Genomic DNA, 57,671 nt, shown 5'->3' with positions numbered 1-57,671 from the left:
AGATGCAAATCACCCATACCCCAACCCTTTTCGTAAATGGTCAACTCTTACAATCTCCTTATAACTTTTATGATCTGCCTGTCATACTTCCGGTGCTGATTAATCAGGTGGAAGAGATGTATCAGTCAGTTATACAATAAACGTTTTGTTTGCAAACAACAGGTTGAAAGGATACCTGTGAAAAATCCCATTGTAAATCCATTTAAAAAAACATCGTCATGAAAAAGTTAAGTCTGAATGAATTGAAACCAGTTAAAGTACTCTCCAGGAATGATCAGAAAAATGTAAAAGGTGGTGTGGTGATCAATTGTTCATGCAATGGTGTAAGCCAGGGTTACATATATTGCACTACTACAGCAGATTGTGTAGCCAGCTGTTCTGCTATCTGCGCTCCAAAGCCATAAGGTAATCATTTGATTTGCCGGAATGGGGACGCCTGTTCCGGTCTTTCTTCTCAATTAAAATCATGTCGATGAAGTGGTTATTATTGTTGTTATTATTTTTTCCACTCAAAAATATATATGCACAGCAGGTAACATTGACTGGTCATATATCCCAATGTGCTGACAGTACTGTGATATGGGGATACCTCCCGATAGACGGGTTTTGTAATGTCTACAGAAAAACCAACCTGGGTACGATACACCATGAACAATTCCATATTAAGGTTGATATTCACACACCTTCTTTTGTTACTATTGAAAATAAATGTTTCAAAAGTAACCTCTTATTATTTCCGGGCGATTCTGTAAATATTGATATACAGGATACGCTTAAAATCTATACAGGGTCAAATGCCAAAGGGCAAAAATACCTGAATACGCCACCTGGTATAATGGCCGTGATTACAGATAGTCTGAATGTAATATTTAAGCAGGATACAGTCATTGATGGCGTGATTCGACTTGTCAATACACTTTCGAAACGGGTAGAAGAACTTGACCAGGCAGCTGCATTCTCAAACGTTATGGAGGCAGACATTGCGGCGATGGTCACCTTTTTTGCCATCAACAGGTTACTGCTGGAATCAGATAGTAGTTATCCTATGCGCACAGGAAAATGGGATAAAGCCAGGGCGGGTGCAATGATCAAAAAGATCTATGCCAGTTATGATCCTTTCCAGGAAAAGTATATGCCTACCCGCTTGCTAAATAACTTACTGACACAGAAATGTTCCGTGATTAATAGGCATATGATACCTGCAACAAAAAAGGTGGTGCTCAAAGGCTCGCCTGATCCGGCATACTATATGTATGCTCCTGCTAAGTACCAGGATCTGCTATGTGGTGTGAATATCTTAGTGAGTCTGGATCATTCTTTAGGTGACAGAAATAGTATTAATAATACCCTTGATTACCTCAGGAATAATTTTCCGGCCAGCCAGTTTATTCCTATTGCCACCAGTGAACTGCATACTAAATTCGGTAAGGACAATACATACGAACAGGAAAACAAATGGACACATTACGAAGGGGCAGATACAGCAGGCAGTATTCAAACAATGTCATATAAAAACATAGAGGAGCTGGTAATGGGTGCATTTCACGGTAAGCCTGTATTTGTAGATCTTTGGGCTACCTGGTGTGCTCCCTGCAGGGCGGAATTCAAATATGAAAATAGCCTGCATGATTTTCTGCAATTGCATCAAATAGAGGCACTGTATGTTACATTCGATAGTGGCTCTAATTTGGATGCCTGGGGAAAGTTCATCAGAGATTACAGGTTACGCGGCTATCACTATATGCCGGCAAAAGCATTTATAGAATCCCTGGGCAAGACTCTCTCTACAGAAGCGATTACAATTCCCAGGTATCTTTTATTCAACAGCAAAGGCCAGCTTGTGCTCAAAGAAATGGCCCCACCCAGTAGCGGGCAACAGCTCTATGGACAAATTACCAAAGCCTTGGAATAGCATATGAGATTCAAGTATTACAAGCAGTTGGATGCGATGGATTGTGGGCCTACCTGCCTGCGAATGATAGCGGCATACCATGGGGTGCATTTACAGCTGGATATGCTTAGGACCCATAGTGGGTTTGACAGGGAAGGTGTATCTATGCTGGGAATCAGCCATGCGGCTGAAAAAATAGGTTTTCAGACAAGGGCGGTACAGGTTACTTTCCGCCAATTAATTACAGAGGTTCCGACCCCTTGTATATTACATTGGAACCAGAATCACTTTGTGGTACTCACACCTGCCTCCAATAAAAATAAATTGGTCATCGGCGATCCGGGTAGCGGAGAGCAGGTGTATCATAAACGGGAGTTTCTTGAACACTGGGCAGATTTGCTGTCAGAAGATGGGGAACCGGTAGGCACTGTATTACTGTTGGAACCCGGTCTGGGTTTTTATGAACAGGAATCAGATCTGTCTGCGACCACAAGTCACTGGGCACTGATTGTACATTACCTGAAGCAACACAGAAAGTATTTTATACAAGTATTGAATTGCCTGTTAGTGATTAGTAGCCTGCAACTGATCTTACCTTTTCTCATGCAGAGCATCATTGATAAAGGTGTCAATACAAATAACCTGCATTATGTGTATGTGATATTGATCGCCCAATTCGTCCTGTTGTCCAGTAAGACGGTTGTTGAATTTATTAGGGGAAGATTGTTGTTATACATTAGTACACATGTAAATATCTCGCTGTTATCTTCTTTCTGGCATAAGCTGTTGGCATTGCCGGTGAGTTTTCACGATACCCGCCAAACGGGTGATATCATTCAGCGAATTAATGATCAGCGGAGAATAGAAAGTTTTCTCACCGGTTCAGCTATTACCGTGTTGTATTCTGCGATTAGCCTGATCATATTCGTTTTTGTCCTTTCCTTATATAATTTGCAGATCTTCAGTATATATGTAGGAGGAAGCCTGTTATACTTCTGTTGGATACTGTTTTTTCTAAAGCAAAGGAGGAAACTGGATTATAAAAGATTTGAAGCAGCAGCCAAAGAGAATTCTGCAAGTATGCAATTGATACATGCTATTCAGGATATCAAGCTGAATAATGCAGAGAAAATAAGAAGGAATGAATGGGAGCGCCTGCAATCCAATGTGTTTAAGTTTTCCTTTCGCAACCTTTCCATTAATCAGTTACAACAAACAGGGGCCTTCTTCCTGAATGACGGGAAGAATATATTGATTACGTTCTTTGTAGCGAGAGCGGTGATAGAGGGACAACTCACACTTGGCGCGATGATCGCTATTCAATATATTATTGGTCAGTTAAACGCGCCTATCGAACAGCTAATCAGTTTTTCACAGCAGGCACAGGAAGCGAGATTGTCGATGGAACGCCTGCATGATATCCAGCAACTGGAAGACGAAGAGCCAGCAGGTAAATCATTTCTACGGATTTTGCCGGCAGATAAAAGTATTTCAATTTCAGGCCTTACATTTACCTATCCGGGAGCAGGGCAGGAGCCGGTGTTAAAAGATATTAGCCTGATAATACCAGAAGGGAAAACCACGGCCATTGTAGGCATGAGTGGCAGCGGCAAGACAACCCTGTTAAAACTGTTACTTCACTTTTATCCACGCTATACGGGTGATATTCACATTGGTAACAATAACCTGCAATTTGTGAGTCCTGCAGCATGGAGAAGTAATTGTGGAGTAGTGATGCAGGATGGTTATATCTACAGTGATACGATTGCCCGTAACATTGCTGTCAATACTGAACAACCTGACTTTGATAAGTTACTTCACGCCTGCAAGGTGGCGAATATCCTGCCTTTTGTTAAATCACAGCCTTTAGGATTTGAAACCAAAATAGGACAGGAAGGTGTAGGCATCAGCCAGGGGCAGCGGCAACGATTACTGATTGCAAGAGCGGTGTACAAAGACCCGGATTATATTTTTCTGGATGAAGCGACCAATGCACTGGATGCGAATAATGAACAGGTGATCATTGGCAATCTGAATACTTTCTTTACCAACAGGACAGTGGTGGTAGTTGCTCACAGGTTAAGTACTGTAAGAGATGCAGACAACATCGTCGTGTTGGAAAAGGGTGTTATTATTGAGCAGGGAGATCATGCTTCGCTGGTGGCGCTAAGAGGAAAATATTATCAGCTGGTAAAGAACCAGCTTGAACTTGAGAATTAATTATATGGAAGACATCGGACAGATCATCATTGAGAATGGGGAAATAAAAATTGTCAGTAAAACTGAGATGGAAGAGGTACCTGTACCTGCCCTTACACCAGTAGCTCCAGTCACTGATCTTTCATTTTACAGACCAGGAAAATTTGTGAGATGGGGTGGTACGATTATTTGGGGCATCGTATGCATTATCATGATCCTATGCTGGCAGATTCGGTATCCTGAAGTGGTGGATGTCAATGTAAGACTCACCTCTTTCAATGCACCCAAAGAGATTATTGGCCGTATAGATGGAAGGCTGATGCGCTTATTTGCCAGGGAAGGTCAGCAGGTACACAAAGGCGATGTCATTGCCTTCCTGGAAAGTACAGCCAATCCTGAACATGTCATTCATTTAAATACACAACTTGATACCATCAGTCATTTACTGCATAATAACAGGCAATATGACATCTTCCGCATGCACCTGGAATCACCAGAAGATTTAGGGGAACTGCAAAGTTATTACCAGGTGTTTATTCAAAAACTACTGGATTTTCGTCCCTATCAACAAGATGGTTTTTATGCAAAAAAGCAGGCCATGTTAAAGAGGGATATTGCACTGCTGGAACAGATTCATGCTAACCTGGAAGATTGGAGTGAGCTGGAAAAACAGGACCTGCAATTATCACAGGATGGGATCAAAGCGCAGGATATGCTCATTGCAGATAAGGTAGTATCTCAACAGGAGTACCGCACAGAAATGAGTAAGCTCATTGCCAAGAAGATGACAGGGCCACAGCGCCGGCAAACCATTCTGCAAAACGAAAATGACCAGAACAATAAAAAAGTAGAACTGATGGAGCTGGAAAATACTTTCTCCCAGCAACAGTCTGTTTTTGAACAGGCGTTGAAGACCCTTTACAGCCAGGTAGCAGAGTGGGATAAAAAGTTTATACTCCGTACACAGATAGATGGTGTGATTCATTTCTCCACCTCCTTTCAGGAGAAAATGCAGGTCAAAACAGGACAGACTATTTGCTACATAGACCCTGGCAATAGTCATTACTATGCTGAAATGTACATTTCCCAGATGTATATGGGAAAGGTCAATACCGGGCAGCAGGTGATGCTACAATTCCCGTCCTATCCATTTGCTGAGTTTGGATTTGTATCCGGGCATATTGATTTCATTTCTGACATACCTACGGATAGTGGGTATTATGCACGTGTAAGACTGGAACAGGGATTACAAACCAGTTATCACAAAAAACTACCTTATAGAGAGGGGTTACAGGCGGAGGGCAGGATCATTACCCGGGAGAAGCGGTTATTCGAACATTTTATCGCGATCTCCTATAAATAGCTGTTTTTGGGCCCGATTATATATTTTTTCTTTAAATAGCTATGAATTATTGAATTTTTTTTGTTTGTTTATAGTATCAACTACTTCTCTCAGCCAAAATTGTCGATATTATTAAAAAAACAAATACATACAGTGAAGCTGATTGTATTGCCCTATTAATAAAGGACGATCAGGATGCGTACGAAGTTATATACAATGAATACTGGCCCCGGTTATTTGCTTATGTGTACAACAGATTGAAATCTAAGGAAGTGACCGAAGAGATTATTCAGGAAGTATTTTTTTCCCTCTGGAACCGCCGCGCAGAATTGACGCTCACCCATTCTCTCAATGCTTATTTATTTACCGCCGTCAAATACCAGTTGTTTAATTACATGAAGGCTGACAAGGTACGGAGAGACTATGCCAGCAGTTATGCACATTTTGTGGGTGCAGACCATAGTAATGAACAATACATAGAATATACAGACCTGGTGAATGCTGTAGAAAAGGAAGTATCGCGCCTTCCTGAAAAATGCCAGCAGGTATACCGGATGAGCCGGAACGAGCACCGGTCTATACAGGAAATTGCCACTACCCTCAACATTTCGCACAAGACTGTGGAAAACCACCTGACAAGGGCCTTGAAGCACCTGCGTATCGCCTTCAGGGAATATTTCTGGCTGTTTTAAAAAAATATTTTGATTGTCATTAGGTGTTTGCCCATTCTCAGTTTACTTACTATATAGAAAACAGGTTTGATGAATAGTAAGGATTTCAAACATATTCTAGATCAATATACCGCCGGTCAGCCAAATGAGCAGCTGGAAGCATGGCTGGATGCCATGGAAGATAAAACGGCATTTGACAGTTTGTCGCCCGAAGAGTTGCAGGCTTCAAAAGATGCGACGTTCAGGCGATTGCAGCATCGTATTGAACACAAACGACCTGTATTTTATTTATACAAAGTTGCTGCTGCAGTGGCTTTACTGATTGTAGCAGGGTATATTTTCAAAACGACTTTGCTCAACCTGGTAGCACCACATCGTAAAACCTATGCTACCAGTGTAGAAGGGAAGATTACAAAACAGATCTTATCTGATGGCACTATTGTGTGGTTAAAAGGAGAAAGCAAACTGGTGTTTCCTGTAAAATTTGGTGGCCCTGAAAGAGCGGTAACATTAGATGGAGAAGCCCTGTTTGAAGTAACGAAAGATGTCAATCATCCTTTCCTCATTTATTGCGGATCGTTGACTACGAAAGTATTAGGAACAAGTTTTAATATAAAGAAAACCGGGCAGCAGGTAGCCATCTCTGTGCTCACCGGTGCTGTATCTCTCAATGGTGAAAACATATTAATTGAACATGAAAACGCTGTGTATTCTGAAGCACAGGCCACTGTGACGAAAGGTCACGCCACCAGAGAAGCAGTACATGAATTGACAAAAGGAACAGAATACGACATGGCATTCAATGACGCCAGCATGGAAGAGGTGATTCAACGTATAGAAAAGAAATTTGAAATAGATATACAAACCAACGACACTACTATCGCCAACAGTCTGTTCACAGCAGACTTGACAGACCAGTCTTTAAACACAACGATGGAGATGATTAGTCAGGCACTCAACCTGGAAGTGACAATCAAAGGGAGGACCGTTTTAATGGAACCAAAAAAATAAGTCGTCATGAACTATCAACCGGAATCAGGAAGTATCACACAAAAAATCAATTGCCTATGACAGTAGCTTCACTAATACTACAACTTCAACTTCAACAGTACAGGATGTAATCCCTGTTTTAAAAAATGATGCCCCTGCATGCACTACGCGCAATCGTGGTCAGGGAATGCTTTGCCTTAATCAACCAGAAATCTACAAAGTAATTCGTCTATGAGTGTAAAAGCTTTTATCACCAGAGGCCTGCGGATGACGCTGCTCGTCTGTCTCTGCGGGAAGATGGTCTATGCCCAGAGTATTCTAAACAGAAAGATCTCGCTGCAGGCGGATGATGTAAGTCTGCGCAATGTGCTCAGCCAGATCAAAAACAAAGCTGATGTAAAATTCGTATACAGCTCCAATCACATTGCCATGGACACGAAAGTGAGTGCCCGGGCAAAGAATGAGGAATTGGGGAGCGTACTCAATAAGGTATTGGGACAGCTGGATATTAAATATGTGGTGAATGACGGGTTTATTATTTTAAAAGATCGCAGTGAACAAAATGTTATTACCGCAGCTCCAATAATAGCAACGGATACCGTCATCAGGGGAAAGGTGTTGAGTGAAAACGGTGAACCTTTTCCTGGTACTACCATTGTGGAAAAAGGAACCAGCAACGGTGTTACTTCCGGCGGTGATGGCTCCTTCACACTGAAAGTAAAATCAGGCGCCATACTGGTAGTGACTGCTATTGGGTATCATGTGATGGAAATACCAGTGGGAGATGCCAGTACAATTCAACTGAAAGCAGCGGTGAAACAACTGCATGATGTAGTGGTAACCGCAGCCGGTATCGCCCGTCAGAAGAATAGTCTGGGGTATTCAGTAAGTACTGTCTCTTCAGATAAGTTAGCTCAGAAATCAGAACCTGATCCGGTGCGTGCCCTGCAAGGGAAAGTAGCAGGGGTGAATATTCAATCAGCAGGTGGTGTAGCGGGTGGTGGTACCAATATCACTATTCGTGGCAACTCTTCGCTGAATGGAAATAACCAGCCACTCTTTGTAGTAGATGGGGTGCCTTTTGATAACAGTACGTTTGCAAGTGTAGGCGCATCTACCGTAGGTGGTGTTGGTGTCACCAACCGCGCCTTTGACCTGGATCCGAATAATATACAGAGTATGACGGTACTGAAAGGTGCTGCTGCTGCGGCGTTGTATGGTTCGAGAGCTGCGAATGGTGCGATCATCATTACTACAAAAGCAGGTAAGAAGAAAACACGCAAAGGAACAGAGATCACTTATAATGCCGGTTATTCTTTTGAACAGGTAGCTGGTTTACCAGCGTATCAGACTAAATATGGTCAGGGTACGAATAATGATTATCGTCAGGGGGTATATGCTTCCTGGGGACAACCTTTTGAAGGTGTGGAAAGCATGTTGCCTACCCGCTCTACTATTCCACATCAGCTGACCAGACAGTTTACTTCGGCCGTGTTTCCTGAGTTTTATGAAGCAGATGGTACTACACCGATACAGGTGCCTTACCGTTCGTATGCGAAACAAAATGCGAAGAACTTTTTCCGTACCGGGAATGTATTTGAGAATGCAATCTCTATTTCATCAGGTACAGAAAGAGGCAACTTTACTGCCGGTTTTTCTAACACTGATAACAAAGGTGTGGTGCCTGAAAATGAGATCAAACGTACCTCTGTGAATATTGGTGGTAATATCAAACTTGAAAATAAATTCTATGCAAGTGGTTCCATCAACTATGTGACCACCCGCCAGAAGACCCCGCCAGTAGGTGGTCTTACAGGGTCTATTATGTCAACACTGATGTATGTGCCTACAAGTTATGACCTCACCCGCTATCCCTATGAAAACCCTGTTGATGGTAGTAATGTGTATGATTATACAGGTGTCGATAACCCTTACTGGTCTGTAAAACATAGCCCGAATACCAGTGATGTAGACAGGTACTATGGTAACCTGATTGTTGGTTTCGATCCGTTCACCTGGCTCAACGTTCAAAATACAATCGGTTTCAATGCATATACTGATCGGAGAATGAGCGTGAGAGGGAAAGGTTCATCTTCTTATTCCGCAGGTAGTATCACTACTGATAATATCTACAGACAGGAACTGGATAATACCTTATTATTAACAGCCACTCATTCTGTGACGTCCGATATATCTGTTCGTGCGATTTTGGGTAATAACGTGAACCAGCGTTTTACTGACCGGAAAGCATTTTATGGCGATAACATCATTGTGGCAGATCTGCATGATATTAACAATACCAGTTCCATCACAGGTGTACAACTTACTAATAACAGGAACCTGCTGAAGCAAAGGTATTATGCCTTCTTCACGGATATCACCTTCGATTATAAGAATTATTTATCCCTGAACCTTGTAGGCCGAAACGATATCTCTTCTACGCTGCCTGCTAACAACCGTAGTTACTTTTATGGTGGTGTGAATGGATCACTTGTGTTTACAGAAGCTTTTCAGGTACCCAAAGATGTGTTGAACTTTGGTAAGGTAAGAGCAGGTTATACCCGTGTAGGTAACGAGGCCTCGCCTTATCAAACGGCTGCTTTCTACCAGATTAATGCCATCCTTGGTGGCGCATCCAGCCCTTCGAATGTAGGTTTGCCATTCACACCTGCTGGTGGTAGTACTTATAATATTGTAACGCAGTCCAACCTGCTTACGAATGCGAACCTGAAACCAGAGTTCATTACAGAACTGGAAGTGGGTACAGAGTTACAATTCTTCAATAACCGCATCGGTATTGATTTCACATTCTACAACAAGCGCAGTACTTCACAGATCTTTGAAGTAACGGCTGCGCCTTCTTCTGGTTACACCACGCAGATCCTCAATTTGGGTGAGGCGACTAATAAGGGCGTGGAAATTGGTTTCAATGCATCGCCGATTCAAAAGAAGAATGGTTTCAACTGGGATATCAATGCCAACTTTACCCGTAACAGAAACATGATCAAAAACCTGGGTGGTTATGAGAAGTTCAGTTATGGTGGTACGAATGGTACCAGCAGTGTACACATCGTAGGTAATCCATATGGTTTGATACAGGGTACAGCTTATGCACGTGATGATGAGAACAATATACTGATAGATCCAAGTACAGGTAAACCATTGGTATCTGGTTCACTGAAAGCTATTGGTAATCCGAATCCTGATTTCATCGTGGGGATTACGAACACCTTCCGCTTTAAAAACATCTCGCTGAATATTCAGTTCGACTGGAAACAGGGTGGACAAATGTACTCCAATACAGTGGGTCAGATGATGTCGCGTGGTGTGACAAGAGATACAGAGAAGCGTGAATTTCAGCTTGTGTCGCCGGGGGTACTGGGTGATGCAAATACCCTCACCGCCCTGCGGGATGAGAATGGGAATAAGATCAAAAACAATGTGGCCATGTCTTACGAAGACCACTTCTTTAACGGTGGTATGGGGCCTGGTGGTGTGATGGAAGGTTCCATCTTCGATGCCACGGTGTTCAGATTAAGAGAAATAGGGCTTGCATATGAACTGCCTAAGAGCTTCCTGGGTAAAACACCTTTTGGCTCTGCCAGCATTTCTGTAACAGGTCGTAACCTGTGGTACAATGCGCCTAACTTCCCTAAGTACAGCAATTTCGATCCTGAGGTAAGTTCTTTGGGTGTAGGTAACTCACAGGGGTATGATAACCTCTCAGTTCCTACTACTAAAAGATTTGGTGTCAATTTAAGGTGCTCATTCTAATTGTATGATTATGCAGTCAAAAACGCTTTTGTATACTTTTCTCATAGCAGGGCTTTGTTCCTGTAAGAAGTTTGTAGATATCAATACAGACCCGAATAACCCGACCACTGCACAGCGCTCCCTGTTACTGCCGTCTACCGAAGTATCGATGGCTGCCAACATGTATGAGCTGAATAGTGGTACGGAAACCTTTATACAACATACTGTCTTCTCTTCAGATCTGGGTCGTTACCAGCAGCAGGGCACCAGTTTTGATGAGCCATGGAATGGTTTTTATAGCCAGACGCTGAATGATCTGGAAGCTATCATTACTAGTGGTACAGCGGAAAATGACTGGGGATATGTTGCTATAGCCAAGCTTGAAAAGGCTTATCTGGTAAGTCTGATGGTAGATATGTGGGGAGATATTCCTTACTCTGAAGCTGAGAATGGACAAACCAATGTAAGTCCTGCATTTGATAAGGGAGCCGATATTTATGAAAGCGTACTCACGCTGATACAGGATGCGATTGCCGATGCGAATAAAGTAACCACTACTACACTGGTACCTGCATCAGCAGATATGATGTACAGTGGAACAAAGACTTCCTGGCTGGCGATGGCGCACTCCCTGCAATTGAAGTTGTACAACCAGATCAGGTTGGTGGATGCTACCCGTTCTGCCACTGCTATCAAGGCATTGGTGACAGATTCTACTTTGATCAATAGCAATACCCTGGATTATACTTTTAAGTTCGGTCCTTTGCAGAACCCGAACAACAGGCATCCATGGCATCGTTCAGAATATCAATCCAGCAAAACGTTCTACATGAACCAGGCGTTTATTGACCTGCTGTTTAATAACGATGATCCAAGGTTACGTTATTTTATCTTCAGACAGAATGCTACAGCTGGGTTGAATAACTCTACCAACAGCAATGGGTATTACGGGCGTAATCCGGGTGATGGTACAGCTGCACCTGCGGATCTGAATCGTCGTTCTACATTTGGGATCTATCCGGCTGGTGGTTTGTACGATGCGACTCCTATCAATAATCTTCCATCAACGAATGTATACCTGACCAATACCGATGCTACAGGTAGTGTAAAAGTGGTGGCTTCTACAGATGGTACAGGATCAGGTATCATACCATTGATAACAAATGCGATGGTGAAATTTATCCGTGCAGAAGCTTCGCTCACGCTGGGTACAGGTGAGGATGCCCGTCAGAATTTTGCAGATGGTATCACGGCAAATCTGAATAGTGTAAGCACCTTCAGTTCTACAAGAGGAGGTGTGACCATGTCAACCGCCACCATCACAGGTTATGTGAACAAGCAATTAGCTGCCTATGATGCAGCGGATGATGCGGGTAAGTTATCGCTGGTGATGACACAAAAATACATAGCGACTTATGGCAATGGTATGGAGACATATAATGATTACCGTAGAACAGCATTACCTGTATTGCGCACGCCATTGTCGCCACTCAATACTTTCCCGCTGCGGCTGTATTATTCACAGACAGAGTTGAGTGCTAACACCAGCCTGGGGGATGATGTGAGCAGTCTGCAGGTAGCGCAGCAATTTACGCCGGTGTTCTGGGATAAATAAGATACTTATCAACCAAATTATTATTTATGAAGCCAATATTCATTCTTTCAATACTAATGATCTGTGTGGGTGCCTGTAAGAAAGCACACTATGAGTGGGAAGATTATCAATATACCGGGGTGCCGATTGTAACCATAGATACCACTAAATCAGCATTGCCAACCCGTCAGGCAGGGAAGGTCGTTTTCTTCAACAAGAAGGATGTTAACCTGGCATCGCAGCAGTTTTCATTTACATTGGAATGGGCAGGGTTCAATAAGGTAACGGTCACTTCAATTGAAGTATACAACAGTTACAACAAAGCAGAGAGCAGTGTGCCCGCTTATCCTTTGGTGATCTCTTCGCCGGGTAACCAATATACCAATATAGCACAGTTTCCGCTGCCCAGTATAGTAGGGACGAATGACCATTTGTACGAAACTGTTATAGAATTCCCAAAAACTTTTAACTTCACAGCAGCGGAATTAGCTGCACTAAATAATGTTGACCTTAGTGCAGTGGCTGTCAACGATTATTTTCTTTTCAAATTCATTGTAAACCTGTCCGATGGCAGGAGGGTTGTGACCTTCTATAATAATATCTGTGATGAATCCCGTGGCGAACCGGGTGACTGTCGGGTTGGAGTAAGATTTAAAAACCAGTAAGAAATGAGAAAAATAATATTGACGGCTGCACTGTTGCATACGGTGATGACCATGTATGCACAGGACCGCAAAGGAGTGGCAGATAAGAAATACGTAACCGAAATCAAATCGCTTGCAGAGAAACCATCGGTGAAAAAAGCCTTTCAGACGATTGTGGAGATGGAACCACAGACGGCGGCTAATCACATTTTACTGACAGAAATACCTGCACCTCCCTACCAGGAGGAGGTGAGGGCAAAGCAATATGCGGCTATGCTGAAAGCAGCGGGTGCGGATAGTGTATGGACAGATCATGTGGGGAATGTAATTGCATTGCGAAAAGGCAAAGATGGTAAGAAGACAGTGGTACTCGAAGGCCATATGGATACCGTATTCCCTGAAGGCACTGATACTAAAGTCAAACATAGAGGCGATACGCTGGCAGCACCGGGTATTGCTGATGATACAAGGGCATTGTCCGTTGTACTGACAGTGTTGACCGCTATGGAAAAGACGGGTATTGAAACCAGTGCCAATGTGCTATTCATCGGCACTGTAGGTGAAGAAGGTCAGGGTGATCTGAGAGGTGTAAAGAACCTGTTCGGCGGCAAAGGTCCCGGAAAGATAGATAGTTACATCGCCATAGATGGCTGGAATAGCGAAACCATTACACACAGAGGTTTAGGTTCACACCGTTATCGTGTTACCTTCAAAGGTCCGGGTGGTCATTCCTCCGGTTCCTTTGGCTTGGGAAACCCACACAATGCACTGGGTCGTGCCATTGCCTACTGGTGTGTAGCTGCTGATTCACTTACACAGGCACCGGGTTTACGACTTACTTACAATGTGGGCGTGATAGGTGGTGGTACATCGGTGAACTCTATTCCATTTGAATCATGGATGGAGGTGGACATGCGATCAGAGAGCCCGGAGCGTGTGGAAAACTGTGATAAATTATTGCATGCAGCCGTCGCCCGCGCACTGGCAGAAGAGAATAAAATGAAGAAATCAGGTGCCGATCTCACCGTCGATATGAAACTGATCGGCGATCGTCCATCAGGTGTGGGTGATACTACACAGCTATTGATACAGCATATGATGGCCGTCGTAACTTATATGGGAGGCACTCCTTCACTGAGGGTAGGTTCCACCAATTCCAATATTCCTATATCCAAAGGCGTACCCGCTATTACCATTGGTTCCGGTGGTGTAGGTGGCAATGCACATGCACTCTCTGAATGGTGGGTGAATGATAACGGATATAAGGGCATCCAGCAGGCACTATTGATCTTATTGGCGGAAGCCGGTATAGCAAAATAACAAAGGCTTATGACTAGAACATTCTACGGCATGCTGATGGTGCTCACGCTCTCTACGACCACAGCATGGGCACAACAGCAAATCCCTTCTCCGAAAGAACATTTTGGATTCAATATCGGAGATGATTACCAACTGGCTAACTACACACAAACGGAAGCTTATTTCAAAAAACTATCAGCCAGCAACAGAACGAAACTGGTAGATATTGGTCTTACAGAAGAAGGCCGGCACCAGTACATGCTCATCGTCTCTGCACCTGAAAACATCCAGCAACTGGAAAAGTACAAAACCATTTCCCAGCAACTGGCACATGCCGAAGGTCTCACCGATGACCAGGCAAAAGCACTGGCTGCAACCGGTAAAGCGGTGGTATGGATAGATGGTGGTTTACATGCAACGGAAGTAGTCGGTTCTCATCAGCTCATAGAAAGTATGTACCAGTTAGTGTCGCGTACAGATGAGGAAACGATGAACATCCTGCAAAATGTGATCATCCTCTTTACGCACGCCAATCCTGATGGACAGGAACTGGTAGCTAACTGGTATATGCGTACGGAAGATCCAAAGAAGCGGGCCATGAACATTCCAAGATTGTATGAGAAGTATGTAGGCCATGATAACAACCGCGACTTTTATATGATGAATATGAAAGAGAGCCAGAACATCAGCAGACAACTGTTCGTAGAATGGATACCGCAGATTATGTACAACCATCACCAGCGTGGACCTGCAGGTTCTGTACTGGCAGGACCTCCGTATCGTGATCCTTTCAATTATGTATTTGATCCGCTCATTGTAACAAGTATTGATGCAGTGGGTGCGGCTATGAATAACCGTTTGAATGTAGAGAATAAACCGGGGTATACACAACGTGGTGGATCTCAGTTTTCCACCTGGTGGAATGGTGGTTTGCGTACAGCGCCCTACTTCCATAACATGGTGGGTTTGCTGACGGAGATCATTGGTGGGCCTACACCTGAGACTGTGCCACTGGCGCCGGACAGGTTGATTCCAAATGGTGCAACACCCAACCCGGTTGTGCCACAGGAATGGCATTTCCGGCAGTCAATAGATTATTCCGTTTCGCTGAACTATGCGGTATTGGATTATGCTGCGAAATATAGAAGTACGCTGCTGTACAACATCTATCATATGGGTAAGAATGCGATTGACAGGGGGAATGAGGATCACTGGACATTCTATCCACGCCTGGTAGATAGTATTAAGCTGGCGGCATCTAAAAAAGACACCACTAAAAAAGACACCAATAAAAAAGAAGAAGGTGGTGGAGACCTTTCACTTGGAAAAGAAGATACCATAAAGAATAACTTCTTTGCTGCTTATTTTAAAAATCCCATTTACAGGGATGCGAGGGCTTATATCATTCCTGCAGACCAGGAAGATTTTCCAACAGCGGTAAAGTTCATCAATGCACTGAGTCGTGCAGGTGTGACTATTCACAAAGCAACTGCAGGTTTTACTATAGGAGGGAAGCAATATCCAGCGGGTTCTTATGTAGTAAAAGCAGCACAGGCGTTTCGTCCGCATGTATTGGATATGTTTGAACCACAGGATCACCCGAATGATTTTCAGTATCCGGGAGGTCCTCCTATCAGACCTTACGATGCGGCGGGTTGGACACTGGCTTTTCAGATGGGGGTGAAATTCGATCGGATACTGGATGGAATAAATGCGCCATTGGCACAATTACCTTATGGGCAGATAGAATCACCGGCATCAAAGACATTACCTGCTACGAAGAAAGGATATTACCTGAACCCATCCGGTAATAATGTATTCATTGCCGTGAATGATCTGCTGAATGCCGGTGTAAAAGTATCCCGAATATCTTCAGGTATTTTCTACGTACCTGTATCTTCAAAATCTACAGAGATATTAACAAAAGCAACTACCGAATTGGGTATAATAGTTACTGCTGCTGATGTAGCACCTACGGGATTAAAGGCTGTAGCACCTGCACGGATTGCCATCTGGAATACTTATGGAGGCTCTATTCCTGCCGGTTGGATGCAATGGCTGATGGAGCAATATCATTATAAGTGTACCATGATTTATTCACAGGAAATTGATAAAGGAGACCTGCGTAAAAAATATGACATCATCTTATTTGCCACCGGCGCTATTCCTGATACAGGCAAACCAAAGAGAGATAGTTACTGGTTTGGTAAGTTGCCTAAGCCAGAAGAGTTGTCTGCTGAATTCAAACCATGGTTAGGTCGTATTACTGCTGATACTTCTGTTCCCCAGTTGAAGAAATTCCTGGAAGCGGGTGGTAATATTGTTACGATTGGTACCAGCACGAATCTGGCCTATCATTTAAAACTGCCAGTGAAAAATGCACTCATCGATCCTAAAACAAATAAGACATTAACTGGTAGTAAACTATACATACCGGGTAGCTTATTGATTGCAGATGTAGATACGACGGCTGCTGAAAATGCAGGTATGCATGCAAAGACAGATGTGTATTTTGATCGTAGTCCTGTGTTCAACATCAGTGGTGATGTAAAGAAGCTGATGTGGTATTCAACTGCCACTCCGTTGCACAGTGGATGGGCATGGGGACAGAGTTACCTGAAAGATGGTGTGGCTGCATTCGTAGCACCTGTAGGTAGTGGAAAATTGTATGCTTTTGGTCCGGAGATCACTTTCCGTGGGCAATCACATAGCACCTTTAAGTTACTATTCAACCAATTGTATAAATAATGAAGAAAGTAATATTGTCCCTGCTTTTTTGTGCACCGGCATTTGTCTGTGCACAGAAAGCAAATAAAGATAAAACGGCGATCATTGCAGCATTGGATGCGCAGGCACCAACGTATACAACGATAGCGCAAAAGATCTGGGGGTTTGCAGAAGTAGGTTACCAGGAGGTAAAGAGTTCTGCATTGCTGCAGGAGAAACTGACAGCGGAAGGGTTTACAGTGAAAGCAGGTATTGCAGGTATTCCAACGGCCTTCATCGCTACTTATGGAAGTGGTGAACCCGTAATTGGGATTCTTGCAGAGTTTGATGCACTGCCTGGATTATCGCAGGAAGCTAACCCTGAAAAGAAGGCGATTGTACCTGAAGGGGCAGGGCATGGGTGTGGACATAACCTGTTTGGTACTGCATCTGTAGCTGCTGCAATAGCTGTGAAAGACTGGATGAAAGCTAGTGGTGGCAAAGGTACCTTAAGAGTGTATGGTTGCCCGGCAGAAGAAGGTGGTTCAGGTAAAGTGTATATGGTAAGAGCTGGTTTATTCAATGATGTAAGTGCTGTGTTGCACTGGCATCCGGGCAATGATAACTCTGCGGGTTTAGCCCCGTGGTTAGCTAATAAAAATGCAAAGTTTAGATTTTATGGTATCGCTTCTCACGCTGCAGGTGCGCCTGAAAAGGGAAGGTCTGCACTGGATGCGGTAGAGGCGATGGATTATATGGTGAATATGATGCGTGAGCATGTACAACAGGATACCCGTATTCACTATGTGATCACTAAAGGTGGTGATGCGCCGAATGTAGTGCCTGCTTTTGCGGAAGTATACTACTACGTACGTCATCCGGATATGCAGGTTGTAAAAGATACCTGGGACAGACTGGTGAAATGTGCAGAAGGTGCAGCATTGGGAACAGGTACTACCATGAAATATGAAATCATTGGTGGTGTGTATAACATGATGCCGAATGAAACACTGTCTCACATGATGGATAAGAACCTGCACCTGGTGGGTGGATTTAAATATACTGCTGAAGAAAAGGAATTTGGTAAGAAGATTCAATCTTCATTTATCGATCAGAAGAACATTCCTGATATGGATAGTGCTTCTATGAAAGTACAGCCTTTCACGATTGTAAAAGAGGGCGGTATCGGTTCTTCTGACGTAGCAGATGTAAGCTGGGTGACACCTACAGCAGGTATGAGCGCGGCAACTTTTGTAGCAGGTTCCGGTGGACATAGCTGGCAGAACGTGGCCGCTGCTGGTTCCAGCATTGGTGCGAAAGGAATGATGGTAGCTGCCAAAACAATAGCACTCACTGCCTATGACCTGTTCAATAATCCTGCGGCAGTTACGTCTGCACAGGCAGAACTGAAAGAGCGCAGAGGAAAAGATTTCAAGTACGAAGCCATGCTGGGCGATAGAGCTCCGGCACTGGATTACAGGAAGAAATAAAATAGTTGTATGAAACAGTTATTGTCCGTCATCATATTATTTTGCGCCACTACTTTGTATGGGCAAACCGTACCTTCTCCCAAAGAACATTTTGGTTTTAATATGGGAGATGATTACAAGCTGGCAAATTATACACAGACAGCCGGGTATTTTCAGAAGCTGGCATCCAGTCCGCGTGTAAAACTGGTGGATATTGGATTGACTGAAGAAGGCAGGCATCAGTATATGCTCGTTATTTCTTCACCTGAAAATATCCAGCAATTAGAAAAGTACAAAAAGATCTCACAGCAACTGGCACGTGCAGAAGGTATCAGTGAAATACAGGCAAGAGCGATGGCTGCTGCTGGTAAGGCTGTGGTATGGATAGATGGTGGATTGCATGCAACAGAGGTGGTGGGTTCTCATCAGTTGATCGAAACGGCGTATCAACTCATCAGCAGAAATGATGATGAAACAAAACGTATCCTGGATAATGTGATTGTATTGATGACGCACGCCAACCCGGATGGACAGGAGCTGGTGGCTAACTGGTACATGCGTAATACTGATACGCTGAAGCGTACTACAGACCAGGTGCCTGTGTTGTATCAAAAGTATATCGGTCACGATAATAACCGTGACTTTTATATGATGAACATGAGCGAAAGTGTAAATATGGGTAAGCAACTGTTCCTGGAATGGATGCCCCAGATCATGTATAATCATCACCAACGCGGTCCGGAAGGCTCTGTATTAGCAGGGCCTCCATACCGCGATCCGTTCAACTATGTATTCGATCCTTTGATGATTACGGGTATCGATGCATTGGGTGCGGCAATGTACAATCGCCTGAATGTGGAAGATAAACCGGGGTATACCAGATTGAATGGTTCCAGTTTCTCCACCTGGTATAATGGTGGATTACGTACTACCACACAGTTTCACAATATGATCGGGTTGCTTACTGAGATCATTGGGAACCCAACACCAGAAAAAGTACCTGTGGTACCAAAGCGTTTAATTCCGAATGGTGCTACACCGAATCCGGTATTGCCACAGGATGTATGGCACTTCCGTCAGTCAATCGATTATTCCGTATCGTTGAATTATTCTGTGCTGGATTATGCTGCCAGACAGCGTGATGAAGTGTTGTACAACATTTATAAGATGGGTAAGAATGCAATAGATCGTGGTAACAGGGATAACTGGACTTTATCTCCTAAAGGTGCGAATGCTATTACGGCTGCTTATAAAAAAGATAAGAATGATACCACTAGAGATGATGGTAGTGATCCTTATGGCTGGATGAAGCGTGGGAATAACATTCCGATGTCTTACTACGATGCGGTATATAAGAATCCTGCTACACGTGATCCAAGAGGGTATATCATTTCAGCGGATCAGGCAGATTTTCCGACTGCTGTAAAGTTTATTAATGCACTGATTAAAACCGGAATCAGTGTACAGAAAGCAACTACAGCCTTTACGATAGAAGGAAAACAATATCCTGGTGGGTCCTATATTGTTCGTACAAATCAGGCGTTTCGCCCGCATGTACTGGATATGTTTGAACCACAGGATCATCCAAATGATTTTCAGTATCCGGGAGGTCCTCCTATTCATCCTTATGATGCTGCAGGGTGGACGTTGGCTTACCAGATGGGTGTGCAGTTTGACAGGATACTGAATGATTTTAGTGGTCCTTTTGCACAGTTGCCATATGGTGAATTGCAGGAGGTGAAAGCAGGAACATTGCCAGTAGGCAAAGCGGGTTATTTACTAAGTGGAAAACAGAATGATGTATTTACAATCGTTAACAAATTGCTGAACGTAGGGGTAGAAGTGTATAGAACAAAGACGGGCGATTTCTATGTAAGCAATAAGAAAGCAGCAGTAGATATATTAGGTAGTGCATCCATCAATATAAAGCCCTTAAGCAAAAAGCCTGCTGATCTGGAATCAGTAAAACCTGCACGTATTGCATTGTGGGATAGTTACGGTGGTTCTATTCCTTCTGGTTGGGTAAGATGGTTATTAGAACAATACCACTTCCCATTCAAAGTGATCTATGCAAAAGACATAGACAAAGGCAACCTGAAAAAAGACTATGATGTCATAGTATTTGTAACAAGAGCCATCCCACCTGTTTCAGGAGAAGAATCAAACCGTTATGGTTTTGCACAAAAAGCGCCTTCACCAAATGAAATTCCTGAGCAATATCGTGGCATGCTTGGTAAGATCACCAAAGACACATCCATCCCTCAGTTAAAGGCCTTCCTGGAAGCAGGGGGTAATATTGTTACCATTGGTACCAGTACGAACCTCGCTTATCATTTAGGCTTACCTGTGAAAAATGCACTGGTAGAAAATGGAAAGCCATTGCCGGGTACGAAGTACTTTATACCGGGTAGTATATTAAAGGCTCAATTTGATAGTACACTAATGGCGGCATATGGTATGCCTGCAACTGGTGACATCAATTTTGATAACAGCCCTGTTTTTAAAATTGATGCAGGTGCAAAAGATGTAAAACCCATAGCCTGGTTTACTTCGGAAACGCCACTTCATAGTGGATGGGCCTGGGGACAAGCTTACCTAAAAGGCGGTGTAGCAGCGTTTTGCGCACCAGTTGGTAAAGGAATGTTTTATGCCTATGGACCGGAAGTCACCTTCAGGGGACAGTCGCACGGCACGTTTAAATTATTATTCAACACACTATATCAGGAAGGGGGGCAATAAGCCCCCTTTTTTTTGTACCAAAAATTCCACCTATATTTCCGTACTATTCAACAGTACACATGAAAAAGCCTATCCTTCTGCTGTTACTGCTGGTGTACACCGGTAGTATCGCATTGGCACAAAAAGCACCATCACGTGGCGCCGACACGACCTTATTCGGCGACAATAACCAACCAACAAGAAGTGATTACCTGGCCGGGTTTGAAAAAGTTTTTCAGACCATGAACAAAGTACCACTGGTTACGAGTTCTTTTACCCATCTCCCGGACATCCAGTCCCAGCTGAAAGATGCGGATTCTGTGCTGGAAATACTGAAAGACCGTTTTTCCGGCAATGACAGGAGTCTCAATATCCGAAACCTCCAGATGTACCAGTCTTTATTGGAAGAACTGAACAATACCATGGGAGAATTCGGAAAGACACTAAATGGTTATGACCAGAAACTGGATGAGGTCAAAAAGGAAATCCGGGACCTCCGCAAGGATACCCTGATGCGTGGTTTGTTCAAGGACACTGTACTCAGAGCCACCTTTACGCCACAACTACAAACCTTACGGACCAAGTTCAAAAGAGCCGATAGTCTGGTAAAATCTAATACCGCTATCCTCAATGACCTGAAGGCAAGAGTCTCTACCAATGCTATTACCATCGAAGAATTGGGGTATCAGACAGAAGAGGCCCTGAAGACAGCCGGTGGCCGTGCATTTACCAAAGAACGTCTCTACCTGTGGGAGCCCGTTTCCGAGCTGGGGCTAAGACCTCCTCCCGGTGGTTTTAAGAAGTCTGTGAATGCGGAGCAAAAACTGGCAGGTTACTACTTCAAGAATACCCGCAGCAAGCGTTTCCTGTTATTGATAATAGGCATTGTATTCTTTGGTTGGATCAATTTTAACTTCCGGAGTCTGAAGAAATTAAATAAGCTCAGTGCGATCAAGGAGTTTGATTTCAAATATGTCAAAGCCTTACCATGGCTTATGACGTTTGTACTGATCCTGAACCTGGCGCCGTTATTTGATCACAATGCACCGGCTATTTATATAGAGATGACACAGTTTTTCCTGATGGTGTTGTTGACACCTGTCTTCTATAAATTACTACCCCGGCAGATCTTTATGGGTTGGGGTTTATTTATGCTCTTATTCCTCTTCCTGCCTATCATCAGGGTATTAGGATTACCCTTGCGCCTTATGCGGCATGCGAATGTGGTGCATGATGTGGTAGCTATTGTAATTGGGTTATTATTTATACAGATCCGCAGTTTCCGCAAAGAATATCGTTTGATGTGGTGGGCGGTGATATTGTATACCTTCCTGAATGTGCTGGCAGTATTAATGAACCTGTTTGGTCGTGTGACGTTGTCCCAGATCTTTAGTTCTACAGCTGTATATGCACTGGCACAGGCAGCGGGTCTCATCATTTTTGTACAATTAACGATCGAGGCGTTTCTCCTGCAAATACAAGGTAGTCGTATCCGTAAGCGTTATCCTGAGCACTTCGATGTGGCAGATATCAAGAAATCCCTCTTCCGGTTTATATCTGTGCTGGCGGTGTTGATTTGGGCGATTGTATTCAGCACCAACCTGAATATATATGATACATTCAACAATGGCCTGAAGGGGGTGTTCCAGACTTCTGTTGTCATTGGCAGTAGTTCCTTTACAATTGGCGGGGTAGTATTGTTCCTGGGTATTATCTGGGTGGCGAATTTCCTACAGAAGTACATTGCCTATTTCTTTGGGGATATCGGTGACGATGCCGCCTTTGACGATAAGGGGCAGCGTTCCAGATTGCTGGTGACCAGGCTGATATTGCTGGTGCTGGCTTTCCTGCTGGCAATCAGTGCATCAGGTTTACCTGTTGATAAGATTACTGTGATCCTGGGTGCTTTGGGTGTGGGTATTGGTCTGGGTTTACAGAGCATCGTCAACAACTTCGTATCCGGTATCATCCTGATCTTTGACCGCCCACTCCGTATTGGTGATATGGTGGAGATTGGTAGTAACAAAGGTCGTGTGAAAGAGATTGGGATCCGCAGTAGTACCCTGCTTACCGAAAATGGGGCAGAGGTGATATTGCCAAACGGGGATGTGCTGTCGAAAGAAATTACCAACTGGACCCTGAGTAATAACAATGCCCGCATCAATTTCAATTATAAGGTAGCCAGGCTGGAAGATCCAGAGAAAGTGAAGCAGGAATTGAAAGAGCTGATCATAACCAATGAGCAGGTGTTGGGGAGAAGAGAGGTTGAGATTATTATAAATCTCGTCAGTGCGGGTGCTATGACTATAAGGATTGCTTTCTGGTGCAGAGATATCATGAAAGTGACTGTGGTAGAGGCAGAGATCAACAATGCCATATACAATTATTTTGAGCAGAAGGGTATTGTGACCCAGTAAAAAAAATGTTAAAAAAGAAAAGCCCGGTACTCCTTATGGAGTCCGGGCTTTTTTTTCATCCTATATTCGTAACGACTTAACCTCTTATGCAAAAAATTACCTTATTACTGTTATTGAGCATTTGGATGGGACAATCTGCCATAGCACAGGCAAACAAGGATACGGCGGATGCCAGGTATAAAGCAGCCATTGCAATGATGGAAGACGGAAAACCAGCGGCAGCAATACCATTGCTCGAAGAAGCGATTAAACTGAACCCGGATGAATGGAGTTATTATTACGAGATTGCGTACTCGAAATACATGCAGCAGGATTATAGTGCTGCGATCGATATTACCAAAAAGCTGACAAAGCGGAAGGATATCAACAGCAGTGTGTACCAGCTGTTAGGCAATGCCTATGACCTGACCGGCAAGCGGGATAAGGCCCTCGATGCCTATGAGAAAGGATTGAAGGCATTTCCGGATGCAGGTAATCTGTACCTGGAACGGGGTGTGATGGAGATTGGTGTCAAGGATTATAATAAAGCATTGGGTTATTTTGAAAAGGGGATCGAGGTGGATCCAATGTTTCCTTCCAATTATTACTGGGCGTCCAAAATCTTTCTGAGTACACAGGAGGAGGTATGGGGTATGATATATGGAGAGATCTTTTTGAACCTGGAACGTGGGTCCAAACGGACGGACGAGATTAGTAAGCAGTTGTACCTGACGTATAAAGGGGAAATTCAGTTTAAAGACGATACATCGGTGACGGTGAGCTTTTGCAAGCAGAATGTGATGGCAATTTCTCCGGATGGCAAGTACAACCTGCCTTTTGGGGTGATGGTGTATGAACCTGTATTGCTGCTGTCCGTGGCAGGGGAGAAGATTATAAATTTACCTTCTTTAAACAGGATCAGGACCCGGTTTGTGGAAAACTACCAGAATATGCCCTTTGCGAAAAAGACACCGGTAGTCTTGTTTGACTATGAGCAGCAGGTAAAAGATGCGGGTTTCATGGAGGAATATAACTACTGGATCCTGGCGGAAGGAGATGATAAGCAGTTTGAAGAATGGAGAGGGGAACATAAGAAGGAATGGGAGGATTTTATAGGGTGGTTTAAGAAGAACCCTTTGAAGATTACACAGGAGAATAAGTTTTATAGAGCGAAGTACTAACTTTAGTGTATGACTGAACTGGAAAAATTAGAAACGGCAGTAAGGAATTTTTGCGGTATTGATGAGCAGAGTTTTGCTTTGTCATTACCGTATTGGGAATTGCGGACGTACCAGAAGGGTGAGTATTATAATGAGTACAGGAATGTGTGTAAGCATCTGGGTTTCATTGTGAATGGCGTGTTCCGCACCTATTATGTGAATGCGGAGACCGGGGAGGAGAAGAACATGCTGTTTTATACAACAAACCAGATGGTGACAGCATTTAAGAGCTTTTTGACCCGTCGGCCCTGTAATTTTTATACGGAGAGTATGGTAGAGTCTACCATTTTATATATACATGTCGATCATTTACAGGCATTATATAACCAATCTCATGAGTGGGAGCGGTTTGGGAGGTATATAGCGGAGGTGGCTTTTAACCTGATGATGGAACATACAGAGGATTTTCTCTTTAAGAGTCCGGAAGAGCGATATGTACAGATGGTGGAGCAGCATCCGGATCTGGTGAACCAGGTGCCGTTATATCATATAGCCTCATACCTTGGCATAGCGGGTCCATCATTGAGCAGGATCAGAAAGCGGATGCAGAAAAAAAATTAATATTTTACTTTACCTTTGGAACGCTTTCAAAAGTAGAAAAGAGAACTAGATTGTGGTTAAATTCTTCCGCTCCGGCAACCCTCTAACAGTATTACTGCTGTTAATATATACATTGGTAGTAAAGTGCTATTACCTTCTCCATCCGGCCACTTACCTGGCCGACGGCTCTGAAGGGTTATTATATGACCTGCTGGTAAAATGGCTGAAGGCACTCGTAGGCCCCAGTCCGTTCTTTTTTACCTCCCTGGCTATCATGATCCTGTTATTGCAGGCCTTGCTGATTACTAAGATTGTGAATCACCAGCGTCTCTTTGCCAAGCCGAACTATTTACCTGCCATGGCATACATGCTTTTCACCTCCCTGCTGGAAGGCTGGAATGTATTTTCACCTGCTTTGCTTGTGAACCTCATCATGCTGTGGGTATTCTCTTCCATTACGTTACTATATACCCGCACCTCCGCCAGAGATGTGGTATTTAATATTGGGTTTGCACTTGGTATTTGTGGATTATTCTATTTCCCGGCTATTATATTCTGCCTGCTGTTGTTAATGAGCTTGTTGATAATGAGGCCGTTCCGACTGGCAGAATGGATTATTGCCGTATTGGGACTGGTAGGTCCGCTGTATTTGCTGGGTACTTACCTTTTCCTCACAGACCAATGGGCATTATTCACAAGAATCCCAAGAATTGGTTTTTCAATAGAGCTCATACTGCACTATAAGGTGTGGGGTGCCATCATTTTCAGTGTGGTATTTTTCCTGTTGGGATGGCTGCTATTGCAGCGAAGCCTGAAGAAGATGCTGATCCAGGGCAGGAAGATATGGGGAGTATTGGTAATATATGTGTTCGTAGCCATGCTGATTCCTTTCTTTAATATACATTTCTCTCCAGCTTACTGGGTACTGGCCATATTGCCATTGTCTATCTTCGTCGCCAATGTATATTGGGCTATCCGGAACAATACCATGGCCAATGTAATTCACATTCTAACGGTGGCATATGTGATTGTGATGCAGTGGTTTAGTGCGAATCATTAAAGTCACTCTCAGCAGCTTTTATTTTGAACGGCTATGGAAATGTGCAAACGGCACAGTAATTTTGTGGTTTTTCCGGTACTTTGCGTCCAATGGTCTAGGTCGTAAATATTGGTTAAAATCAATAGGATATATTTAAGACCATAAAATTCAACTATTTAATATGAAATTCGGCGTAGTCACCTTCCCTGGCTCTAATTGCGATCATGATATGATAGATGCCCTGCGTAATGACCTTGGGCAGGAAGTGATAGAGTTATGGCACAAGGATAAAGACCTGAGCATGTTCAATACAGAAGATTGCATTGTACTGCCAGGTGGTTTTTCTTATGGCGATTATCTGCGTTGTGGTGCTATTGCCCGTTTTAGTCCAATGATGCAGAGCGTGATCGAATTTGCAAATAAAGGTGGTCGTGTAATTGGAGTTTGTAATGGTTTCCAGATCCTTGTTGAAGCGGGTCTGTTACCTGGCGCCTTGTTGCGCAATGAGAATCAACAGTTCGTTTGTAAAAATGTGTACCTGAAGAGTGAGAATACTGTTGCTTCCATGACTAAAGATGTAACCGGTCGTCCGCTGATGATTCCGGTAGCACATGGTGAAGGGCGTTATTATGCTGATAAGGCGACGCTGGAAAGTTTGCAGGCGAACAACCAGATCCTGTTCCGCTATTGCGACGAATTCGGTAACGTTGTGGAAGATGCAAATCCAAACGGGGCTATCCTGAACATTGCAGGTATCTGCAACAAGGAGCGCAACGTATTTGGTATGATGCCTCACCCTGAAAGGGCCACCCGCGATGTACTGGGAAATACCGATGGGCAGCTGATATTCCAGAGCCTGATCAACAACAACTGATTTGTTTAGAAGTATAGTATAAAATCAGCCAACCAGTTAAAAAAAACGTATGAAACAATTATTAACAGCGATCTGTCTGTTCGCTTTGCCCCTGCTGGCAAGTGCGCAGATAGAGAATCCGGTGAAGTGGAGCTTTACGTCGAAGAAGATCAACGCTACCACGTATGAATTGCACATGACAGCTACTATAGAAGGTGGCTGGCACCTGTATGCACAGGAAGCCGGAGAAGGTCCGGTACCAACCTCCTTCAAGTTCACTAAAAGCCCACTGGTAGTAAACGAGGGTAAGGTGACTGAAGTTGGTAAGCTGCATAAGGCTTTTGACAAGAACTTTGACTCAGAACTGAAATACTACGAAAATCAGGTAGACTTCGTACAAAAGGTAACCGTGAAAGGTAAAGCAGCTACCAAGGTAAAAGGATCAGTAGAATTCATGACCTGTGATGATCATGAGTGTCTGCCTCCAAAATCAGTAGACTTTGCTATTTCCGTAGGAGGAAAATAATTTAATACAGGAAGCTGTACACCACAGTTTTTCCATACACGTCAATTGAAACGAGTTCCCTGAGGAACTCGTTTATTGTTTGAAATGGGAATCAGTCTTTAAATCCTATTATCTATATGAAGCATTTGCTGACATTCATTATACTTATTGCGGCAGCCCTTGGGGTACAGGCGCAGAGCGATTCTGTCGTTCATTGGCAATATACCGCAGAGAAGAAGGGCGCACAGGATTATGTGTTGCACTTTACAGGGACTATTGAGAAAGGAGTGAAAGTATTCTCCACCACAATGCCTGATGATGCCCTGGTGAATACCCGGGTGGTAGCTGACAGCCTAGCCACCATTGGTACTATCACAGAAGAAGGCAGTCTGAAACAAGCGAAAGAGCCACTGCTGGACAATGCGGTCGTAAAATATTTTGAAGATAAAGTGGTTTTGAATGTAGCTGTTCACCTGAATGGCGAAGTGAAATCACTGGAAGGTGCTGTGAACTATATGTTCCAGAAGGGTGAAGAAATAGGCGGTCCTGAAGAGTTTAAATATAAATTCAAGGCAGATGCTTCGGGTACATTAGTGAGTGTAGATGCAGGTTTGCAGGAGGCTTCGGCTGATGCGGTCAATTCGCTGAAGCGTAGCAATATCAAATTGGATCAGGCAGTCATTGTAACTGGAGAGCAGGTGCATGAAAAGAAAAGCCTGTGGGGTATTTTCTTATTGGGTCTGATCGGTGGTTTTGTAGCGCTGGTAACACCTTGTGTGTTCCCATTGATTCCGCTGACGGTGTCTTTCTTTACCAAGAAGTCGCAGGACAGAAAGAAAGGGGTAGTGAATGCGGTAACTTATGGTTTCTTCATTTTCGCAATTTATGTATTATTGAGCACACCCTTTTATTTCCTGAATAGTATTGCGCCGGAGATCTTTAATAATATCTCTACCAATGTGTGGTTGAACCTTGTGTTCTTTGTGATCTTCATTGTATTTGCTATTTCGTTCTTTGGGGTGTTTGAAATCACCATTCCGAGTAGTCTGGCGAGTAAGGTAGATAGCAAGTCCGGTGTAGGTGGCCTGGTAGGTATTTTCTTTATGGCGCTTACATTGGCGCTGGTATCTTTCTCCTGTACGGGGCCTATACTGGGTTCATTGCTGGCAGGCGCATTGTCTGCCGATGGTGGTGCAGTACAGCTCACAGCGGGTATGGCGGGATTTGGTTTTGCATTGGCATTGCCTTTCGCTTTGTTTGCGTTGTTCCCTAATTTATTGAGTGCATTGCCAAAATCCGGTGGATGGTTGTCTTCTGTAAAGGTGGTACTGGGTTTCATTGAAATAGGAATGGCGATTAAGTTCCTTTCTAATGCTGATCTGGTAGAACACTGGGGCATTGTGAAAAGAGAGATTTTCTTTGCTGTGTGGATCATTTGTGGTATCCTGATTGTGTTGTATTTGTTGGGTAAGATCCGTTTTCCGCATGATTCTCCTATTAAGAAGTTCAGCATTACCCGTTGGGCTTTTATTGTCGTGTTTAGTGTACTGACAATTTATATGTTGCCTGGTTTGAGCAATACAGAGTGGGCTAACCGTAAACTTATCAGTGGTTTTCCGCCACCGTTGAGTTATAGTATTTATAATAATCGTGTGAAAGGTGTGGAAGCGAATGTGGTGAATGATTATGAGAAAGCATTGGAGCTGGCGAAGGCACAGCATAAGCCAATTCTGATTGACTTTACAGGTTGGGCGTGTGTGAATTGCCGGAAGATGGAGGAGAATGTGTGGACGACAAAGGAAGTGAAGCATCTGATAGAAGATGATTATATTCTGGTGTCATTGTATGTGGATGACAGGAAGGTATTGCCTGAAGATCAGCAGTTTTTGTATACAACGACAAATGGTCAGAAGAAAGAGATAAAGACGATAGGAGATAAGTATGCGACGATGCAGACGGAGAATTTTATTAATAATTCACAGCCGTATTATGTGTTGATTAGTCCGGATGAGCAGTTGTTGACTACGCCGGTGGGGTATACACCGGATGTGGATAAGTATGCGGATTGGTTGAAGAAGGGGTTGGAAGCATATAATAAAGTAAAATAAAAAATAGGGGGCTGCTTGAGAAAGCGGCCCTTTTTGTTACTGGGTGGCCTGCGGCGGCAAGGAAGAAGGTTTGTTTTTTCGGCTGGCGTCGTTGGGGGCGGTTATTATTGCCCTGGGGTGATAATGATGTAATGGGCAAAAGGGAATTCTATTTTGATGGCGGCTTTGATTCGTTCAATGGCGTCTGTTATTTCATGGGTATCCAGGTTTTCTTTGAAGCGTACTAATAATAATAGCATTACCTCTTCAGGAGATTGATAGGTAGAGAAGATCTGCAATACATTTTCAACAGCTTCGTCATTTTCCACAATGCTACGGATTTTGAATTGTGTAGCCGTGGCGATGCCTTCACCCATTAGCAAGCTACGGCTTTCGCGGGCCAGCAATATAGAAACGACAGTGAGGAGTACACCTACTATTAAAGATGCGACACCATCTAAATATGGATTATTGAGTTTGTGACCCAGGTAAATCATGAGTGCTACCACGGCTAATCCTAATACAGCAGCACTGTCTTCGAATAATACGAGAAAACTGGCGGGGTCCTTACTCTGATGTACTGCCGTCCACCACGACTTTTTACCTTTTACTTTTTTGAATTCTATAATAGCCACAACAAGGGAACCTCCATCGAAGAGGAAAGAACAGGCCAGCACAATGTAGTTCCAGAATGGATCCTGTTGGGGGACGGGATGACGCAGGTGACTGATACCCTGAAAGATAGAGATACTACCACCGATGGCGAAGATCAGTAAAGAGACGATGAATGACCAGAAATAGAGTTCCTTGCCATAGCCAAAAGGTCGTTTGGCGTCAGCAGATTTCTTGCTGAGGCGGATACCAAGGAGGAGTAGCAGCTGGTTGGCGGTATCGACTAAGGAGTGCACCCCTTCGGAGAGCATGGCGGTGCTGCGGGTAACAAAGCCTGAAATGAATTTAATGATGGCAATCAGGAGGTTAGCTGCCAGGGCGATATTTACAGTTCTATTTGGGTGCATACTATTATCCTTATAAAAGTATGCCGAAGGTAGGGGAGGAGAACTACTTTCACCCTGAATCTGAGCATCCAGGGTGAAAGTAGTAGTCATATGGTTTATTCGAAGCTATAGTTATCCAATGCAGATACAGCGATCTTTTCCTGTTGGCCGCTCACCATATTTTTGATACTGAGCACGCCTTCATTCACTTCACTTTCACCCATGATGATTACAAATGGGATACCGCGTTTATTTGCATATTTCATTTGCTTATCCATTTTAGCCGGCTCGTGGTAGAGTTCAGCAGAGATACCACGGGCACGGAGGCCGGCCAGCATAGGGAAAGCTACGCCAGTCGTGTTCGCATCCATATTAAAGATGAGCACGCGGGTACCTTGCTGGGCAGTAGCCGGGAAGAGTTGTAATTCTTCGAGTACATCGTAGATACGGTCTACGCCGAAGGAGATACCAACACCAGAGAGGTTAGGCAGACCAAAGAGGCCAGTGAGGTCATCATAACGGCCACCGCCGCCGATGCTACCCATTTTTACGGATGCTGGTGCTTTTACTTCCACGATCATTCCAGTGTAATAGTTCAGGCCGCGGGCAAGGGTTACATCAAGAATAGGGGTGGTTTTAAACGAACCTGGCTGAGAATGGAGCACATATGTCAGCTCTTCAATGCCTTTTTTGCCGGTTTCATTATTTTTGAACAGTTCGCCTAATTGTTGCAATTTTTCCTCATTATTCCCCTCAATGTTGAGAAAATTTGAAATAATTGAGATTTCGCTATCATTCAGGCCACGTTCGGATAGTTCTTGTTTTACGGCATCCAGTCCAATTTTGTCAAGTTTGTCGATAGCGATGGTAATATCCGTCAATAACTCAGGTTTACCAGCTACTTCCGCCAATGCGCCCAGGATTTTCCTGTTATTGATTCTGATTTCATAGCCTTCCATCCCTAGTTTTGTGAATACGGTATCGTAAATCATGAGCAATTCGACCTCATTGATCAGGGAATTGCTACCTACGATATCGGCATCACATTGGTAAAATTCGCGGTAGCGGCCTTTAGCAGGGCGATCGCCACGCCATACCGGTTGCATCTGATACCTTTTAAAAGGAAACGCCAGATCATTCTGATTCATCACCACGAACCTTGCGAAAGGAATGGTGAGGTCATAGCGCAATGCTTTTTCGCACAGCAGTATCCCCAGTTCCCGGCTATCTTTTGCTTGCTGGGCACGGCCCAGTATCTCGCCGTTATCAAGAATTTTAAAAATCAGTTTATCTCCTTCCTCACCATATTTACCGGTCAGGGTATCCATTTGTTCCATGGCAGGGGTTTCCAGCGGCTGAAAGCCAAACAGTTCGAATGTTTCGCGGATTGTCTGAAAAATATACTGCCTTTTCCTTACTACCACAGGGCCGAAGTCACGGGTACCTTTTGGTATACTGGGTTTTATCATCGTTTTGATTTTTATATATCAGTGCCTGTCACTATGTGTTGGCAGGCTTTATAGATCATATTATAAACTGGTTCGAAGAGGGCGTCGTCGTACCATGGATCGGGTACAGGTTCCTGGTTATCAAGGAGCAGCTGTACTTTTGCTTTGTCAGTTTCAGTGCGGGCTTTGCGCAGCACATCGCGGTAATTGTCCAGGTCCATGACGAAGATGCGGTCAAATTCGTCGAAGTCGCTTACCTGGAACTGGCGGCCTCTGAGGCCTGAAATATCTATGCCATGTTGCCTGGCCACCTTAACAGAACGTCTGTCTGGTGGGTCGCCCACGTGCCAGTTGCCAGTGCCGGCTGAATCGATGTCCCAGTTCAGCCCTTTTTCGTCTGCCAGATGTCTGAGGATGCCTTCTGCGAGGGGAGAGCGGCAAATATTACCCAGACAAACCATTAATATTTTCATAATTGCCGCAAACCTACAAGATTTTAACATTATTTTATTAATCTGCCTCAATTTTGCTCAAAGGCCCGCGGGGCGGGAATTGGGGCACTGTCAGGGCTGGTGCAGTGTAACTGGCATGAGTTATGGAATTTAGATTATGTAGCATCTATATAATAATTACGTGATACTATGATGAAGATTATTCTCGTATATACTGCAAATAGGGGGAAATTTGATTCTACTTAGTATTAACAAGGTTTTAACAACTTCGTTCATAATTAACTGTAGATTGAATATGAAAAAATGTATGAATGCCAGACGTTTACTAAACCTGCGCTAGTGGCGGATTTTCTAGTTGTACGTTTAGCATGCAACCCATTTTTCTTGACAATCTTCTAATAGAACAGGTATTTGTTTAGAAATTTTTTTTTGTATACTTGTAATTCGCAACAATGCTGATGGAACACGAAAGATCTGGTAAAAGGAATATGAGCATCGATTACCGCTCACTTGGAGAGTTAATTAGAGGGTTATTTTTTATGCTCTTTGGATTATTTGCAATATTTGCTGAACGTCTCGGCTTCGGGCAGTTCCAGGTGTCGCAGACTGTACTCACTATATTTGGAGGGGTCCTGATCGCTTATGGTATTTTCCGCGTATACCGTGGAGTGAAAAATGCATTTTTTAACAGGAATTAACGATTTAATAGTCAGGCATATGTTTACCAGTATCATTAAAAGGAACCGGAATTATATCGCATTGTTGGCAACAATGATTATCTTGTCATCCTGTACATCGAACAATAAAACAGGTCAGGTGCAGGATACGCCAACTTCCGGCACCATTAAAATAAGTGTAGATGAAACATACAGACCGTTGATTGAGTCGGAAATAAAAGTTTTTGAGTCACTTTATCCGAAAGCTCATATCATTGCGGAATACAAACCCGAAGTAGACTGTTTCAGAGACCTGATGGCTGACAGTGCTCGATTGATCCTCGTAACCAGGGACTTCAATCAGCAGGAGCTGGATTATTTGAAAAAAGTTAAGATATCGCCACAAAGTATGTTGCTCGCCTGGGATGGCGTAGCATTGATTACTAATCATAGTAATCCGGATTCCATCCTCACTTTGGACCAGGTGCGTAACATAATGGACGGAACAGATACGGAAAAAAAATGGCAAATCATTTTTGACAATTCGAATTCAAGTACGGTAAGATATATCCAGGATTCAATCAACAAGGGAAAGGCATTGCCAAAGAATGTAATGGCGGCAAAAACCAATCCTGAAGTGGTTGATTATGTGGCTAAATCAAAAGATGCACTGGGAGTAATTGGGGTAAGCTGGATATCAGATACCAACGATGCCCAGGCAATAGAATTTACAAACAAGGTGAACGTAGTGAAGGTGCGTGCTGATAATGGTTCAGAATTTGTAAAACCATTTCAGGCATATATTGCTCTCGGTTCATATCCGCTGAAAAGAGGTTTATTCTTTTGCTTAAAAGAGCCTTACAGTGGGTTGGGGTCCGGGTTCGCTACCTTCCTCGGAGGACAAGAAGGACAAATGGTGATAGGTAAATTCAAACTGTTCCCTGCGAGATTGAACATCGTGTTTAGGGAAGCGAACATCAAGTAAAAAACTAACACAACTAAAATTAAAAACCGGATTGCTCATGAACAGACGGAAAAGTTTAATTGTTGCAATGCTGTGCGTCGCGAACGGCGCAATGGCTCAATCTGTAGAAGATGGATTGAAAGACCTGTATTATGGCAAGTATGAAACAGCCAAACAAGACCTGGAAAAAGTAATAGCCGCCAAGCCTACTGAAGAAAGAGCATATTATTATCTCGGTATTGCTCAGTTAGGTTTGGGTGATAACAACGGTGCTGCTGCTACTTTTCAGAAAGGTCTGACAGCAGTTCCTACATCCTCTTTATTGCAGGTGGGTATGGGCAGACTGGATCTATTGAAAGGTGATGCTGCTGCTGCAAAGCAGAAGTTTGAAGCTGCTACTGCTGCAACCCAGGGTCGTAATGGCGATGTAGCCCGTGCGATCGCAGATGCTAACTCTGAAGTTAAGGGTGGTGACCGCGGTTATGCTGCGAGTGTCATGGAGAAATTGCTGAACAACGAAGGTCGTAAGAAAAAAGAAGTTTATACAGCTACCGCTGCTGACTATATCGAGCTGGGTGATGCATACCGTATGCTGGGTGGTGAAAATGGTGGTAAAGCGATCAACACTTATGAGAAGGCTTTAGAGCTGGATCCTAACAGTGCTGAAGCTACCATGAAAGAAGGTCTGGTAAACTACAATGCCAAGCTGCTGCAGGATGCAGTAAACGACTGGACGAAAGCAACCAACATGGATCCTAACTATGGTCCTGCGTACTATCAGCTGTACGAATTCTATATTACTCCAACCAAAGCTCAGCTGTCACTGGAAAATGCAGCTAAGTACCTGGAGAAATATATGAGCGTAGTAGGTGAAGGTGCTGGTAAACTGGAAAATGAGTATAACCTGGCAGCTATCTCTTTCTTCAAGAAAGAATATGATGCAGCTATCAGCAAAGCTAAATCTGTATTGCCACAGACAACAGAAGCTAACAGAGGTAAATTTACCCGTCTGCTGGCAGATGCTTACCTGCAGAAAGGAGATACAGCTACCGCTAAAACTGAAATGGAAGCTTACGCAAAAGCGGCAGGTGATTCCAAACTGGTGGCTAACGACTACAAACTGTTAAGCGCTGTATACCAGGCAAACGTGGGTGATTCTGCGCAGAGAGCTCAGAACGACTCCCTGGCAGCTATGTACCTGGAAAAATACGCACTTGCTGACACTGCAAAAGATGCAGAAAAATACAGGAACGTAGCTGAGTCCTTCAAAGCTATGGGTGCTACCAAAAAATCAGCAGAATGGTATGGTAAACTGGTAAATGAATTCTCTGATGAGAAAAATACTGGTAAGATCCAGGATATGTTCTGGAAAGGTACCATGGAAATCTACGCACACGAATACAATCAGGCAGATTCTACCTGGGGGCAGTTCATAGCTAAATATCCTGCTCAGGAAGTACTGGGTACTTATTGGAGAGGTCGTGCAAACATGGCGAAAGATCCGGAAGCAAAAGAAGGTGTAGCCCTGCCATACTTCCAGCATCTGTTTGAGATCAAGGGTGATGAGAAACTGAAGCCAAGCCAGCTGATGTTCCCTTATCAGTACCTGATGATTTACTATTACAACAAAGATGATGATGCTAATATGAAGATCTGGATGGACAAGGTAGCTTCTATCGATCCTAACAACGCTACTGTTGCTGCGATCAAAGAAAACCTGGCAAACAGGGCTAAATCCAGCTCCAAGCCTGCTCCTCAGGGAAACAAGAAATAAGCAAACTGAGCTTTAAATAGAAAACCCCGGCGACTGCCGGGGTTTTTTTATTTCCGGTTGGGGAAAAAACATAATATTTTAATCCTTCAATAGATTTGAATATTGCTAGACTTAGCCTATTTTTGCTCATTCTGATGAACGATTTATAGGGAAGCTTATGTTTATAGACACAGTATTATTGTCAGCAACTACTCCTTTTAGCTATTTTCCTATTGTATTACAGTTAATAGCTGCGCTGGGTTTTGTAGGTCTTACCATGTTCGCCACTCACTTTTTGGGTCCTAAAAGGAAAACCAAAGACAAACTGGCTACCTTCGAAAGTGGGATTGAACAACACGGTAACGCCCGTCAGCCAGTAGCTATTAAATACTTCCTGGTGGCTATCCTGTTCGTACTCTTCGACGTGGAAGTTATTTTCTTTTATCCTTATGCGATTAATTTCCGTCTGTTGGGTTGGGAAGGGTTTATGGCTATGTTGATGTTTGTGGCATTTTTTATGGTAGGTTTCCTCTATATACTCAAGAAGGGAGCCCTGAAATGGGAAGATTAATAGAATATGGCACACAGCCCGATGTGAAGCTGTGCCTGCTAAAGGGAACAAATCTGATATTGAAATTTTAAATCTGAAAGGTTATGGCACGTCCGGTTCAGTATAATACGAAAGTGAAGACAGTGGAAATCCCTGAGGGATATTCCGGGGAAGGTTTTTTTGCGACTTCGTTTGACAAAGCGATAGGTCTGGCACGTAAAAACTCCATCTGGCCGCTGCCTTTCGCCACTTCCTGCTGTGGAATCGAATTCATGGCAACGATGGCGTCTACTTATGATCTGGCACGTTTCGGTGCAGAAAGGATGGCATTTACCCCTCGTCAGTGTGATTTGCTGATGGTAATGGGTACTATCTCCAAGAAAATGGGACCTGTATTACGTCAGGTATACCTGCAGATGGCTGAGCCACGCTGGGTAATCGCTGTAGGCGCCTGCGCCAGCAGCGGTGGTGTATTTGATACCTATTCCGTTTTACAGGGCATTGACCAGGTCATCCCGGTTGATGTATATGTACCAGGATGCCCTCCACGTCCTGAAGCAATTATTGATGGCTTTATGCGTATCCAGGACCTGATTGGTCAGGAAAGCCTGCGTCGCCGCCATTCCGATAAGTACAAAGAACTGTTGAATTCCTACGGCATACAATAAAGATCACGATACACTTTACTCCTGTATCTGTGTTCTTAAATATACACTGCAATGTCCTTGACTAACGACAATATTAAACAACGACTAACCGACAAGTTTGGTGAGGCTGTCTCACAGGTGGAAGAAACCTTTGGGATGCTTAATTTTACAGTACCTAAAGATCTGAACCTGAAAGTGATGCAGTTCCTTTACGATGATGAGGAGCTGCAATTTCGTTTTTTAACAGACCTCACTGCTGTGCACTATCCTGATCGTACTGGAGAAGAGCTGGCAGTAGTATACCATCTCTACAATTTTGCCCAGCGTGTAAGACTTCGTATGAAGGTTTATACCAGTGTGGAAGATCCAAGAGTATTTACTGCTACCCGCCTGTTTGAATCTGCAAACTGGATGGAGCGTGAAACTTACGACTTCTTTGGTGTCAACTTCGTAGGGCATCCAAACCTGAAGCGTATCCTGAACGTGGATGAGATGGATTACTTCCCAATGCGTAAGGAATTCCCACTGGAAGACCAGTCTCGTATAGATAAAGATGATGAAATGTTCGGCCGCGGCGGGCATATTGGCATATAATTAATTATTCGTTGATCATGTCAGAGCAACATAATATAACACTTCCGGAAGGATCTATTGAAAGGGTTACACAAACTCTCAACCTCGGACCTACCCACCCTGCTACACACGGGGTGTTTCAAAATATATTGGAAATAGACGGTGAGCGTGTTGTCAGTTCCGAATCTACTGTGGGGTATATCCACCGTGCATTCGAGAAGATTGCAGAACGTCGTCCTTACTACCAGATTACTCCTCTTACAGACCGTCTGAACTACTGTTCTTCTCCTATCAATAATATGGGATGGCACATTACTGTAGAAAAACTGCTGGGTATTCAAACCCCTAAGCGTGTGGACTACCTGCGTGTGATCATTATGGAGCTGGCACGTATCTGTGATCACCTGATCTGTAATGGGGTTGTAGGTGTAGATACCGGCGCCTTCACCGGGTTCCTGTACCTCATGCGCTGGCGTGAGCTGGCTTATGAGATCTACGAAGAAATCTGTGGATCCCGCCTCACTACCAACATTGGTCGTGTGGGTGGTTTTGAAAGAAACTTTACACCAGCAGCTTTCGAGAAGATCGAAACATTCCTGGTTGAGTTTCCTAAAGCCCTGAAAGAGTTCGAAATCCTGATGAACCGTAACCGTATTTTTATGGAGCGTACACAGGGCGTAGGTCCAATCAGTGCTGAAAGAGCGATGAACTATGGTTTTACTGGTCCTAACCTGCGTGCTGCCGGTGTGGATTACGATTTACGTGTAGCTCATCCTTATTCCTCTTACGAAGATTTTGAATTTTCTATACCAGTAGGTAGCACCGGTGACTGTTATGACCGTTTCCTGGTTCGTAATGGTGAAATGTGGGAAAGTCTCAGCATTATCCGTCAGGCGATGGATAAAGTGAAAGGCCTGCCCTCCGATATATACCATGCAGATGTTCCGGCATATTACCTGCCAGACAAGAGCGATGTATACACCAAAATGGAAGCACTCATTTATCACTTCAAGATCATCATGGGTGAATCCGATATTTTGCCAGGCGAATTGTACAATGCTGTAGAAGGTGCCAACGGGGAGCTGGGCTTTTACCTCATCAGTGATGGAGGCCGTAGCCCTTACAGGTTGCATTTCCGCCGTCCGTGCTTCATATATTACCAGGCTTATGGTGAACTGATCAAGGGTGCCATGCTGAGTGATGCCCTGATTTGTATGAGTAGCCTGAACCTGATTGCAGGAGAGCTGGATGCATAAAGCAAACGAAACGCCTTTTTGTTTTTTTTAACTATAGAATATGTTTTCAGAAGAGAAGCTGAATAAAGTAAAGGAGATCATCGCCCGCTATCCTCAGGGTAGACAGAAAAGTGCGCTTATTCCGGTGTTGCACCTTGCACAGGAAGCGTTTGGCGGTTGGCTCAGCACAGAGACTATGGATTACGTAGCTTCCCTGCTGCAGATAAAGCCAATTGAAGTGTATGAAGTGGCTACCTTTTACTCAATGTTTAACCTGCAGCCGGTAGGCAAGCATGTATTCGAGGTGTGCCAGACTGGCCCCTGCATGCTGCGCGGTTCAGACAATATCATCGACTATATTAAAAAGAAACTGGAAATAGGAGTGGGAGAGACGACGAAAGACGGCCTCTTTACTCTGAAAGCAGTAGAATGCCTGGGTGCCTGCGGCTACGCGCCGATGATGCAGCTGGGTAAGCACTACAGAGAACACCTGACACCTGAAAAGGTAGATGCCATCATTGCAGAATGCAGGGCAAACGCAAACTAAAAGCCAATCTACAAATCATAATAGTAAGATGGGACGCAAATTACTTTTTGACAAAGCACATATAGAAAATATCCGGTATTATGATGTATACCGGGCTAACGGCGGCTACGGATCGGCGGAGAAAGCATTGAAAAGCATGACGCCTGAGCTGGTGCTGGAAGAGGTGAAGAAAAGCGGTCTGAGAGGCCGTGGAGGTGCTGGTTTCCCTACCGGTATGAAATGGAGTTTCATTGCAAAACCGGAAGGCGTACCCCGCTACCTGGTATGTAATGCCGATGAATCTGAGCCAGGTACTTTCAAAGACCGTTACCTGATGGAATTCATTCCTCACCTGTTGATAGAAGGTCTGCTCATCTCCAGCTATACCCTGGGATGTAATACCTGTTATATCTACATCCGTGGTGAATACGCATGGATCCCTGATATTCTTGAAGAAGCAATTGCTGATGCAAAGAAAAACGGTTGGCTGGGGAAAAATATCCAGGGCACCGGTTTTGATCTTGAAATATATGTACAACGTGGTGCAGGTGCTTACATCTGTGGTGAGGAAACTGCCCTGATCGAAAGCCTGGAAGGTAAGCGTGGTAATCCACGTATCAAACCTCCATTCCCTGCGGTGAAAGGTTTATACGATTGTCCGACTGTGGTAAACAATGTGGAAACACTGGCTACCGTAGTACCGATTCTGCGTATCGGCGGTGAAGAATACGCCAAATATGGCACTGGTAAATCAACCGGTACCAAACTCATTTCTGCCTGTGGTAATATCAACAAACCAGGGGTGTATGAAATTGAGATGAACATTTCAGTAGAAGAATTTATTTACTCTGATGAATATTGCGGAGGTATCCCAAATGGAAAACGTCTGAAAGCGTGCATTCCGGGTGGTAGCTCCGTACCTATCCTGCCTGCTAACCTGCTGCTGAAAACAGCAAAAGGTGAACCGCGCATGATGACTTACGAAAGCCTGGCTGACGGTGGTTTTGCTACCGGTACAATGCTGGGTTCCGGTGGTTTCATCGTACTGGACGAAGACCAGTGCATTGTGAAAAACACCTTAACTTTTGCCCGTTTCTACCACCACGAAAGCTGCGGACAATGTAGCCCATGTCGTGAAGGTACCGGATGGATGGAGCGAGTGCTCAGGAACATTGAGAAGGGTAAAGGTAAAATGAGCGATATAGATCTGTTGTGGGATATTCAGCGTAAGATAGAAGGTAACACCATCTGCCCATTGGGTGATGCTGCTGCCTGGCCGGTAGCTGCTGCTATCCGTCACTTCCGCGATGAATTTGAGTGGCATGTGTTGAATCCTGAAGAAGCGCAAACGCGCAACTTCGGTCTTGCACACTATGCAGATCCGCTGGAAATCGCTGCCCCTGCCGCAGTATAAGAATCAACAATACTAACACGACGTTTCGTGTAAAGAACGAGCGCCTTTTTAAGCGAACAAAATGGCTGAAGAACAGAAACTCTTTAAAGTCAAGATCGACGGGATCTCTGTGGAAGTGGCACCAGGTACTACTATCCTGAATGCTGCCCGTCAGATAGGAGGAGATATAGTGCCGCCTGCAATGTGCTACTATTCCAAACTGCAGGGTAGTGGTGGTAAATGCCGTACCTGTCTGGTAAAAGTATCGAAGGGCTCGGAAGCTGATCCCCGTCCTATGCCAAAACTGGTTGCTTCCTGCCGTACTACTGTAATGGATGGTATGGAAGTAGCAAACATCACCTCTCCTGAAGTGCTGGAAGCACGTAAAGGTGTGGTGGAATTCCTGTTACTGAATCACCCGCTGGATTGCCCAGTATGTGATCAGGCTGGTGAGTGTCACCTGCAGGATCTGGGTTATGAGCATGGTGCTGAAGGTACCCGTTACGAATTCAAACGCCGTACTTTCGAAAAAGTAGATCTGGGTGATAAGATCCAGTTACATATGACCCGCTGTATCCTTTGCTACCGTTGTGTATTCACTGCCGATCAGGTTGCTGGCAACCGTGAGCATGGTGTACTGGGCCGTGGTGAGCATGCTGAAATCAGCACTTATCTTAGCAAGAATTTAAACAGTCCCTTCATCGGTAACGTTATTGACGTATGCCCTGTAGGTGCACTGACTGATAAAACTTTCCGTTTCAAAAACCGTGTTTGGTTCCTGAAACCAGTGAACGCACACCGTGACTGTGAGAATCCTAAGTGCTGTGGTAAAACCGTACTCTGGATGCGTGGTGACGAAGTGTTCCGTGTAACTGCACGTAAGGATAAATATGGCGAAGTAGAAGATTTCATTTGCGATACCTGCCGTTTTGATAAGAAAGAAGCGAAAGACTGGGTAGTGGAAGGTCCACGTAAGATCGAACGCCAGAGCGTAATTTCTGCTAACCACTATGTAGGTGTAAACAAGCCGAAGGATACCCTGGTTGAAGTACTGGATGGCCGTCAGCCAAAACTGCTGATGGATATTCACAGTATTAGCGAGGTAAACCGTCCAGATATCGATCTGTCGCAGATCGAGGGGCCTGCACACTCTGATGATTTTAACAAGTAAGTAACTATTATAACTCGTATTTGATGCAAATAGACTGGTTTTTCATTCTTGAGAAGATAATACTGATATCAGGTGTATTGGTAATATCTCTGGTCGTGGCCATGTATTCCACATGGGGCGAAAGAAAGGTAGCGGGTATTATGCAGGATAGGCTTGGACCAAACAGAGCGGGTCCTTTGGGCTTGTTTCAGCCGCTGGCGGATGGTGGTAAGCTCTTCTTCAAGGAAGAGATCATTCCAGGATCTTCCAATCATTTCCTCTTTATTTTAGGTCCATCACTGGCTATGATTGTAGCCTGTATGACCAGTGCAGTAATTCCATGGGGCGATACACTGACCATTGCAGGTCATACAGTATCACTGCAGGTAGCTGACGTGAACATTGGTATTCTTTACATTTTTGGTGTGGTGAGCTTAGGCGTATACGGCATTATGCTGGGTGGCTGGGCTTCCAACAATAAATTCTCCCTGTTATCATCTGTACGTGCCGCTTCCCAGATCATCAGCTATGAGCTGGCGATGGGTATGGCACTGATTGCACTGCTGATGGTGAGTGGTACGCTGAGTCTGAAAGAAATCGTAGAGCAGCAGCGTCATGGCGGTGTATGGAACGTATTTGTTCAGCCGCTGGGCTTTATCATTTTCCTGATCTGTTCATTTGCTGAGACCAACCGTTCTCCATTTGACCTGGCAGAAGCGGAGAATGAGCTGAACGGTGGTTATCACCTGGAGTATTCTTCCATGAAACTGGGTTTCTTCCTGTTCGCTGAGTATATCAATATGTTCATCAGCTCTGCGCTGATGGCTACATTGTACTTTGGTGGATATCATTTCTGGGGAATGGATAGTCTGCATGTATCGCCAAACATTCTGACTATATTGGGTACACTGGTGCTGTTTATAAAAATTATTTGCTTCATTTTCTTCTTTATGTGGGTACGCTGGACTATCCCGCGCTTCCGTTATGATCAGTTAATGCGTTTGGGTTGGAATTACCTGATCCCGATTGCATTGTTAAACATGTTGATCACTGGTGGCTGGATTTTGTGGCATCAACATTAAGAGAACGAAATTGTAAACTTATTTAATCGCATTATTAATCATGCAAACTTTAACGAACAGGGCAAAACCGGTAGATCGCAGACCGATGAACATGTTGGAGAGGATGTACCTGCCGGCTATTGCAAAGGGAATGGTTATCACTTTCAAGCATATATTCCAGAAAAAACCAACGGTAAGTTATCCTGAAGAAAAACGTGAATTCAGCCCGGTATTCCGTGGTCTTCACATTCTGAACAGGGATGCTGAAGGACGTGAAAACTGTACAGCCTGTGGTCTGTGTGCGGTAGCTTGTCCTGCGGAGGCTATTACAATGGAAGCTGCTGAAAGGAAATCAGGTGAAGAGCATCTGTACCGTGAAGAAAAATATGCAGCACGTTATGAGATTAACATGCTCCGTTGCATCTTCTGTGGTTTTTGTGAAGAAGCCTGTCCTAAGGATGCGATTTATCTCTCCGAAACATTTGCACCAGCACATTACAAACGTGAAGGTTTCATCTATGGCAAGCAGGATCTGTTGATTCCATTGCCAGGAGAGCAGAAAAATGCATAATTCCAAACACAACAATCAGACAATATAGCAATGGGAATGAATTTACAACAAGTCGTTTTCGGGATACTCTCTATTATTTCACTGATCACTGCGCTGGGCGTGGTGTTTAGTAAGAGTCCCGTTACAAGCGTCCTTTGCCTGATCCTTACATTTTTTACCATAGCCGGCCATTACGTGATGCTGAATGCACAGTTTCTGGCGGTGGTGCACATCATTGTATATGCGGGTGCGATCATGGTATTGTTCCTGTTCGTGATCATGCTGATGAACCTGAATGCAGAGGGAGAGCCGCAAAAGCGGAACTGGCTTAAGTATGCAGGTGCGATCAGTGGGGGGGCACTGCTGGTGGTACTGCTGGCTGCGCTGCGTGAAGCAAGCCTGCCATCATTAACACCGGAATCTAACAATATTGGTTTGATCGCTAATCTTGGTCAGACTTTATTCAAATCATATGTTGTTCCTTTCGAAGTGAGCAGCATTCTGTTTTTGAGCGCCATGGTCGGTGCAGTCGTGATTGGTAAGAAAGAACATTAATCGTAATCTGTAATTCATTTTTATGCCGGTTCAATATTATATCTTTTTAAGCATTGCGCTCTTTTGTATCGGGGTGATGGGGGTATTGATGCGCAGAAATGCTATCATCATCTTCATGTGTGTAGAGTTGATGCTGAATGCTGTGAACCTTTTGTTAGTGGCGTTTTCTAAAATGTGGGCAGATGCGGGTAGAGTAGATGCGGCCGGAGCCCAGATCTTTGTGTTTTTCATCATGGTCGTGGCGGCGGCAGAAGTTGCTGTTGGTCTCGCTATCATCGTTATGGTATACAGGAATTCACAGTCAGTAGATGTGAATATCATGAACCGTCTGAAGAATTAACCATAAGGCAAACCGTAATTTGTAAATCGTAATTCGTATTTGATAGATGATTAATCTAGTTTGGCTGGTACCATTATTACCACTATTAGGATTTCTGGTGAATGGATTGGGAAGAAGATACCTCTCCAAATCACTGGCAGGTATCGTTGGGAGCGGATCTATACTGGCGGCTTTTGTGATTAGTTTGCTGATGTTCCTGGAAGTACGTACCCCGGGTTTTCAGGCGGTAACCGTACAATTGTTTGATTTCATTTCTGCAGGCAGCCTGCATATTCCATTTGCCTTTCAGGTAGATCAGTTAAGTTCACTGTTTCTCCTGATCATTACAGGCGTAGGTTCTCTGATTCATATTTACTCTACTTCTTACATGCACGATGAGACCAGCGAAGGGTTTGCGCGTTATTTCGCATACCTGAACCTGTTCGTATTCTCTATGTTGATCCTTGTATTAGGCGCCAACTACGTGATGATGTTCATAGGCTGGGAAGGTGTAGGACTTTGTTCTTACCTCCTGATCGGCTTCTGGTATAAGAATACTAATTACAACAACGCTGCCAAGAAGGCTTTCGTTATGAACCGCATTGGTGACCTTGGGTTTCTGCTGGGTATGTTCCTGATGATCGTTCACTTTGGTAGTGTAAATTATGCTGAAGTACTCCCACAAATTGCGGGTGTAGCAAAGGGTGATAGTACCCTCGCTGCAATTGCGATCCTCTTCTTTGTAGGTGCGATGGGTAAATCAGCACAGGTACCTTTGTACACCTGGTTGCCTGATGCGATGGCGGGTCCAACCCCGGTATCTGCCCTGATCCATGCTGCAACGATGGTGACAGCGGGTATCTATATGATTGCACGCAGCAACATTCTTTATACACTTGCGCCATGTGTGCAACACGTAGTAGCTATCATCGGCCTGGTTACAGCGGTGCTGGCGGCTTCAATTGCACTGAAGCAGGATGATATCAAGAAAGTACTGGCTTACTCTACTGTATCTCAGTTAGGTTATATGTTCCTCGCTCTTGGTGTAGGTGCTTATACTACTGCGGTATTCCACGTAATGACACACGCATTCTTCAAGGCGCTGTTGTTCCTTGGTTCAGGTTCTGTGATCCACGCAATGGGTGGTGAGCAGGACATTCGTAAGATGGGTGGTTTGAAAAAATACATGCCTGTTACGAATGCCACTTTCCTGATCGGTTGTCTGGCTATTTCAGGTATCCCAGGTTTGTCTGGCTTCTTCTCAAAAGATGAAATTTTATCCCACACCTTTGCTGCCAACAAACTGCTGTATGTAGTAGGTTTGCTGACAGCATTGATGACGGCGTTCTATATGTTCCGTTTGTACTACATCACATTCTGTGGTAAGTTCCGCGGTACACACGAACAGGAGCATCACCTGCACGAAAGTCCGGGCGCAATGACGTTCCCGCTGATTGTATTGGCTATCCTGTCTGTGATTGGTGGTTATGTAGGTTTACCAGCAGTATTTGGTGCACCTAACCTGTTAGAGCATTACCTGCATCCTATCTTTGCTGCATCTGTAGAAAAGGTAGAACTGCATGAAATGGCACACAGCACTGAATGGTTGCTGATGGCACTGAGCTCTGTGCTGGTAATCATCACTATTTTCCTGGCGCGCAACTGGTACCGCGACTTCACCGACAATGGTGAACCACGTACTGGTATTGCGAAAGTACTGGAGAACAAATGGTATGTAGACGAGATTTACGATGCTATCATAGTAAAGCCCCTGGGTATGCTGAGCCGTTTCTTTGAAGAAGCGATTGAGCGTTCAGGTATTGACAGATTGGTGAACGGTGTAGGCCGTGGTGTTCAGTGGAGTAGTCAACAGGTAAGGTTGCTTCAGAGCGGGCAGGTAGGTTTTTACATATTTGCCATGGTTATAGGGATGGTATTATTATTTGTAATCGGGTTCCTGGTTCGATAATATTACCTGCATCATCATTCAAAAAGGACAAGTTTAGATAAAATTATGTTGACAGTATTACTCATTTTGATTCCTTTGGTGGCGGGCCTTCTTACGTTTGGCCTGAAGGGATCAGGCCCCAAAACGGTGGGTTTGATATCATCTCTGGCATCGCTGGCGGTCACTATTGCCGCGCTGTTTCAGTTCAGGTCTGCACCTGAAAGCCTCAGCCACAGCTGCAACTGGATACCACAACTGGGCGCTACGTTTAGTGTAGGATTGGATGGTATGGGCATGATGCTTAGCCTGCTCACTTCTATTTCATTTGTACTGATCTTTATTGTTATCAATAAAAGGGAGTATGACCGTGCTAACAGCTTCTATGCACTGATGCTGTTATCGCAGGCAGGTCTCATGGGTGTATTTACTGCCTATGATGCTATGTTGTTCTACTTCTTCTGGGAACTGGCGCTGATTCCTGTATACTTCCTCTGCTCACTGTGGGGAGGCGAAAAGAGGATCCCTGTTACCTTCAAGTTTTTTGTATACACTTTTGCAGGTTCCCTGCTCATGCTGATCGGTATTATCTATATCTATCTGCAAACGCCGGATCACTCCTTTAGTTATGCAAGTTTCACAACAGCGGCTTTACCTAAAGAGACACAGTCCTGGTTGTTCTGGTTGTTCTTTGTAGCTTTTGCTATCAAGATGCCGATCTTCCCTTTCCACACATGGCAGCCGGATACTTACGAGCAATCTCCAACTCCTGTTACAATGGTACTGTCAGGTATCATGGTGAAAATGGGTCTGTTTGGCGTGATTCGCTGGTTACTGCCGGTATTACCACAAGGTGCTTATGTATGGTCTGATGTTGCGATTGTATTATCTATCATCGGTATTGTATATGCTTCCTGCATTGCCATTGTTCAATCTGATTTCAAACGTCTGATCGCTTATTCATCTATTGCCCACATCGGGTTGATGAGTGCCGCGATCTTTGCGAATAACGAGCAGAGTTTACAGGGTGTGCTGGTACAGTTCTTTAACCACGGTATCAATATCATTGGTTTGTGGATCATCGTTGAGATTATCCAGGATCGTTTGAAAGTGAAGTCACTGAATGAGTTGGGCGGTATTGCTGCTTATGCACCCCGCATGGCTACCTTCCTGGTGATTATCAGTTTTGCAAATATTGCATTGCCACTGACCAATGGTTTCATCGGGGAGTTCCTGATGTTCAGCGGTCTCTATCAATATAATCCATGGTTCATGGCAGTAGCTGGTCTGGGAGTGATCCTGGGTGCGGTGTACACACTGAACATGGTACAGAAAGTGATCTTTGGCCAGCCTAATCAGCTGACAGAAACTACTACTGATCTGCGTGGTAATGAAATGCTGGCGTTGAGTGTGATAGTAGCGATCATCCTGGTACTGGGCGTATATCCAAAGCCTATGCTGGAGTTGGTTCAGAGCACTACTGAATTGGTTAATAAGGTTTATTAAAAAGTTGTTCTTTCGTAACACAGGAATATGAATGCATTAATATCTACTGCTTTATCGGGCGTTTTGATGATGTTTGCGGGGCTTTTCGTGAAAAATAAGCAGTCCATTAAATTTGTTGCCATTGTGGCGTTGCTGATTTGCTTTGCAGCGAACCTGGCGGAATTGTGCACATTACAGGGGGGGAGCCGCACTCTGTATGGTATGATCACTGTGAGCAGTTTCAGTGTATTGTTCAATGCGGTGGCTTTTGGAGCTACGTTATTGTACTTTATGCTGTCAGGCAGTGCTTTTGAAAAAGTAGGGGAACATGTGTCTGATTACTTTGCGCTGGTATTTTTCATCCTGTCGGGTATTACGCTGGCGTCTTCGTTCAGCAGTTTATTAATGCTTTTCCTGGCTATAGAAATCATTTCTATTCCTCAGTACATCCTGGCTGGTAGTGATAAAAAGAGTCCTAAGAGTAGTGAAGCTTCGCTGAAGTACTTCCTGATGGGTTCTTTCTCCACAGGTATTTTGCTGATGGGTATTACATTGATTTATGGTGCATCTGGTTCATTTTTGATCAGTGAGCTGGGGTTGGGAGATGGTGCGGCTAGTCCGCTTGCATTGTGTGGTGTGATACTGGTTGCATTTGCATTGTCATTCAAAGTTTCTGCAGCGCCTTTCCACTTCTGGACACCGGATGTGTATGATGGTTCGCCTTCAGTATTTACATCTTTCATGGCCACTGTGGTGAAGGCGGGTAGCTTTATTGCATTTATCCGTTTGTTTCATGGTGCGTTTACAGGCACGATCAGTAAAGACTGGCAGTTGCTGCTGGCACTGGTAACGGCTGCTACGCTGATCATTGGTAACTTTACAGCAGTATTCCAGCAGAGTGTAAAACGTATGCTGGCGTATTCAAGTATTGCGCAGGCAGGTTTTATGTTGCTGTCAGTGATTGCGTTCAGTGACTTTGCTGTGAAAGGTATTATCCTGTATGCAGCAGCTTACTCTGTAGCTACAATCGGCATCTTTGCAGTGTTGATTAAGATGATGGATTATACTTTCGATGGCTTTAACGGATTGGCGAAGAAGGAGCCTTTGGTGGCTGCGGTAACTACGATCTGTTTGTTATCATTGGCTGGTATTCCACTGACTGCAGGTTTCTTTGCGAAATACTATGTGTTGACAGCGGCGGTACAGGAAGGTAATCTTTTGTGGCTGGTGATTATAGCGGTGATATGTGCTGCAATCAGTGTGTATTATTACTTCAGGGTGATCATGGCGATGTACTTTAAATCTGGTGAGCCGGGTGTTGAGGAAATGAGTGGCAGATTTAAATTTTTGCTGGTGTTGACAGCTGCGATAGTGATACTGTTGGGTGTGTTCCCTGGATTGCTGTTACAATTTGTATAAAAAAGATTCAATCTTAAATAGAAAATGCCGGCTACATGCCGGCATTTTTGTTTTTAAATGGTGCTGCTTTTCAAACGACGCGATCTGGTGTAGTGATCGCTTTAAAAAAGGTGCTTTCCTGCTCGCTGATACGATCTAATAAAGCCAGCTGATTGCCTGCTCTTACATAGTTGTGTAGTTCGTATTTAGCGCCGTAATAAATATCATTATTTAAATAATCTGCTAAGAAACGGATGGCCTGCATGTAGACCATGAATTGGCCTGCGTATACCAGGTGATGGATTTCATCAGGACTTAGTTCTTCTTTCAATTCGCTCAGATAACCGCTTACAATCGCTTTAAAGAAGGACTTCCGGGCCTGTACCTTACTGAAGTCTTTTTCCTCCTCATTTGCAGGTGATAAGTACGTTCTCATCATATCGCCGAAGTCACTGATGAAGTATCCGGGCATTACGGTGTCCAGGTCGATTACACAGATGCCATTTCCAGTATTATCGAAGAGTACATTGTTGATCTTTGTATCATGGTGCATGACCCTGATTTTGAATGCAGGATTCTGCTTGATGGCTTCGAAGGTATCTGTGAGATAAGCGTATTGCCTGATTCTGAATATTAATTCTTCAGATGCGGCTATCCGCTCTTTGTTGCCATTTTTCAACGCATCCTCAAATTGTTGATATCTGAGGGTGAGGTTGTGGAAATCAGGTAAACTATAGCCGATCTTATTCGTGTCGATACCAGCTAATAAGCGGGTGAACCTTCCAAACTGTTTTGCGGCTTCGTAGGCCAGTTGTTCATCGTCTACTACGTCGTAACTACGGGAGTCGGTTACGAAGGGTTGCAGGCGGAAGTATTCACCGTTTTCGGTTATTACCAGTCCCTGATCATCTGTTGTATTCACGGGTTGTACAAAGAAGTATTCCGGTGAATGTTGGTGCAGGTACTGGCCGATGTAGCGGATGTTGTTTGCGATCACCTTTGGTTGTTTGAAGACCTGGTGGTTGATGCGTTGTAAGATGTAAGACTTATTGCCGTGGACGACTTTCCAGGTGGTGTTGATAAGTCCGCTGCCAAAAGGCTGGATAGTACATTCATCTGCCACTATTCCGTAAGCTGCCAGTATCGAAGCCTGCATGATATTTTGATTGATAATTTCAAACTTAAGGGAAAGATTGATAGAAAGATTGCGCAAACGGTTGCGTGAATTTTTACCCGGGTGGTCGCAAACCTCCTGGGCTTTTACCATCGGCAATGCCCCACGGTTTTTGAGGGGCCTGCGGCCGGCTGGGTATGAAAATTTATCTCACTATGAGCCGGGAATCGATGACGATATGGTGATATTTTATGTGTTCCTTATTGTTTAATAAAGAGAGCAATATTTCCGTCGCCTTAAACCCCTGCTCATAAGGATACTGCTCTACAGAAGCTATGGGTGGAAACGCCATATAACTGCTCAAAGGTAGATTTGCATAACTCACAAACGTGAGGTCTTTATTCACTTTTATTCCCTGCTCCAATGCATATTGCACCGCATCCTGGGCCACATAATCATTGAAGGTAACAATCGCTGTTACTTTCCTTTTATTTGATAAAAGCTGCTGCATGGCGGCACGTGTTCCTTCTTTTGTGAGATCGGAATGGACGATGAGGCTCGCATCGAATTTTAATCTTTTTTTCTGCAACGCCTGTTTAAAACCTGCTTCACGCTGGGGGGTAGCGACTAATTGTTCCGGGCCATTGATCATCCCGATCACACGATGTCCTTTTTCGAGTAAAAGAGAGACTGCCTGGAGGGTACCTGATTCCATATTACAGGCTACATAATGAATGTCTTTTTTGTCCGGAATACGATCGAAAAATACCACCGGAATATTGAACTTTTCCAGTGCTTCAAAATGTGCATAATCCCCGGTATTTTTCGCCAGCGAAACAATCAGTCCATCTACCCGGTGATTCTTCATAATTTCCACAATCTTTTTCTCTCTGGCAGCATCATCATGCGACTGCCCCAGCAGCACCATGTAATTATGTTGATTTGCAGCATCTTCAATCCCGCTAATGGCTGCAGAGAAAAATGCCTCTGATAGTTCTGGTAACACAATCCCTATAGTAAAGGTCTTTTTCTGCTGAAAATGAATGGCAGTCTGGTTCGGTTCGTAATTGAGTGCCCGGGCCAGCTCCTGTACCTTCATCCGGGTACGCAACCCGATGCTGGGATGGTCATGCAAGGCCCTTGAAACCGTGGACTTTGCCAGGTGCAGTTTTTCTGCCATTTCTTTTATAGTAGGAGGGTTCGCCATTTATATAATAAAAATAGCGGAAAAATGTTTTTCATTATCTTTAAATCATGCAATTCCGTGACATATTTTCCCTCGCCTACCGTTCTGTCAGCGCGAATAGATTACGCGCAGGGCTTACTATTTCCATCATCGCATTTGGAATTATGGCCCTGGTGGGCATTCTGACTGCTACTGAAAGTATGAAGAACAGTATCTACTCCAACTTTGCCAGTATGGGGGCGAACAGTTTCTCTATTCAGAACAGGGCGTTGCGTATTTTCATGGGGGGAGGCCCGGATGCAAAGAAGAGTGACAAGAAGAAAAAGAAGGTAAAAACATCGAATAGCAATATCCCTATTACATGGGAGGAAGCGAAAGATTTCAAGCGCCGTTTTTCATTCCCCTCCACCGTGAGCGTATCTGTTACAGCCAGTGGTGCAGCTACCATTTACAAGGGAGAAAGCAAGACCAATCCAAATGTACAGGTATTAGGCGGAGATGAAAATTACCTGGAGTTTTCCAATTATAAATTGAAAGAGGGCAGAAACTTTAATCAATTAGATATGGAAACCGGGCGGAATGTCGCTATATTGGGAACCGATGTAGCAAAGAAACTGTATGGAGACGGAATGAAAAATGTGATTAACAGCAATATCCGTGTGGGCAATGTACGTTACAGAGTGATAGGGTTGCTGGAACCAAAAGGGAACAGTGGTTTTATGAGTGCTGACAAAGTAGTGATTACCACTGTGACGAACACGAGAAGAGTATATGGAGGTAACACGATGACCTATAATATAGGCGTGTCAGTGAAAGATATAAACCGAATGGATGCCGCTGTGGGAGAGGCTACCGGCTTATTCCGAATAGTGAGGCACCTGCATCTGAATGAAGAAGAGAATTTTTATATCAGCAAGAGTGACAGTATAGGTGAAATGTTGTTTAACAGCCTTGGCTTTGTGGCCATTGCCGCTGCTATCATAGGGGTCATTACCCTGTTCGGTTCTGCGATTGGATTGACGAATATTATGCTGGTATCTGTTGCAGAGCGCACACGTGAGATTGGTGTGAACAAAGCACTGGGTGCTACGCGACAGGTGATTCGCAGGCAGTTTGTATATGAGTCAATCATCATCAGTGTACTGGGTGGCGCCTTAGGGGTGTTGCTGGGTATGCTGGTAGGCAACGTGGTATCATTGCTATTGCATACAAGTTTTGTGATACCCTGGTTCTGGATCTTTATGGGTATCAGCCTGTGTGCCGGCGTTGGTCTGATGGCAGGTATATTCCCTGCTATCAAGGCTTCTAAACTCGACCCTATTATTGCACTCCGATATGAATAACCAGATAATTTTAGTCGCCAACATCTAAAGAATTTCGATGGCTTTAATCATTGTACTAATGTCAATCCTGCTACTGGTATTGCTGGTGGCGGGGTTAAGGCTCAACACATTCATAGCTTTCCTGGTCGTGTGTTTGTTCATGGGTTTAGCCCTGAGGATGGATATCCATACAATCACACAATCTATTACTACCGGCATTGGCAAGACCCTGGGTGGGTTGGTCTCCATCATAGTATTTGGCAGTATGTTGGGTAAACTGGTGGCTGAAAGTGGCGCTGCGCAAAGAATTGCGAATGGATTAATGCACCTATTCGGGCGAAAGTATATTCAATGGTCTTTAATGCTGACGGGGTTCATTGTAGGAATTCCGTTGTTTTATAATATTGGTTTTGTGCTGATGGTGCCGCTGATCTTTACGGTGGCAGCGCGCACAAAACTGCCTGCGGTATATTTGGGAATACCTATGCTGGCATCGTTGTCAGTAACACATGGTTACCTGCCTCCGCATCCTTCGCCTACTGCACTGGTGGGTGCTTTTGGCGCCAATATGGGCATGACGCTCATGTATGGACTGATCGTAGCTATTCCTGCTATTATTGCGGCAGGACCTATCTTTAGCCGCTTTTTAAGGGGGTATAAACAGGAGCCTGCTGCGCTGTTTCATATAGAACCTATTCCGGATGAGAAATTGCCGGGTATGGCAGAGAGTTTGTTCGCTGCATTGCTGCCGGTGATTTTGCTGGCAGGAACGACGATTATAAAGTTAGTTGGGCACGGTGTATGGGTGAAAATTGCTGATTGGTTAGGCGATCCGATTATCGTAATGCTGATCGCTGTATTGAATGGTATTTACCTGTTAGGATTGAAGAGAGGATTGAGCATGAAAACGGTGATGAAATCATTGGATGAATCGATTAAGGATGTGTCTCCTATTATCCTCATCATCGGTGGTTCCGGCGCATTGACGCAAATGCTAATGGATAGCAAGGTGAGCGATATTATTGCGCAGGGGATGATGAGTACACACATGAATCCTTTGCTGCTGGCGTGGAGCCTGGCAGCGTTGGTAAGAGTGGCAGTAGGATCAGCTACGATTGCAGGATTGACCACGGCAGCCATGTTAGGTCCTATGGTAGGAACACTGGGTGTAAATCCATGTTTGATGGTATTAGCTACAGGAGCCGGCAGTCTCATGTTTAGTCATGTGAACGATGGCGGCTTTTGGTTGTTTAAGGAGTATTTTAATTTATCAGTAAAGGATACCTTTAAGACGTGGTCTGTGATGGAGACGATTGTGAGTGTGGTGGGATTAATAGGGTGTTTGATATTAAGCATTTTTGTACATTAAGACGATAAAATTATCAGTGACTATGACAGCAACAGAAAACTTCAAAGCATTAGGATTGACATTGCCACCAGCACCTTCTCCACTGGGTGTTTATAAGCCTTACCTGATCGATGGCAAATACCTGTACCTCTCCGGCCACGGCCCGGTACAGGACGATAAAAGCCTGATCATAGGCCGTATTGGTGAGGATATGGATATTGAGAAAGGTAAACTGGCTGCCAGACAAGTTGCCCTGACCATGCTTTCTACCATCGTTACCAACCTGGGAAGCCTGGACAAAGTAAAGCGTGTGATCAAGGTATTGGGTATGGTGAACTGCACACCTGATTTTGGTCGTCATCCATATGTGATCAATGGCGCCAGCGAACTGTTTGCAAAAATATGGGGCGAAGAGAATGGGATCGGTGTGCGTAGCGCTGTAGGTATGGGTTCTCTGCCTGATAATATTCCTGTTGAAATTGAGGCATTATTTGAATTAGCATAAATTATGAACTGGTACGAACTGCACAACATTAACACGGTGGATTCACCTGCATTGCTGGTGTATCCGGAGCGTATGCGAGACAACATCCTTGCAGTGAAAGCTTCTGTGAAGGATGTGCAGCGACTGCGCCCACATGTAAAAACCAGCAAGATCACGGAGGCTGCACAGCTGCTGATCGAAGAGGGCATTCATAAATTTAAGTGTGCCACCATAGCCGAAGCAGAAATGCTTGGATTGGCAGGCGCAAAAGATGTATTGCTTGCTTATCAGCCTGTAGGGCCAAAGATCGAACGATTGCTGGAACTCACCGATCAATATCCGGATACGAAATACAGTTGCCTGGTGGATAACGCTGCTTCGGCTGTAGCGATCGCAGCACAATTTGCCACCGCGCAAAAGGTGTTGCCTGTGTATCTCGATCTGAATGTAGGCATGAACAGAACAGGTATTGTACCAGGTGCAGCAGCCCTGGCATTGTACCAGGAACTGGCACACCTGCCAGGTGTTACACCTGTAGGATTACATGCCTATGATGGTCACCTGCATGATGTGGATATTGCTATTCGTAAAGAGAAATGTAATGCTGCGTATGTGCCTGTACAGGCCCTTGCACAGGCTATTACAGACAGTGGATTGCCTGCACCACGCATTGTAGCGGGTGGTTCTCCCACATTCCCCATTCATGCCGAAAGAGAAGGTGTGGAGTGTAGTCCGGGTACCTTTATCTTCTGGGATTGGGGATATCAGCAGCACTTACCGGATCAGAAGTATGACTATGCGGCCGTATTGGTGACAAGAGTGATTTCCATTATTGATGGAGAGCGCCTGTGTCTTGACCTGGGGCATAAATCAGTTGCAGCAGAAAATCCACAACCAAGAGTTGTTTTCCTGAATGCACCGGAAGCCTCGCCTGTATCACAAAGTGAGGAGCACCTGGTTGTGAAAGTGGCGGATACTGCGCAATACCCTGTGGGTACTGTATTGTACGGCGTACCATATCATATATGCCCTACCGTAGCCCTGTATGAGCGCGTGGGTGTTGTAGAAAAAAATACCTGTATTGCGCAATGGAAAGTTGTAGCGAGAGACAGGAAGATCATGATCTGAACCTAAAACTATTATAAACATGTTTGCAATAGACGCGCATCTGGATCTCAGTATGAACGCGATGGAGTGGAACCGCAATCTCCGCCTGCCTGTGAATGACATCAGGAAAAGGGAAGAAGGACAAACCGATAAACCAGACCGCGCTAAAGGAGTGGTATCTTTTCCGGAGTTGCGCAAAGGAAATATAGGGTTGGTAGTAGGTACACAGATTGCCCGTTTTGTGGCTCCTGACAATCCACTGCCGGGATGGTTTTCACCAGAACAGGCATGGGCACAGACACAGGGGCAGCTGGCGTGGTACAAGGCGATGGAAGAGGCAGGAGAACTGACTCCCATTACTGATCTGGCCGCTCTGGAAAAACATCTTGCTTACTGGAATGATGGACAACCAACAGCCAACAAAGCCATTGGTTATATCTTAAGCCTGGAAGGTGCTGATTCTATCGTAGACATACCTTACCTGGAAAGGGCCTATAATAATGGTTTGCGTGCTGTAGGCCCTGCACACTATGGCCCTGGCAGATATGCACAGGGTACAGATGCAACAGGGTTTATGGGTGATAAAGGCAGAGCGCTGCTGAAAGAAATGGAGCGGCTCAACATTATTCTGGATGCTACGCACCTGTGTGATGATTGCTTTTGGGAAGCCATGGAGCACTTTTCCGGACATGTTTGGGCCAGCCATAATAACGTGCGTAAACTAGTGGATCATAACCGTCAGTTCTCTGACGAGATGATACTTGAACTGGTAAAGAGAGGCGCTGTAATAGGTGGTGCGATGGATGCGTGGATGATGGTACCAGGATGGGTAAGAGGCGTATCTGATCCTAAAGGCATGGATTGTAACCTGGATAAACTGGTAGATCATATGGATTATATCTGTCAGCTGGCGGGCAATGCATTGCATGTAGGCATCGGTTCTGACCTGGATGGCGCCTTTGGTAAGGAGCAATCTCCATATGATCTAGAAACGATTGCAGATGTGCAGAAACTACCTGCATTGTTTAAGAAGAGAGGTTACTCAGATGAAGATGTAGAAAACATAATGCATGGGAACTGGTTACGGTTCCTGAGAAAGGCATGGAGTAAATAACCGCGATCGTTAACAATATTTAACATAGCCCTGTGGGAACATCCTGCAGGGCTTTTTGTTATTAGTAATACAATTGAGACAATACGTTAGTAGGGTCGTTTTCTGCAGGTTTCTGCTGTAGAAAAGTTTCATATTGTTCAGCAGTCAGGGCTGTTTTCAGCTTTTTGTAGAAGCCATTATGCATGCTTTTGATTTTAGCATCGTAGGCTTTGGGGTTGGTAGCAGTTTCAGCAACAACGGTATTGCGTTGCGTAATAAAATCGGAGATATAACCTTTCAGTTTTAACTGTTGATCTTCTTTCAGGGAGAGGGATTTTGTCAGTTTTCCTATGATTGCGTTGGCATGACCTTCCACATTGGGGATAGGGCCTTGTGCAAAAGAAGGGATGGATAGTATACAACAAAGAAGAGAGAGCAGGAGG

General features: G+C 44.3%; 49 protein-coding genes (2 of these 49 only partly in view). 43 read left to right on the top strand and 6 right to left on the bottom strand.

Annotation, left to right across the window (positions count from 1 at the left end; translation table 11 throughout):
- The 21 genes from SIO70_RS32080 to SIO70_RS31980 all read left to right on the top strand — a co-directional run.
- Nucleotides 1-140 carry the final stretch of a vitamin K epoxide reductase family protein gene (locus tag SIO70_RS32080; protein WP_320577832.1) on the top strand. 1,333 nt of this gene lie to the left of the window's left edge, so only the last 140 of its 1,473 coding nucleotides appear in the window; its start codon lies beyond the left edge, outside the window; the stop codon is at nt 138-140.
- A gap of 78 nt (nt 141-218) precedes the next feature.
- Nucleotides 219-404 carry a hypothetical protein gene (locus SIO70_RS32075; RefSeq protein WP_320577830.1) on the top strand — a complete coding sequence of 62 codons (186 nt, stop codon included), beginning with the start codon at nt 219-221 and terminating at the stop codon, nt 402-404.
- Between the two features lie 68 nt (nt 405-472).
- Nucleotides 473-1,912, top strand: a complete 1,440-nt coding sequence (locus SIO70_RS32070; RefSeq protein WP_320577829.1) for a TlpA family protein disulfide reductase — start codon at nt 473-475, stop codon at nt 1,910-1,912.
- Nucleotides 1,913-1,915: 3 nt separating this feature from the next.
- The gene (locus tag SIO70_RS32065) at nt 1,916-4,111 is read left to right on the top strand and encodes a peptidase domain-containing ABC transporter (RefSeq protein WP_320577827.1); all 2,196 of its coding nucleotides are present in this window, start codon (nt 1,916-1,918) and stop codon (nt 4,109-4,111) included.
- Between the two features lie 4 nt (nt 4,112-4,115).
- A complete protein-coding gene (locus SIO70_RS32060; RefSeq protein WP_320577825.1) occupies nt 4,116-5,453 on the top strand; it encodes an HlyD family efflux transporter periplasmic adaptor subunit in 1,338 nt (445 codons plus the stop codon).
- Between the two features lie 224 nt (nt 5,454-5,677).
- The gene (locus SIO70_RS32055; protein WP_320577823.1) at nt 5,678-6,124 is read left to right on the top strand and encodes an RNA polymerase sigma-70 factor; all 447 of its coding nucleotides are present in this window, start codon (nt 5,678-5,680) and stop codon (nt 6,122-6,124) included.
- A gap of 69 nt (nt 6,125-6,193) precedes the next feature.
- Entirely contained in the window at nt 6,194-7,114 is a 921-nt protein-coding gene (locus tag SIO70_RS32050; RefSeq protein ID WP_320577821.1) for a FecR family protein, read from the top strand.
- 210 nt (nt 7,115-7,324) lie between these two features.
- Nucleotides 7,325-10,867 carry a SusC/RagA family TonB-linked outer membrane protein gene (locus SIO70_RS32045; RefSeq protein ID WP_320577820.1) on the top strand — a complete coding sequence of 1,181 codons (3,543 nt, stop codon included), beginning with the start codon at nt 7,325-7,327 and terminating at the stop codon, nt 10,865-10,867.
- A 10-nt stretch (nt 10,868-10,877) separates the two neighbouring features.
- Nucleotides 10,878-12,461, top strand: coding sequence for a SusD/RagB family nutrient-binding outer membrane lipoprotein (locus SIO70_RS32040; RefSeq protein ID WP_320577818.1), 1,584 nt, complete (start codon nt 10,878-10,880; stop codon nt 12,459-12,461).
- A gap of 26 nt (nt 12,462-12,487) precedes the next feature.
- Nucleotides 12,488-13,105, top strand: a complete 618-nt coding sequence (locus tag SIO70_RS32035) for a hypothetical protein (protein ID WP_320577816.1) — start codon at nt 12,488-12,490, stop codon at nt 13,103-13,105.
- A 3-nt stretch (nt 13,106-13,108) separates the two neighbouring features.
- Entirely contained in the window at nt 13,109-14,404 is a 1,296-nt protein-coding gene (locus SIO70_RS32030) for a M20/M25/M40 family metallo-hydrolase (protein ID WP_320577815.1), read from the top strand.
- Nucleotides 14,405-14,413: 9 nt separating this feature from the next.
- Nucleotides 14,414-17,131 carry a M14 metallopeptidase family protein gene (locus tag SIO70_RS32025; RefSeq protein ID WP_320577813.1) on the top strand — a complete coding sequence of 906 codons (2,718 nt, stop codon included), beginning with the start codon at nt 14,414-14,416 and terminating at the stop codon, nt 17,129-17,131.
- Nucleotides 17,131-18,579 (top strand): amidohydrolase, encoded by a 1,449-nt coding sequence (locus SIO70_RS32020; protein WP_320577810.1) that lies wholly within the window; start codon nt 17,131-17,133, stop codon nt 18,577-18,579. Before SIO70_RS32025 ends, SIO70_RS32020 begins: the two co-directional genes overlap by 1 nt.
- A 9-nt stretch (nt 18,580-18,588) precedes the next feature.
- Complete coding sequence (locus tag SIO70_RS32015) at nt 18,589-21,297, top strand: M14 metallopeptidase family protein (RefSeq protein WP_320577808.1); 2,709 nt, start codon at nt 18,589-18,591, stop codon at nt 21,295-21,297.
- A gap of 59 nt (nt 21,298-21,356) precedes the next feature.
- Nucleotides 21,357-23,693, top strand: coding sequence for a mechanosensitive ion channel family protein (locus SIO70_RS32010; RefSeq protein ID WP_320577806.1), 2,337 nt, complete (start codon nt 21,357-21,359; stop codon nt 23,691-23,693).
- Between the two features lie 86 nt (nt 23,694-23,779).
- The gene (locus tag SIO70_RS32005) at nt 23,780-24,853 is read left to right on the top strand and encodes a tetratricopeptide repeat protein (protein WP_320577804.1); all 1,074 of its coding nucleotides are present in this window, start codon (nt 23,780-23,782) and stop codon (nt 24,851-24,853) included.
- Nucleotides 24,854-24,862: 9 nt separating this feature from the next.
- Nucleotides 24,863-25,453: a Crp/Fnr family transcriptional regulator gene (locus SIO70_RS32000; protein ID WP_320577802.1), complete on the top strand. Its 591-nt coding sequence runs from the start codon at nt 24,863-24,865 to the stop codon at nt 25,451-25,453.
- A gap of 52 nt (nt 25,454-25,505) precedes the next feature.
- A complete protein-coding gene (locus SIO70_RS31995) occupies nt 25,506-26,492 on the top strand; it encodes a hypothetical protein (RefSeq protein ID WP_320577800.1) in 987 nt (328 codons plus the stop codon).
- Nucleotides 26,493-26,652: 160 nt separating this feature from the next.
- The gene (gene purQ, locus SIO70_RS31990) at nt 26,653-27,345 is read left to right on the top strand and encodes a phosphoribosylformylglycinamidine synthase I (RefSeq protein WP_320577798.1); all 693 of its coding nucleotides are present in this window, start codon (nt 26,653-26,655) and stop codon (nt 27,343-27,345) included.
- 49 nt (nt 27,346-27,394) lie between these two features.
- Nucleotides 27,395-27,850 (top strand): protein-disulfide reductase DsbD domain-containing protein, encoded by a 456-nt coding sequence (locus SIO70_RS31985; RefSeq protein ID WP_083720310.1) that lies wholly within the window; start codon nt 27,395-27,397, stop codon nt 27,848-27,850.
- 116 nt (nt 27,851-27,966) lie between these two features.
- The gene (locus tag SIO70_RS31980; RefSeq protein ID WP_320577793.1) at nt 27,967-29,937 is read left to right on the top strand and encodes a protein-disulfide reductase DsbD family protein; all 1,971 of its coding nucleotides are present in this window, start codon (nt 27,967-27,969) and stop codon (nt 29,935-29,937) included.
- A 104-nt stretch (nt 29,938-30,041) separates the two neighbouring features.
- Here SIO70_RS31980 and SIO70_RS31975 read toward each other — a convergent pair whose 3' ends face one another.
- The 3 genes from SIO70_RS31975 to SIO70_RS31965 are packed head-to-tail and all read right to left on the bottom strand — an operon-like array spanning nt 30,042 to nt 32,835.
- Nucleotides 30,042-31,025: a cation diffusion facilitator family transporter gene (locus SIO70_RS31975; protein WP_320577791.1), complete on the bottom strand. Its 984-nt coding sequence runs from the start codon at nt 31,023-31,025 to the stop codon at nt 30,042-30,044.
- A 5-nt stretch (nt 31,026-31,030) separates the two neighbouring features.
- Nucleotides 31,031-32,383, bottom strand: a complete 1,353-nt coding sequence (hisS, locus tag SIO70_RS31970) for a histidine--tRNA ligase (protein ID WP_320577789.1) — start codon at nt 32,381-32,383, stop codon at nt 31,031-31,033.
- An 11-nt stretch (nt 32,384-32,394) separates the two neighbouring features.
- The gene (locus SIO70_RS31965) at nt 32,395-32,835 is read right to left on the bottom strand and encodes a low molecular weight protein-tyrosine-phosphatase (RefSeq protein ID WP_320577787.1); all 441 of its coding nucleotides are present in this window, start codon (nt 32,833-32,835) and stop codon (nt 32,395-32,397) included.
- 437 nt (nt 32,836-33,272) lie between these two features.
- Here SIO70_RS31965 and SIO70_RS31960 point away from each other — a divergent pair, with 437 nt between their 5' ends.
- From SIO70_RS31960 to SIO70_RS31880, 17 genes are all read left to right on the top strand, one after another.
- The gene (locus tag SIO70_RS31960; protein ID WP_320577785.1) at nt 33,273-33,512 is read left to right on the top strand and encodes a hypothetical protein; all 240 of its coding nucleotides are present in this window, start codon (nt 33,273-33,275) and stop codon (nt 33,510-33,512) included.
- Nucleotides 33,513-33,531: 19 nt separating this feature from the next.
- Nucleotides 33,532-34,455, top strand: coding sequence for a substrate-binding domain-containing protein (locus tag SIO70_RS31955; protein WP_320577784.1), 924 nt, complete (start codon nt 33,532-33,534; stop codon nt 34,453-34,455).
- A gap of 37 nt (nt 34,456-34,492) precedes the next feature.
- The gene (locus SIO70_RS31950) at nt 34,493-36,208 is read left to right on the top strand and encodes a tetratricopeptide repeat protein (RefSeq protein WP_320577782.1); all 1,716 of its coding nucleotides are present in this window, start codon (nt 34,493-34,495) and stop codon (nt 36,206-36,208) included.
- A 157-nt stretch (nt 36,209-36,365) separates the two neighbouring features.
- Complete coding sequence (locus tag SIO70_RS31945; protein WP_320577781.1) at nt 36,366-36,758, top strand: NADH-quinone oxidoreductase subunit A; 393 nt, start codon at nt 36,366-36,368, stop codon at nt 36,756-36,758.
- Between the two features lie 83 nt (nt 36,759-36,841).
- On the top strand, nt 36,842-37,405 hold the full coding sequence (locus tag SIO70_RS31940; RefSeq protein WP_083720319.1) for an NADH-quinone oxidoreductase subunit B: 564 nt from the start codon (nt 36,842-36,844) through the stop codon (nt 37,403-37,405).
- Nucleotides 37,406-37,456: 51 nt separating this feature from the next.
- Nucleotides 37,457-37,978, top strand: coding sequence for an NADH-quinone oxidoreductase subunit C (locus SIO70_RS31935; RefSeq protein ID WP_320577778.1), 522 nt, complete (start codon nt 37,457-37,459; stop codon nt 37,976-37,978).
- Between the two features lie 17 nt (nt 37,979-37,995).
- On the top strand, nt 37,996-39,213 hold the full coding sequence (locus SIO70_RS31930; RefSeq protein ID WP_320577776.1) for an NADH-quinone oxidoreductase subunit D: 1,218 nt from the start codon (nt 37,996-37,998) through the stop codon (nt 39,211-39,213).
- A 40-nt stretch (nt 39,214-39,253) separates the two neighbouring features.
- A complete protein-coding gene (gene nuoE, locus SIO70_RS31925) occupies nt 39,254-39,739 on the top strand; it encodes an NADH-quinone oxidoreductase subunit NuoE (RefSeq protein ID WP_320577774.1) in 486 nt (161 codons plus the stop codon).
- A 28-nt stretch (nt 39,740-39,767) separates the two neighbouring features.
- A complete protein-coding gene (gene nuoF / locus SIO70_RS31920; RefSeq protein ID WP_320577773.1) occupies nt 39,768-41,132 on the top strand; it encodes an NADH-quinone oxidoreductase subunit NuoF in 1,365 nt (454 codons plus the stop codon).
- A gap of 61 nt (nt 41,133-41,193) precedes the next feature.
- Complete coding sequence (locus SIO70_RS31915) at nt 41,194-42,282, top strand: 2Fe-2S iron-sulfur cluster-binding protein (RefSeq protein ID WP_320577772.1); 1,089 nt, start codon at nt 41,194-41,196, stop codon at nt 42,280-42,282.
- A 23-nt stretch (nt 42,283-42,305) separates the two neighbouring features.
- On the top strand, nt 42,306-43,343 hold the full coding sequence (nuoH, locus tag SIO70_RS31910) for an NADH-quinone oxidoreductase subunit NuoH (RefSeq protein ID WP_320577771.1): 1,038 nt from the start codon (nt 42,306-42,308) through the stop codon (nt 43,341-43,343).
- A 40-nt stretch (nt 43,344-43,383) separates the two neighbouring features.
- Entirely contained in the window at nt 43,384-43,893 is a 510-nt protein-coding gene (gene nuoI / locus SIO70_RS31905) for an NADH-quinone oxidoreductase subunit NuoI (RefSeq protein ID WP_320577770.1), read from the top strand.
- A gap of 36 nt (nt 43,894-43,929) precedes the next feature.
- Nucleotides 43,930-44,427, top strand: a complete 498-nt coding sequence (locus SIO70_RS31900; protein WP_320577769.1) for an NADH-quinone oxidoreductase subunit J — start codon at nt 43,930-43,932, stop codon at nt 44,425-44,427.
- 22 nt (nt 44,428-44,449) lie between these two features.
- On the top strand, nt 44,450-44,767 hold the full coding sequence (gene nuoK / locus SIO70_RS31895) for an NADH-quinone oxidoreductase subunit NuoK (protein WP_116853914.1): 318 nt from the start codon (nt 44,450-44,452) through the stop codon (nt 44,765-44,767).
- Between the two features lie 46 nt (nt 44,768-44,813).
- Complete coding sequence (gene nuoL, locus SIO70_RS31890; protein WP_320577766.1) at nt 44,814-46,715, top strand: NADH-quinone oxidoreductase subunit L; 1,902 nt, start codon at nt 44,814-44,816, stop codon at nt 46,713-46,715.
- Between the two features lie 45 nt (nt 46,716-46,760).
- Nucleotides 46,761-48,197: an NADH-quinone oxidoreductase subunit M gene (locus tag SIO70_RS31885; protein ID WP_320577765.1), complete on the top strand. Its 1,437-nt coding sequence runs from the start codon at nt 46,761-46,763 to the stop codon at nt 48,195-48,197.
- Between the two features lie 27 nt (nt 48,198-48,224).
- The gene (locus tag SIO70_RS31880) at nt 48,225-49,595 is read left to right on the top strand and encodes an NADH-quinone oxidoreductase subunit N (RefSeq protein ID WP_320577764.1); all 1,371 of its coding nucleotides are present in this window, start codon (nt 48,225-48,227) and stop codon (nt 49,593-49,595) included.
- A gap of 70 nt (nt 49,596-49,665) precedes the next feature.
- Here the strand turns inward: SIO70_RS31880 and SIO70_RS31875 are convergent, their stop codons facing one another.
- Both SIO70_RS31875 and SIO70_RS31870 read right to left on the bottom strand, forming a co-directional pair.
- Nucleotides 49,666-50,841: an aminoglycoside phosphotransferase family protein gene (locus SIO70_RS31875; protein ID WP_320577763.1), complete on the bottom strand. Its 1,176-nt coding sequence runs from the start codon at nt 50,839-50,841 to the stop codon at nt 49,666-49,668.
- A gap of 52 nt (nt 50,842-50,893) precedes the next feature.
- Nucleotides 50,894-51,868, bottom strand: a complete 975-nt coding sequence (locus SIO70_RS31870; protein WP_320577762.1) for a LacI family DNA-binding transcriptional regulator — start codon at nt 51,866-51,868, stop codon at nt 50,894-50,896.
- A 74-nt stretch (nt 51,869-51,942) separates the two neighbouring features.
- On the opposite strand from SIO70_RS31870, the gene SIO70_RS31865 reads away from it, so the two are divergent.
- The 5 genes from SIO70_RS31865 to SIO70_RS31845 are packed head-to-tail and all read left to right on the top strand — an operon-like array spanning nt 51,943 to nt 57,249.
- Complete coding sequence (locus SIO70_RS31865) at nt 51,943-53,217, top strand: ABC transporter permease (RefSeq protein ID WP_320577761.1); 1,275 nt, start codon at nt 51,943-51,945, stop codon at nt 53,215-53,217.
- A 58-nt stretch (nt 53,218-53,275) separates the two neighbouring features.
- Nucleotides 53,276-54,565 carry a gluconate:H+ symporter gene (locus tag SIO70_RS31860; RefSeq protein ID WP_320577760.1) on the top strand — a complete coding sequence of 430 codons (1,290 nt, stop codon included), beginning with the start codon at nt 53,276-53,278 and terminating at the stop codon, nt 54,563-54,565.
- A gap of 22 nt (nt 54,566-54,587) precedes the next feature.
- Nucleotides 54,588-55,049 (top strand): RidA family protein, encoded by a 462-nt coding sequence (locus tag SIO70_RS31855; RefSeq protein ID WP_320577759.1) that lies wholly within the window; start codon nt 54,588-54,590, stop codon nt 55,047-55,049.
- A gap of 3 nt (nt 55,050-55,052) precedes the next feature.
- A complete protein-coding gene (locus SIO70_RS31850; RefSeq protein ID WP_320577758.1) occupies nt 55,053-56,156 on the top strand; it encodes a D-TA family PLP-dependent enzyme in 1,104 nt (367 codons plus the stop codon).
- Nucleotides 56,157-56,175: 19 nt separating this feature from the next.
- Nucleotides 56,176-57,249 carry a dipeptidase gene (locus SIO70_RS31845; protein WP_320577757.1) on the top strand — a complete coding sequence of 358 codons (1,074 nt, stop codon included), beginning with the start codon at nt 56,176-56,178 and terminating at the stop codon, nt 57,247-57,249.
- 61 nt (nt 57,250-57,310) lie between these two features.
- Here the strand turns inward: SIO70_RS31845 and SIO70_RS31840 are convergent, their stop codons facing one another.
- On the bottom strand, nt 57,311-57,671 hold the 3' portion of the coding sequence (locus tag SIO70_RS31840) for a hypothetical protein (protein ID WP_320577756.1). It continues 11 nt past the right edge of the window; 361 of the gene's 372 nt are visible here — the last part of the coding sequence; its start codon lies off the right edge, out of view; its stop codon occupies nt 57,311-57,313.

The sequence above is a fragment of the Chitinophaga sancti genome, from assembly GCF_034087045.1.
GTDB classification, from domain to species: domain Bacteria; phylum Bacteroidota; class Bacteroidia; order Chitinophagales; family Chitinophagaceae; genus Chitinophaga; species Chitinophaga sancti_B.
This window is presented reverse-complemented; position numbering and strand designations above follow the sequence as displayed.

Bases quoted from the DNA above. Each gene is read 5' to 3' on its own strand.
- SIO70_RS31945 (WP_320577781.1), top strand. From the start codon at position 36,366: ATGTTTATAGACACAGTATTATTGTCAGCAACTACTCCTTTTAGCTAT.
- SIO70_RS32050 (WP_320577821.1), top strand. From the start codon at position 6,194: ATGAATAGTAAGGATTTCAAACATATTCTAGATCAATATACCGCCGGT.
- SIO70_RS32025 (WP_320577813.1), top strand. From the start codon at position 14,414: ATGACTAGAACATTCTACGGCATGCTGATGGTGCTCACGCTCTCTACG.
- SIO70_RS31980 (WP_320577793.1), top strand. From the start codon at position 27,967: ATGAAGCATTTGCTGACATTCATTATACTTATTGCGGCAGCCCTTGGG.
- SIO70_RS31915 (WP_320577772.1), top strand. From the start codon at position 41,194: ATGGCTGAAGAACAGAAACTCTTTAAAGTCAAGATCGACGGGATCTCT.
- SIO70_RS31960 (WP_320577785.1), top strand. From the start codon at position 33,273: ATGGAACACGAAAGATCTGGTAAAAGGAATATGAGCATCGATTACCGC.
- SIO70_RS32010 (WP_320577806.1), top strand. From the start codon at position 21,357: ATGAAAAAGCCTATCCTTCTGCTGTTACTGCTGGTGTACACCGGTAGT.
- SIO70_RS32030 (WP_320577815.1), top strand. From the start codon at position 13,109: ATGAGAAAAATAATATTGACGGCTGCACTGTTGCATACGGTGATGACC.
- purQ (WP_320577798.1), top strand. From the start codon at position 26,653: ATGAAATTCGGCGTAGTCACCTTCCCTGGCTCTAATTGCGATCATGAT.
- SIO70_RS32005 (WP_320577804.1), top strand. From the start codon at position 23,780: ATGCAAAAAATTACCTTATTACTGTTATTGAGCATTTGGATGGGACAA.
- SIO70_RS31935 (WP_320577778.1), top strand. From the start codon at position 37,457: ATGTCCTTGACTAACGACAATATTAAACAACGACTAACCGACAAGTTT.
- SIO70_RS31855 (WP_320577759.1), top strand. From the start codon at position 54,588: ATGACAGCAACAGAAAACTTCAAAGCATTAGGATTGACATTGCCACCA.
- SIO70_RS32040 (WP_320577818.1), top strand. From the start codon at position 10,878: ATGCAGTCAAAAACGCTTTTGTATACTTTTCTCATAGCAGGGCTTTGT.
- SIO70_RS32000 (WP_320577802.1), top strand. From the start codon at position 24,863: ATGACTGAACTGGAAAAATTAGAAACGGCAGTAAGGAATTTTTGCGGT.
- SIO70_RS32075 (WP_320577830.1), top strand. From the start codon at position 219: ATGAAAAAGTTAAGTCTGAATGAATTGAAACCAGTTAAAGTACTCTCC.
- SIO70_RS31845 (WP_320577757.1), top strand. From the start codon at position 56,176: ATGTTTGCAATAGACGCGCATCTGGATCTCAGTATGAACGCGATGGAG.
- SIO70_RS32060 (WP_320577825.1), top strand. From the start codon at position 4,116: ATGGAAGACATCGGACAGATCATCATTGAGAATGGGGAAATAAAAATT.
- nuoK (WP_116853914.1), top strand. From the start codon at position 44,450: ATGCCGGTTCAATATTATATCTTTTTAAGCATTGCGCTCTTTTGTATC.
- SIO70_RS31950 (WP_320577782.1), top strand. From the start codon at position 34,493: ATGAACAGACGGAAAAGTTTAATTGTTGCAATGCTGTGCGTCGCGAAC.
- SIO70_RS31865 (WP_320577761.1), top strand. From the start codon at position 51,943: ATGCAATTCCGTGACATATTTTCCCTCGCCTACCGTTCTGTCAGCGCG.
- SIO70_RS31870 (WP_320577762.1), bottom strand. From the start codon at position 51,868: ATGGCAGAAAAACTGCACCTGGCAAAGTCCACGGTTTCAAGGGCCTTG.
- SIO70_RS31860 (WP_320577760.1), top strand. From the start codon at position 53,276: ATGTCAATCCTGCTACTGGTATTGCTGGTGGCGGGGTTAAGGCTCAAC.
- SIO70_RS31900 (WP_320577769.1), top strand. From the start codon at position 43,930: ATGAATTTACAACAAGTCGTTTTCGGGATACTCTCTATTATTTCACTG.
- SIO70_RS31880 (WP_320577764.1), top strand. From the start codon at position 48,225: ATGAATGCATTAATATCTACTGCTTTATCGGGCGTTTTGATGATGTTT.
- SIO70_RS32035 (WP_320577816.1), top strand. From the start codon at position 12,488: ATGAAGCCAATATTCATTCTTTCAATACTAATGATCTGTGTGGGTGCC.
- hisS (WP_320577789.1), bottom strand. From the start codon at position 32,383: ATGATAAAACCCAGTATACCAAAAGGTACCCGTGACTTCGGCCCTGTG.
- nuoF (WP_320577773.1), top strand. From the start codon at position 39,768: ATGGGACGCAAATTACTTTTTGACAAAGCACATATAGAAAATATCCGG.
- SIO70_RS31875 (WP_320577763.1), bottom strand. From the start codon at position 50,841: ATGGTAAAAGCCCAGGAGGTTTGCGACCACCCGGGTAAAAATTCACGC.
- SIO70_RS31975 (WP_320577791.1), bottom strand. From the start codon at position 31,025: ATGACTACTACTTTCACCCTGGATGCTCAGATTCAGGGTGAAAGTAGT.
- SIO70_RS31965 (WP_320577787.1), bottom strand. From the start codon at position 32,835: ATGAAAATATTAATGGTTTGTCTGGGTAATATTTGCCGCTCTCCCCTC.
- SIO70_RS31930 (WP_320577776.1), top strand. From the start codon at position 37,996: ATGTCAGAGCAACATAATATAACACTTCCGGAAGGATCTATTGAAAGG.
- SIO70_RS31955 (WP_320577784.1), top strand. From the start codon at position 33,532: ATGTTTACCAGTATCATTAAAAGGAACCGGAATTATATCGCATTGTTG.
- SIO70_RS31885 (WP_320577765.1), top strand. From the start codon at position 46,761: ATGTTGACAGTATTACTCATTTTGATTCCTTTGGTGGCGGGCCTTCTT.
- SIO70_RS32015 (WP_320577808.1), top strand. From the start codon at position 18,589: ATGAAACAGTTATTGTCCGTCATCATATTATTTTGCGCCACTACTTTG.
- SIO70_RS31985 (WP_083720310.1), top strand. From the start codon at position 27,395: ATGAAACAATTATTAACAGCGATCTGTCTGTTCGCTTTGCCCCTGCTG.
- SIO70_RS32070 (WP_320577829.1), top strand. From the start codon at position 473: ATGAAGTGGTTATTATTGTTGTTATTATTTTTTCCACTCAAAAATATA.
- SIO70_RS31850 (WP_320577758.1), top strand. From the start codon at position 55,053: ATGAACTGGTACGAACTGCACAACATTAACACGGTGGATTCACCTGCA.
- SIO70_RS32065 (WP_320577827.1), top strand. From the start codon at position 1,916: ATGAGATTCAAGTATTACAAGCAGTTGGATGCGATGGATTGTGGGCCT.
- SIO70_RS31940 (WP_083720319.1), top strand. From the start codon at position 36,842: ATGGCACGTCCGGTTCAGTATAATACGAAAGTGAAGACAGTGGAAATC.
- SIO70_RS32020 (WP_320577810.1), top strand. From the start codon at position 17,131: ATGAAGAAAGTAATATTGTCCCTGCTTTTTTGTGCACCGGCATTTGTC.
- nuoH (WP_320577771.1), top strand. From the start codon at position 42,306: ATGCAAATAGACTGGTTTTTCATTCTTGAGAAGATAATACTGATATCA.
- nuoL (WP_320577766.1), top strand. From the start codon at position 44,814: ATGATTAATCTAGTTTGGCTGGTACCATTATTACCACTATTAGGATTT.
- nuoI (WP_320577770.1), top strand. From the start codon at position 43,384: ATGCAAACTTTAACGAACAGGGCAAAACCGGTAGATCGCAGACCGATG.
- SIO70_RS32045 (WP_320577820.1), top strand. From the start codon at position 7,325: ATGAGTGTAAAAGCTTTTATCACCAGAGGCCTGCGGATGACGCTGCTC.
- nuoE (WP_320577774.1), top strand. From the start codon at position 39,254: ATGTTTTCAGAAGAGAAGCTGAATAAAGTAAAGGAGATCATCGCCCGC.